This window comes from Acidobacteriota bacterium (assembly GCA_022562055.1).
Taxonomy (GTDB): Bacteria; Actinomycetota; Acidimicrobiia; order Spongiisociales; family UBA5794; genus BMS3BBIN02.
This window is the reverse complement of the sequence record JADFQA010000018.1, coordinates 1-55932: the sequence shown is the minus strand read 5'-3', so window position 1 is coordinate 55932 and position 55932 is coordinate 1. Positions and strand designations below refer to the sequence as shown.

The 55932-nt window shown below is 59.1% G+C and carries 61 protein-coding genes and 2 tRNA genes (1 of these 63 only partly in view); 34 read left to right on the top strand and 29 right to left on the bottom strand.

The features are described from left to right. Positions 1 to 525 carry the 3' portion of an NYN domain-containing protein gene (locus tag IIC71_07995; GenBank protein ID MCH7669126.1) on the top strand. The gene continues 486 nt to the left of window position 1, outside the view, so only the last 525 of its 1011 coding nucleotides appear in the window; its start codon lies beyond the left edge, outside the window; its stop codon occupies positions 523 to 525. A 69-nt stretch (positions 526 to 594) separates the two neighbouring features. On the opposite strand, the gene IIC71_07990 is transcribed toward IIC71_07995, so the two are convergent. Beyond that, on the bottom strand, positions 595 to 813 hold the full coding sequence (locus tag IIC71_07990; protein ID MCH7669125.1) for a dodecin domain-containing protein: 219 nt from the start codon (positions 811 to 813) through the stop codon (positions 595 to 597). Positions 814 to 868: 55 nt separating this feature from the next. Here IIC71_07990 and IIC71_07985 point away from each other — a divergent pair, with 55 nt between their 5' ends. Continuing rightward, the gene (locus tag IIC71_07985; protein MCH7669124.1) at positions 869 to 1279 is read left to right on the top strand and encodes a hypothetical protein; all 411 of its coding nucleotides are present in this window, start codon (positions 869 to 871) and stop codon (positions 1277 to 1279) included. Between the two features lie 4 nt (positions 1280 to 1283). Here IIC71_07985 and dnaX read toward each other — a convergent pair whose 3' ends face one another. After that, positions 1284 to 3140: a DNA polymerase III subunit gamma/tau gene (gene dnaX, locus IIC71_07980; GenBank protein MCH7669123.1), complete on the bottom strand. Its 1857-nt coding sequence runs from the start codon at positions 3138 to 3140 to the stop codon at positions 1284 to 1286. A 159-nt stretch (positions 3141 to 3299) separates the two neighbouring features. Between dnaX and IIC71_07975 the strand changes: the two genes are divergently transcribed. The 9 genes from IIC71_07975 to IIC71_07935 all read left to right on the top strand — a co-directional run bounded on the left by IIC71_07975 (position 3300) and on the right by IIC71_07935 (position 12564). Further along, entirely contained in the window at positions 3300 to 4259 is a 960-nt protein-coding gene (locus IIC71_07975) for a DUF3152 domain-containing protein (GenBank protein ID MCH7669122.1), read from the top strand. A 58-nt stretch (positions 4260 to 4317) separates the two neighbouring features. Beyond that, a complete protein-coding gene (locus IIC71_07970; GenBank protein ID MCH7669121.1) occupies positions 4318 to 4869 on the top strand; it encodes a hypothetical protein in 552 nt (183 codons plus the stop codon). Positions 4870 to 5055: 186 nt separating this feature from the next. Continuing rightward, positions 5056 to 6132, top strand: coding sequence for a PhnD/SsuA/transferrin family substrate-binding protein (locus IIC71_07965; protein ID MCH7669120.1), 1077 nt, complete (start codon positions 5056 to 5058; stop codon positions 6130 to 6132). A 191-nt stretch (positions 6133 to 6323) separates the two neighbouring features. Further along, on the top strand, positions 6324 to 7091 hold the full coding sequence (gene phnC, locus IIC71_07960) for a phosphonate ABC transporter ATP-binding protein (GenBank protein MCH7669119.1): 768 nt from the start codon (positions 6324 to 6326) through the stop codon (positions 7089 to 7091). 2 nt (positions 7092 to 7093) lie between these two features. Beyond that, positions 7094 to 8473 carry a phosphonate ABC transporter, permease protein PhnE gene (gene phnE / locus IIC71_07955; protein ID MCH7669118.1) on the top strand — a complete coding sequence of 460 codons (1380 nt, stop codon included), beginning with the start codon at positions 7094 to 7096 and terminating at the stop codon, positions 8471 to 8473. Further along, positions 8470 to 9378 (top strand): phosphonate ABC transporter, permease protein PhnE, encoded by a 909-nt coding sequence (phnE, locus tag IIC71_07950; GenBank protein MCH7669117.1) that lies wholly within the window; start codon positions 8470 to 8472, stop codon positions 9376 to 9378. Before phnE (IIC71_07955) ends, phnE (IIC71_07950) begins: the two co-directional genes overlap by 4 nt. Next, the gene (locus tag IIC71_07945; GenBank protein MCH7669116.1) at positions 9379 to 10380 is read left to right on the top strand and encodes an HD domain-containing protein; all 1002 of its coding nucleotides are present in this window, start codon (positions 9379 to 9381) and stop codon (positions 10378 to 10380) included. 83 nt (positions 10381 to 10463) lie between these two features. Next, positions 10464 to 11420, top strand: coding sequence for a pyridoxal-phosphate dependent enzyme (locus IIC71_07940; protein MCH7669115.1), 957 nt, complete (start codon positions 10464 to 10466; stop codon positions 11418 to 11420). Next, positions 11413 to 12564: a cystathionine gamma-synthase gene (locus IIC71_07935; GenBank protein ID MCH7669114.1), complete on the top strand. Its 1152-nt coding sequence runs from the start codon at positions 11413 to 11415 to the stop codon at positions 12562 to 12564. Before IIC71_07940 ends, IIC71_07935 begins: the two co-directional genes overlap by 8 nt. A gap of 62 nt (positions 12565 to 12626) precedes the next feature. On the opposite strand, the gene IIC71_07930 is transcribed toward IIC71_07935, so the two are convergent. From IIC71_07930 to IIC71_07890, 9 genes are all read right to left on the bottom strand, one after another. After that, a complete protein-coding gene (locus IIC71_07930) occupies positions 12627 to 13298 on the bottom strand; it encodes an anti-sigma factor (protein ID MCH7669113.1) in 672 nt (223 codons plus the stop codon). Next, a complete protein-coding gene (locus IIC71_07925) occupies positions 13295 to 13846 on the bottom strand; it encodes a sigma-70 family RNA polymerase sigma factor (protein ID MCH7669112.1) in 552 nt (183 codons plus the stop codon). The genes IIC71_07930 and IIC71_07925 overlap by 4 nt, the downstream gene beginning before the upstream one ends. A 24-nt stretch (positions 13847 to 13870) precedes the next feature. Further along, complete coding sequence (locus IIC71_07920) at positions 13871 to 14455, bottom strand: cupredoxin domain-containing protein (GenBank protein MCH7669111.1); 585 nt, start codon at positions 14453 to 14455, stop codon at positions 13871 to 13873. A gap of 82 nt (positions 14456 to 14537) precedes the next feature. Then, positions 14538 to 15719 (bottom strand): hypothetical protein, encoded by a 1182-nt coding sequence (locus IIC71_07915; GenBank protein ID MCH7669110.1) that lies wholly within the window; start codon positions 15717 to 15719, stop codon positions 14538 to 14540. 135 nt (positions 15720 to 15854) lie between these two features. Next, the gene (locus IIC71_07910) at positions 15855 to 16055 is read right to left on the bottom strand and encodes a hypothetical protein (GenBank protein MCH7669109.1); all 201 of its coding nucleotides are present in this window, start codon (positions 16053 to 16055) and stop codon (positions 15855 to 15857) included. A gap of 100 nt (positions 16056 to 16155) precedes the next feature. Beyond that, complete coding sequence (locus IIC71_07905) at positions 16156 to 16515, bottom strand: PIN domain-containing protein (protein MCH7669108.1); 360 nt, start codon at positions 16513 to 16515, stop codon at positions 16156 to 16158. Then, positions 16512 to 16703 carry a type II toxin-antitoxin system VapB family antitoxin gene (locus IIC71_07900; protein ID MCH7669107.1) on the bottom strand — a complete coding sequence of 64 codons (192 nt, stop codon included), beginning with the start codon at positions 16701 to 16703 and terminating at the stop codon, positions 16512 to 16514. Before IIC71_07900 ends, IIC71_07905 begins: the two co-directional genes overlap by 4 nt. Positions 16704 to 16898: 195 nt before the next feature. Continuing rightward, positions 16899 to 17918 (bottom strand): thiamine pyrophosphate-dependent dehydrogenase E1 component subunit alpha, encoded by a 1020-nt coding sequence (locus IIC71_07895; GenBank protein ID MCH7669106.1) that lies wholly within the window; start codon positions 17916 to 17918, stop codon positions 16899 to 16901. Then, positions 17903 to 18973 (bottom strand): alpha-ketoacid dehydrogenase subunit beta, encoded by a 1071-nt coding sequence (locus tag IIC71_07890; protein MCH7669105.1) that lies wholly within the window; start codon positions 18971 to 18973, stop codon positions 17903 to 17905. Before IIC71_07890 ends, IIC71_07895 begins: the two co-directional genes overlap by 16 nt. 227 nt (positions 18974 to 19200) lie before the next feature. On the opposite strand from IIC71_07890, the gene IIC71_07885 reads away from it, so the two are divergent. Further along, positions 19201 to 19746: an Lrp/AsnC family transcriptional regulator gene (locus IIC71_07885; GenBank protein MCH7669104.1), complete on the top strand. Its 546-nt coding sequence runs from the start codon at positions 19201 to 19203 to the stop codon at positions 19744 to 19746. 22 nt (positions 19747 to 19768) lie between these two features. Here IIC71_07885 and IIC71_07880 read toward each other — a convergent pair whose 3' ends face one another. Next, positions 19769 to 20809 carry a Glu/Leu/Phe/Val dehydrogenase gene (locus IIC71_07880; protein ID MCH7669103.1) on the bottom strand — a complete coding sequence of 347 codons (1041 nt, stop codon included), beginning with the start codon at positions 20807 to 20809 and terminating at the stop codon, positions 19769 to 19771. A gap of 88 nt (positions 20810 to 20897) precedes the next feature. After that, positions 20898 to 21416, bottom strand: coding sequence for a hypothetical protein (locus IIC71_07875; GenBank protein MCH7669102.1), 519 nt, complete (start codon positions 21414 to 21416; stop codon positions 20898 to 20900). A 118-nt stretch (positions 21417 to 21534) separates the two neighbouring features. On the opposite strand from IIC71_07875, the gene IIC71_07870 reads away from it, so the two are divergent. The 5 genes from IIC71_07870 to IIC71_07850 all read left to right on the top strand — a co-directional run bounded on the left by IIC71_07870 (position 21535) and on the right by IIC71_07850 (position 26742). Next, positions 21535 to 22872: an ABC transporter substrate-binding protein gene (locus IIC71_07870; protein ID MCH7669101.1), complete on the top strand. Its 1338-nt coding sequence runs from the start codon at positions 21535 to 21537 to the stop codon at positions 22870 to 22872. Between the two features lie 73 nt (positions 22873 to 22945). Beyond that, positions 22946 to 23968, top strand: coding sequence for an ABC transporter permease (locus tag IIC71_07865; protein MCH7669100.1), 1023 nt, complete (start codon positions 22946 to 22948; stop codon positions 23966 to 23968). A gap of 29 nt (positions 23969 to 23997) precedes the next feature. Then, positions 23998 to 24861 (top strand): ABC transporter permease, encoded by an 864-nt coding sequence (locus tag IIC71_07860; protein MCH7669099.1) that lies wholly within the window; start codon positions 23998 to 24000, stop codon positions 24859 to 24861. Further along, positions 24765 to 25802: an ABC transporter ATP-binding protein gene (locus IIC71_07855; GenBank protein ID MCH7669098.1), complete on the top strand. Its 1038-nt coding sequence runs from the start codon at positions 24765 to 24767 to the stop codon at positions 25800 to 25802. The genes IIC71_07860 and IIC71_07855 overlap by 97 nt, the downstream gene beginning before the upstream one ends. Next, a complete protein-coding gene (locus IIC71_07850) occupies positions 25789 to 26742 on the top strand; it encodes an ABC transporter ATP-binding protein (GenBank protein ID MCH7669097.1) in 954 nt (317 codons plus the stop codon). Before IIC71_07855 ends, IIC71_07850 begins: the two co-directional genes overlap by 14 nt. 11 nt (positions 26743 to 26753) lie before the next feature. On the opposite strand, the gene IIC71_07845 is transcribed toward IIC71_07850, so the two are convergent. After that, the gene (locus IIC71_07845) at positions 26754 to 27107 is read right to left on the bottom strand and encodes a nuclear transport factor 2 family protein (protein ID MCH7669096.1); all 354 of its coding nucleotides are present in this window, start codon (positions 27105 to 27107) and stop codon (positions 26754 to 26756) included. Positions 27108 to 27216: 109 nt separating this feature from the next. On the opposite strand from IIC71_07845, the gene IIC71_07840 reads away from it, so the two are divergent. Further along, on the top strand, positions 27217 to 28206 hold the full coding sequence (locus IIC71_07840) for an LLM class flavin-dependent oxidoreductase (GenBank protein MCH7669095.1): 990 nt from the start codon (positions 27217 to 27219) through the stop codon (positions 28204 to 28206). 258 nt (positions 28207 to 28464) lie between these two features. Here the strand turns inward: IIC71_07840 and IIC71_07835 are convergent, their stop codons facing one another. Continuing rightward, entirely contained in the window at positions 28465 to 29541 is a 1077-nt protein-coding gene (locus IIC71_07835) for a DUF917 domain-containing protein (GenBank protein ID MCH7669094.1), read from the bottom strand. A gap of 206 nt (positions 29542 to 29747) precedes the next feature. Here IIC71_07835 and IIC71_07830 point away from each other — a divergent pair, with 206 nt between their 5' ends. From IIC71_07830 to IIC71_07810, 5 genes are read left to right on the top strand one after another with little or no spacing between them, the layout of a single operon-like run. After that, entirely contained in the window at positions 29748 to 30602 is an 855-nt protein-coding gene (locus IIC71_07830) for an FAD binding domain-containing protein (protein MCH7669093.1), read from the top strand. After that, the gene (locus IIC71_07825) at positions 30599 to 31084 is read left to right on the top strand and encodes a (2Fe-2S)-binding protein (protein MCH7669092.1); all 486 of its coding nucleotides are present in this window, start codon (positions 30599 to 30601) and stop codon (positions 31082 to 31084) included. Before IIC71_07830 ends, IIC71_07825 begins: the two co-directional genes overlap by 4 nt. Further along, positions 31081 to 33354: a xanthine dehydrogenase family protein gene (locus tag IIC71_07820; GenBank protein ID MCH7669091.1), complete on the top strand. Its 2274-nt coding sequence runs from the start codon at positions 31081 to 31083 to the stop codon at positions 33352 to 33354. The genes IIC71_07825 and IIC71_07820 overlap by 4 nt, the downstream gene beginning before the upstream one ends. A gap of 27 nt (positions 33355 to 33381) precedes the next feature. After that, positions 33382 to 34926 carry a hydantoinase/oxoprolinase family protein gene (locus tag IIC71_07815; protein MCH7669090.1) on the top strand — a complete coding sequence of 515 codons (1545 nt, stop codon included), beginning with the start codon at positions 33382 to 33384 and terminating at the stop codon, positions 34924 to 34926. A gap of 15 nt (positions 34927 to 34941) precedes the next feature. Then, positions 34942 to 35694, top strand: coding sequence for an SDR family oxidoreductase (locus IIC71_07810; GenBank protein ID MCH7669089.1), 753 nt, complete (start codon positions 34942 to 34944; stop codon positions 35692 to 35694). A 14-nt stretch (positions 35695 to 35708) separates the two neighbouring features. On the opposite strand, the gene IIC71_07805 is transcribed toward IIC71_07810, so the two are convergent. The 3 genes from IIC71_07805 to IIC71_07795 all read right to left on the bottom strand — a co-directional run bounded on the left by IIC71_07805 (position 35709) and on the right by IIC71_07795 (position 38579). Further along, the gene (locus tag IIC71_07805; protein MCH7669088.1) at positions 35709 to 36734 is read right to left on the bottom strand and encodes a pyridoxal phosphate-dependent aminotransferase; all 1026 of its coding nucleotides are present in this window, start codon (positions 36732 to 36734) and stop codon (positions 35709 to 35711) included. A 430-nt stretch (positions 36735 to 37164) separates the two neighbouring features. Beyond that, a complete protein-coding gene (locus IIC71_07800) occupies positions 37165 to 37623 on the bottom strand; it encodes a hypothetical protein (GenBank protein MCH7669087.1) in 459 nt (152 codons plus the stop codon). Beyond that, positions 37620 to 38579 (bottom strand): sugar kinase, encoded by a 960-nt coding sequence (locus IIC71_07795; GenBank protein MCH7669086.1) that lies wholly within the window; start codon positions 38577 to 38579, stop codon positions 37620 to 37622. Before IIC71_07795 ends, IIC71_07800 begins: the two co-directional genes overlap by 4 nt. A gap of 284 nt (positions 38580 to 38863) precedes the next feature. On the opposite strand from IIC71_07795, the gene IIC71_07790 reads away from it, so the two are divergent. After that, positions 38864 to 39634, top strand: a complete 771-nt coding sequence (locus tag IIC71_07790) for an IclR family transcriptional regulator (GenBank protein ID MCH7669085.1) — start codon at positions 38864 to 38866, stop codon at positions 39632 to 39634. Between the two features lie 107 nt (positions 39635 to 39741). Here IIC71_07790 and IIC71_07785 read toward each other — a convergent pair whose 3' ends face one another. The 6 genes from IIC71_07785 to IIC71_07760 all read right to left on the bottom strand — a co-directional run bounded on the left by IIC71_07785 (position 39742) and on the right by IIC71_07760 (position 42476). Continuing rightward, positions 39742 to 40161 (bottom strand): nitroreductase family deazaflavin-dependent oxidoreductase, encoded by a 420-nt coding sequence (locus IIC71_07785; GenBank protein ID MCH7669084.1) that lies wholly within the window; start codon positions 40159 to 40161, stop codon positions 39742 to 39744. 55 nt (positions 40162 to 40216) lie between these two features. Continuing rightward, entirely contained in the window at positions 40217 to 40624 is a 408-nt protein-coding gene (locus IIC71_07780) for a PIN domain nuclease (protein ID MCH7669083.1), read from the bottom strand. Then, positions 40621 to 40818: a type II toxin-antitoxin system VapB family antitoxin gene (locus tag IIC71_07775; protein ID MCH7669082.1), complete on the bottom strand. Its 198-nt coding sequence runs from the start codon at positions 40816 to 40818 to the stop codon at positions 40621 to 40623. Before IIC71_07775 ends, IIC71_07780 begins: the two co-directional genes overlap by 4 nt. 89 nt (positions 40819 to 40907) lie before the next feature. After that, the gene (locus IIC71_07770) at positions 40908 to 41108 is read right to left on the bottom strand and encodes a hypothetical protein (protein ID MCH7669081.1); all 201 of its coding nucleotides are present in this window, start codon (positions 41106 to 41108) and stop codon (positions 40908 to 40910) included. A gap of 445 nt (positions 41109 to 41553) precedes the next feature. Next, on the bottom strand, positions 41554 to 41694 hold the full coding sequence (locus tag IIC71_07765) for a hypothetical protein (GenBank protein MCH7669080.1): 141 nt from the start codon (positions 41692 to 41694) through the stop codon (positions 41554 to 41556). Further along, on the bottom strand, positions 41685 to 42476 hold the full coding sequence (locus tag IIC71_07760) for a hypothetical protein (GenBank protein ID MCH7669079.1): 792 nt from the start codon (positions 42474 to 42476) through the stop codon (positions 41685 to 41687). Before IIC71_07760 ends, IIC71_07765 begins: the two co-directional genes overlap by 10 nt. Positions 42477 to 42485: 9 nt before the next feature. On the opposite strand from IIC71_07760, the gene IIC71_07755 reads away from it, so the two are divergent. The 3 genes from IIC71_07755 (at position 42486) to IIC71_07745 (ending at position 45726) form a co-directional block, all read left to right on the top strand. Next, complete coding sequence (locus IIC71_07755; GenBank protein ID MCH7669078.1) at positions 42486 to 42695, top strand: hypothetical protein; 210 nt, start codon at positions 42486 to 42488, stop codon at positions 42693 to 42695. A gap of 335 nt (positions 42696 to 43030) precedes the next feature. Next, a complete protein-coding gene (gene hemN, locus IIC71_07750; protein ID MCH7669077.1) occupies positions 43031 to 44443 on the top strand; it encodes an oxygen-independent coproporphyrinogen III oxidase in 1413 nt (470 codons plus the stop codon). After that, a complete protein-coding gene (locus tag IIC71_07745) occupies positions 44440 to 45726 on the top strand; it encodes an FAD-dependent oxidoreductase (GenBank protein ID MCH7669076.1) in 1287 nt (428 codons plus the stop codon). Before hemN ends, IIC71_07745 begins: the two co-directional genes overlap by 4 nt. A 54-nt stretch (positions 45727 to 45780) precedes the next feature. On the opposite strand, the gene IIC71_07740 is transcribed toward IIC71_07745, so the two are convergent. After that, positions 45781 to 46224: a transcriptional repressor gene (locus tag IIC71_07740; GenBank protein ID MCH7669075.1), complete on the bottom strand. Its 444-nt coding sequence runs from the start codon at positions 46222 to 46224 to the stop codon at positions 45781 to 45783. 386 nt (positions 46225 to 46610) lie between these two features. Here IIC71_07740 and IIC71_07735 point away from each other — a divergent pair, with 386 nt between their 5' ends. The 3 genes from IIC71_07735 (at position 46611) to IIC71_07725 (ending at position 47791) form a co-directional block, all read left to right on the top strand. Beyond that, the gene (locus tag IIC71_07735; protein MCH7669074.1) at positions 46611 to 46970 is read left to right on the top strand and encodes a (Fe-S)-binding protein; all 360 of its coding nucleotides are present in this window, start codon (positions 46611 to 46613) and stop codon (positions 46968 to 46970) included. Between the two features lie 81 nt (positions 46971 to 47051). Then, entirely contained in the window at positions 47052 to 47465 is a 414-nt protein-coding gene (locus IIC71_07730; protein ID MCH7669073.1) for an SDR family oxidoreductase, read from the top strand. Continuing rightward, complete coding sequence (locus IIC71_07725; GenBank protein ID MCH7669072.1) at positions 47462 to 47791, top strand: SDR family oxidoreductase; 330 nt, start codon at positions 47462 to 47464, stop codon at positions 47789 to 47791. The genes IIC71_07730 and IIC71_07725 overlap by 4 nt, the downstream gene beginning before the upstream one ends. Before the next feature lie 204 nt (positions 47792 to 47995). Here the strand turns inward: IIC71_07725 and IIC71_07720 are convergent, their stop codons facing one another. The 3 genes from IIC71_07720 to IIC71_07710 all read right to left on the bottom strand — a co-directional run bounded on the left by IIC71_07720 (position 47996) and on the right by IIC71_07710 (position 49851). Beyond that, positions 47996 to 48490 carry a carbonic anhydrase gene (locus IIC71_07720; GenBank protein ID MCH7669071.1) on the bottom strand — a complete coding sequence of 165 codons (495 nt, stop codon included), beginning with the start codon at positions 48488 to 48490 and terminating at the stop codon, positions 47996 to 47998. A 30-nt stretch (positions 48491 to 48520) separates the two neighbouring features. After that, positions 48521 to 49360, bottom strand: a complete 840-nt coding sequence (locus IIC71_07715; protein MCH7669070.1) for a sulfurtransferase — start codon at positions 49358 to 49360, stop codon at positions 48521 to 48523. Between the two features lie 317 nt (positions 49361 to 49677). Further along, positions 49678 to 49851: an ATP-binding protein gene (locus tag IIC71_07710; GenBank protein MCH7669069.1), complete on the bottom strand. Its 174-nt coding sequence runs from the start codon at positions 49849 to 49851 to the stop codon at positions 49678 to 49680. 523 nt (positions 49852 to 50374) lie between these two features. Here IIC71_07710 and IIC71_07705 point away from each other — a divergent pair. Together IIC71_07705 and IIC71_07700 are read left to right on the top strand one after the other, a co-directional pair. Further along, positions 50375 to 50959, top strand: a complete 585-nt coding sequence (locus IIC71_07705) for a TetR/AcrR family transcriptional regulator (GenBank protein MCH7669068.1) — start codon at positions 50375 to 50377, stop codon at positions 50957 to 50959. A gap of 66 nt (positions 50960 to 51025) precedes the next feature. Continuing rightward, positions 51026 to 51601 carry a carboxymuconolactone decarboxylase family protein gene (locus IIC71_07700; GenBank protein MCH7669067.1) on the top strand — a complete coding sequence of 192 codons (576 nt, stop codon included), beginning with the start codon at positions 51026 to 51028 and terminating at the stop codon, positions 51599 to 51601. A gap of 236 nt (positions 51602 to 51837) precedes the next feature. Here IIC71_07700 and IIC71_07695 read toward each other — a convergent pair. Then, positions 51838 to 51907: transfer RNA gene (locus IIC71_07695), tRNA-Asn, on the bottom strand. Between the two features lie 1685 nt (positions 51908 to 53592). Here IIC71_07695 and IIC71_07690 point away from each other — a divergent pair. Together IIC71_07690 and IIC71_07685 are read left to right on the top strand one after the other, a co-directional pair. After that, a tRNA-OTHER gene (locus tag IIC71_07690) sits at positions 53593 to 53655 on the top strand. Positions 53656 to 54256: 601 nt separating this feature from the next. Next, positions 54257 to 55932, top strand: a 1676-nt coding sequence (locus IIC71_07685) for a hypothetical protein (GenBank protein MCH7669066.1), incomplete at its 3' end; no start/stop codon positions are given.

Sequence of the window (55932 nt, the reverse complement as noted above, 5' to 3'; positions counted from 1 at the left end):
GTCATCAGACGCGGCCGTGACGAGCCGAAGCCACAGGTCAAGGATCTCGCAGGTCTCGACGGGCTGCTCTCGCGAACACTTTCGGGACTTTTACGGTCGGGCGACCACGACGTGCGGTCGTCTCAGCTCAAGAGGGCGTTGCTCAGGAAGGACTCGACGTTCGCCGAAAACGATTACGGGTTTAGATCGTTCGGTGAGCTGATGCGCAATCTTGACGAAAGAGGCGTGGTTCAGCTCAACACCTCTGACCGTCAGGGCGATCCAGTCGTGTCGTTTCCCGCCGAAGGTAAGGGAGAGGCGAAGGCGTTCGAGATGCTTCGATCAATCGCCTCTGACCAAAAGAGCGGCGCTGTTTCACTCTCGGGTCTCAAAGATAGGATGCGCAAAAATGACCCATCGTTCACAGAGAAACGCTTCGGCTACACCGGTTTCCTCCAATTCGTAAAGGCTGCAACCGCCAAGGGCATAGTGGAGCTGTCATTCGACGAAGAGGATGGTTCCTACAGCGTTTCCGCCAAGGGCTGATCCGGCGGGGCATCCTTGGACCGCCCCGCAGCCAAGTGGCCGGGTTGTCGTGGCCGGATTCAGTGCCGGTTAGTGAACAGTGAAAGCGAGTTTTAGGCTTGCGCGGTACTGGACGATCTTGCCGTCTGAGACCTTGGCGTTAAATTTCTGGACCTCGATACCGGTGATACCGCTAATTGACTCTGAAGCTTTGTCGACGGCCTGAATCACCGCGTCGTCAAAACTGACTCCTGAAACGCCAATAATTTCGATGACCTTGATAGCCCCTGACTCAATAAACGCCGACATAGTCCGATCCCTCTCTTAGCTCTCGCTGTTCGTCGCGGCAGGGTACTCTTGCCCTGTGCGGCATTCCAACAGCTTCAGAGATCAAAGAGTCGGTGTCGATGCATTTTGGGGAGGCGCCCAGGCCCTCATCGTTCCGCTTCTTGTCGTTTCGTTGGCCCTTGGTCGTGGTTTTAATAGTTCAGGACCGGTAGGCGACACCTCGATAAACCACCTGGGGGCACTCGTTTTTCTGCTGGTCGTGCCAACCGCGTGGGTCTTTGCGATTGATTTCATCGAGGCGAGCAGGCTTACCGTCGTCGTGGTCGGTCTTGTCACTTCGTTGCCGCTGTGGTGGTGGCTGGGGGGGCGCTTAGCAGCAAGAGCGTCAACGTGGGCTGTGTGGTGGCTTCGATTCGCAACGGCGCTTTTGGTGTGGATATCGACCGTCGTGGTGATCTTCGCGGTCGTCGGTTCGGTGTTGTCCTAGAACGCTACTCATCCACGATTTCGCCACCGAGGATGTCCTGAACTAGCGCAGTCGGGTCGGTGCCGGCCTCTCCTGCGTCGAACAAGTCGTCACGGTCGGGTGCTCGTTCCGGAACGGGGTCTGGCTCCTTAACCGCCTGGAGGTGGGGGCGTCCCGATCCGCTAGGTTGGGACTCGGCAACGTCCGCACCCGTCGTACCTGGCGTTCCACCTTCGAATCGTATCGTGACTGTTCCCCCGGCATCCCCCGACGCAAGCCGGCCAAGCGCTTGTATCAACTCATCGTCGTGTGAAAGTTGCTCAAGATGAAACGCGAGGTGCTCGGGTACAGCGAGTACTAGTTCACCGCCGTTGACCTTCGCCGGGACAGCCTCCTTGAGGAGGGCGTGTCGTCGCGGCCCGACGATATCCCTAATCCTCGCCACGAGGGATGGCCACATCGCCTCGTATTGGCTCAGGGTAAGTTCTGCGACCGGTGGCGATTCTGGAGCCCGTGTTTCGTCAGCCACAGGGACGACATTTGCTTTTGGTGCGTCGGCATCGTCGGTTTCTAGGGTTGGGACACTCGTCGCTGTCGGGACGCTTGCCGGCGATTGGGGCTGGGTGGTTGTTGTGACCGAACCCACCGCGGAGATTGTTGGTGGCGAGCTACGTTGGGGAGGTTCTTCGGCAAGTTTCGGTGCCGCGGTCGCCGCCTTTTCGATGAGTTCGCGAACCCGGCCTTCAAGGCGTGACATACGGATGTCGAGTGCTTCCATATCTGGTGCAATCTCCGGACGCGTTAGACGCAGCACCGCCAACTCGACAACTAGCCGTTCTTCGCGCCCTTGACGTAGGTTGAGTAGCGTCTCAGCAAGTTGGTCGACCGACCGGAGGACGTCAGCGACCGGCATCGTCTCAGCTACCTTCCGCCACTCGGCAAGGGTATCGCTCGACTCGTCAGCCACCTCCTCGAGATGCGGTGCGTATTGGGCAAGAAACACCCCGCGGAAAAACGAGACAGCCTCCGCGATGAACCTACGGAGGTCGGTGCCTTGGGATGCGAGATGCGCAACCAGGCCGAGCGCCGCTGGGGCATCCTGTTCCACGATCGCTCTAGCAAGAGTCGCGTACACATCAGAGTCCGGCAGACCTAACGCTTTCGTCACTCCGGCCGTATCAACCGTGCCGGCGCCGAGCGCGGCAATCTGTTCAAGGAGACTTAGGGCGTCGCGCACCGATCCGCGCGCATGGCTTGCGACTAGCGACAGCGCCTGGTTGTCAGCAGTAAAGGACTCTCGGCGCGAAATATCGGCGAGGTAGTCAACCAGGGTGTCGACCCCGACGGGATGGAAGTCGAAGCGTTGACATCTGCTGCGAATCGTATCCAGAACCTTGTACGGCGCGGTCGTCGCAAGGATGAATACGACATGGGCCGGTGGTTCTTCAAGTGTCTTGAGGAGGGCGTTGCCAGCGGCCCGCGACAACATGTGCGCTTCATCAAGAATGTAGATCCGGTGCGCCCCCCCCGCTGCAGCCACAGTCCCGACGTTGACGCGGATCTCGCGAATGTCTTCGACCTTGTTGTGAGACGCGGCGTCGAGTTCGATCACATCAATCGACGTCGCCCGGGTGACACCGTCACACGAATCGCAATCGTTGCAGGGCTCCCCATTTGCTTGCCGGTCAGTGCAGTTCAGGGCCTTTGCGAGCAGGCGAGCCGTGGTGGTTTTGCCCGTGCCCCGTGGTCCTGCAAACAGGTACGCGTGGGCGACCTTGTTATCGACGATCTCACGCGCCAGCGTCTGGGTGACGTGGTCCTGGCCGATCACTTCATCGAATCTCTGTGGTCTGTGTTTGCGGTACAGCGCTTGGTGTTCCATATGTCCCGATGGTAGTGCAGTGCCAAACCGTGCCGCCCATCCCCGCAATTCTTTGCACCACGAAAATACCCGTGTGTCTTGGAAATACCCGGATTTTCGCGACCTCACTAATACTGTTCGCGGCGGAGTAAGGTAAGGCTTTCCGAAAGAACAACATACATGCTGCGCCGATTGGGCAGAGCCGCGACCGCGCTGGTCGTCGTGCTCACCATCGCCGGTGCCGGGTCGGTGCTGGCTGACGATACGACCGCCTTGGGAGAGCTGCCCGGGGTTCCTCTGATTGCCGACATTTCTAACCCGTTCACTCAACGCAACGGTGCCCTTGCAGCCGGCGTCCCAACGTCCACTGACTTTGCTCGCACGTTGACACCGACCGAGCAGGACCTGGCTTGGTTCTTTACAGACGCCAACCTCGTCTTGCTGCGTGCGGAGAGTCTCGGATCGGACTGCGCAGGTTTTCCGCCGCTGTATTGCGCTGTGGCACCGGTAGCGCAGACATCGCTCACCGTGTTCTTGCTCGGGGAACTTGGTATCGAGCAGGACGAGGGCATCGCATTACTCGCCGCCGGGTGTCTTACCGATGGCGAGTCGACACCACAGCGTACGACGTCGGTTAGCGATCAGGACGGACCAGAGTTAGGGACCGAAGGCCGGACCTACAAATACCGAATTGAGATCGAAGACGGGCTGCCCGTCGAAGCGGACTGTTTCTCGACATACGTCGGATTGGTGCTTGGCGACACCCGCAGTTGGGTCGGCGGCGGCGAGGTGTCTCTTCAGCAGACCTCAGGGTCGGACTACGACTTCCGACTGGTGCTCGCTTCTCCGGGCCTGACCGACAGACTGTGTTCCCCGCTGCGGACCGGCGGCATCTACTCGTGCCGCAGCGGCAACCGTGTCGTGATCAACTTCATGCGGTGGGAGAGCGGCGCCGAGGCGTTCGGGGCAGACATGGCAACGTATCGTGCCTACCTACTCAACCACGAGGTAGGCCATCAGCTTGGCCACGGTCACCGACTGTGTTCGGTTGCCGGAAGGCCGGCTCCTGTCATGGCTCAGCAGACAAAAGGCGTCGGCGCCTGCGAGATAAACGGCTGGCCGCTGGAGAACGAGCGGTAACCGCGATCCTTGGCGCCGGTGGCCGTGTGTTTCGATTTCGTACCACTAGAGTCGCCCGATGCGACTAGGTATCGATCTTGACGGCGTCGTTGCTGACTTCAATGGCGGCTGGATCCGTCTGTACAACGAGCAATTCGGAACTGATCTCAGCAAGGACATGGTGCGGACTTGGGACGGGCCTATTGACATCTCCCATTTCGAGCACATGGGCGAGTTCTGGCATTGGGCCGAACAAGGCGATCGTCCGTCCATCTTTCGCCATCTCGATACCTTGCCCGGTGCGCTCGAGTCGCTGGCCGGACTCGCCGTCGACCACGACATCGTAATCATCACTACAAAGCCAGACTGGGCAGTCCACGACACACTTGCGTGGTTATCGGACAACAAGATCCCAACACGAGAAATACACATCACAATCGAGAAATGGCGCGTGGACTGTGATGTGTACCTAGATGACTCACCCGGTCAGGTTGAGACGATTCATCGTATGCGTCCCGATCGTGTGATGTGCAGGTTCGTTCGCCCATGGAACAAGCCGGTCGCCGGTACGCGAGACATCGACGACTGGCCGGCCTTCGTCGCGGTTATCGAACAACTCAATCAGGGCTGAGGTCTCCTGAAGCCCGGGATTCGCCGTGATCCACGCCCATCAATCGCGAAAACATTCCTCGATTCTGGCGACGAAAGTGCCCTTTTAATGTGTGAAAACACGCCGAATCGCCTAGCCTTGCGGACCGGAGTGGGCTTCTGGAGTTCCCTCTATGGCTCCAAAACTAGACGGAGGATCGTCAAAATAATGAAAGCAAAGCTATTTACGTTGCTTGCCGTGTTTGCGTTAGCGGTTGCCGCCTGTGGTGGCGATGCCAACCCGACCACAACCGAAGCCGCAATGGAGGACCCGATGGCTGACTGGCCTGACAAGGTCATCTTCGGCTTCATCCCATCTGAGCGGGCAGAAACGCTCAACGACGCCATCACACCGTTCATGGAGTATTTGTCCGAGACTCTCGGTATCGAGGTTGAGGGTATTGTGACTGCTGACTACAACGGTCTCGTTGTTGCCATGGGAACCGGTGGAGCCGACTTTGGTGCATTCGGACCATTGGGCTACGTGCAGGCCAAGGACCAGTACCCATCGATCATTGTGCTTGCACAATCGGTACGGTTCGGGTCTGACCTCTACCACGGCCAGTGGTTCACGGCAGATGCGAGCATCTGCGATTCGGAGCCCGTCATTGGTGGTTTTGAGAATGTCAACGGTGTAGCCACTATTTTGGATGTCACGGAGGTGAAGGCGCTCCAAGTGGGCTGGCAGTACACCGACGGCGTTCTCGGCCCAGAGACTCTTGAAGACGGCACCGTTGTCGACCAGGGACTTGTCTGCAACGCGAGCCTTGACAAGGTCATTGGGAAAAAGATTGCGTTCACGAGCGCCACGTCCACGTCAGGCACTGTGTACCCGCAGCTCCAGTTGTTGAACCTCGGCATCGATATTGAGAATGATATCACCTACGAATACCTCGGTTCGCATGATTCGGCCGTTGCTGCTGTCTATGACGGCAGCTTCGACATCGGCCTTTCATTCGACGATGCTCGTCGTTCGCTCCGCAATGAGAACCCCGATATCGGCTCGAAGGTGATTGTCTTCAACATCACCGCTGACATACCGAACGATGTTGTGGCTGCGAACGGCGATCTACCGCCGCTTCTGCTTGAAGATATGTTTAAGGCGATTTCCGCCTACCTAGCGACCGAAGAGGGCGAAGCCGTTCTCGACGAGATCTACGGGTGGACCGACATCCGCGAGGCAATCGAGTCCGACTTCGACGTGGTCCGCGAGGCCGTCCGGAAGCTGGGCATTTCCGAGTCGTAGATTCGCTGAGGCGAACATGAGACGAAATGGGTCGCCACGTACCGTGGCGACCCATTTCAGTGTCTGACGGCGTCCCAGGGCGAACTCTGCAATCGATGCAAAGCAGATCTGTAGGGCTGCTCACACTACGAGGCGCGACGGAGATCGTGTCCCTAGAATCGGGGCACCGTGGATGAAGGGTTTGTAGGGACATGATCGAGTTCAAGAATGCATCAGTGGTCTATCCGAACGGCTTCAAGGCGCTGGAAAACATCTCGCTGACCATTGCAGACGGCGAGTTCGTTGTTATCGTCGGGCTTTCTGGTGCTGGGAAATCGACCCTGCTACGCGCCATCAACGGATTCGTTCCGGTTGTTGAAGGATCGGTCAGCGTCAACGGTCAGGAAGTCGTTGGAGCAAGTGCGGCGGAGTTACGGATATTGCGGTCCGAGATCGGGATGATCTTCCAAACGTTCAACCTGGTGAAGCGGTCTACGGTGATGAACAATGTCCTGATGGGCCGGCTTGCCTACGTGTCCAAGTGGCGATCGATGCTTGGCATGTGGCCTTCTGAAGAGAAGGAGCTTGCGCTGCAAGCTCTTGAGCGTGTCGGCATCGTGGAAAAGGCCTATGTGCGGGCCACCAACCTTTCGGGTGGTCAGCAGCAGAGGGTTGGCATTGCCCGTGCCCTTGCGCAGGAGCCGAAGGTCATCCTCGCCGACGAGCCAGTGGCATCGCTTGACCCGGTGACGTCGCATATCGTTATGCGCGATCTCAAGAAGATCAATCAGGACCTCAACATCACGACCCTGATAAACCTGCACTTCCTCGATCTTGCCCGCCAGTATGGGCAGCGTTTGATAGGTCTCCGCGACGGCAAGCTCGTGTACGACGGCAACATCCACGACGTAGACGACGCGATCTTTCGCCAGATCTACGGCCGTGCAATTACCCCCGACGATATGTTGCAGGACGCATAACCGTGACGATCGCCGACGATCCGATCGTCACGGAACGACCTACTGAGCCCCCTCGCTCGGTTAAGTACGTCGGACTCGTTGTCGTCGCCGTCGTGCTCTCGATTCCTTTCGGTGCGCTTGACATCAATTCCGCAGCCCGCGGCGCTGTCTACGGTCTCATTGCGTACGGCTTGCTCGCGCTCCTCGGCGCAACCGCCAGGCCGAACGTGCGCAGCGGTCTCGTTGATTTGCTCTCGTTGATCACCGCTGGAGCGGTTGGTCTCAAGCTGTACATCGCCCCGATCGCGGCCCGCACGACGGTGATCACCTGGCGGCTGTCGATGCGCGCGTCGTTGGGATGGTTGCTGTTCGGCATCGTCGTTGGATGGGTTGTTTTCCACAACCGCAAGGGCACCAACCCTTCAGCGATTGTGTTCATCGGTCTCGCCTTTGCCGCGGCTGCGTTCCTTGCGCTCCAGGCAGGTACGGACGTTGGATATCTCGAGCCGATCACCGACCGGGCGATCAAACGGGGTGAGTTCCAGATCATCGAGCAGGTATTCCACGTCTGGGTGGGGCTGATTACGCTCGGTGTCGGGTTGGCGGTGGCGACGAGTTTCGTGCTCGGAAACGCCGTCGTGATTGCTGTCACCGGCGCCGCGGTGTTCACAATGCTTGCTTTCAACAAGATCGACTTTTCCGTTTTTGAGTTGATCATTCGCAGTTCGGAGGTGACGGCGCTAGCCGAGAAGCTCTGGCCACCCGACTTCACTTGGTCCAAGTCCATCGGCCAGCCCGAGACGTTTGTGCTCTGGGCGCCGTATGTCGAGACGTTGCGTATCGCTGTCGTCGGGGCGACGACGGGTGTGTTGGTCGCCGTCCCGTTGGCGTTCTCAGCCTCGCGACTCACGACACCCAACCAGACGGTGTATTGGATTGCCAAGTCGATCATGAACGTCATCAGAACGATTCCGGATCTTTTTTGGGGGATCCTGTTTGCTGCGGCTGTTGGATTCGGATCACCGTTCCCGGGTGCCCTCGCGATGATCATGTTTTCGATTGCGATCATGGCGAAGTTGTTGTCCGAGACGGTGGACGCGATCGATCCGGGTCCGCTTGAGGCTGCAAGATCGACCGGCGCAAGCCATTGGCAGATGGTGAAGTCGGCGGCGTTTCCCCAAGTCGTGCCTCACTACGTTGCGTACGGGCTGTACGTTCTGGAACTTAACGTGCGAGCATCGGTGATCCTCGGCTTCATCGGCGCCGGCGGTATCGGGCGTCTGCTTGATGAACGTCGTAACTTCTTCCAATGGGATCAGGTGATGGCGATCGTTCTGGTGATCTTTGTAACCGTGATTCTCATTGAGATCGTGTCTATTGCGGTGAGGAGGAGGATCATATGACCGTCCCGGATCTTGCTCCCGACGTAGTCGGAGGGACAGAACGCCCTGACGAACCGGATTGGCCGAAGCGGCTGCGATGGATACTGATACTTGTCATCGGGCTTCCCTACATCTGGGGAGTGCTCGGTCTCGAACTATCGTGGGGCGCGATCGGGCGGGCACCGGGACAGATATGGGGGCTGCTTGGCGGTCTGTTGCCGCCTGACTGGTCCGATATTTCTAGGAGCTTCAACAAGCTTCTCGAATCAATTTACGTCGCCTGGATTGCGACGATCATCGGGGCTGTGTTCTCATTTCCGCTCGGTTTTATGGCCGCGACGAATATGGCTCCGGGTTGGTTGACCGGCCCCGTCCGGGGCCTGCTCTCGGGGATTAGGGCGTTCCCAGAGCTTGTGTTGGCAATTGTGCTGATCCCCGCCTTCGGCTTGGGTCCGTTCACGGGCGTACTCGCCATCGGCATCCATTCGATCGGGACGCTCGGCAAGCTCACGTCTGAGGTGGTTGAGGGTGTCGATCCCGGACCGATCGAGGCGGTCAAGGCGACCGGCGGGACGCGTTTTCAGGCCATGCGGTTTGGTGTCGTGCCACAGGCGATGCCAAACATTCTCGCGTATTGGTTGTACCGATTTGAGATCAACATTCGTGCATCTGCCGTGCTCGGCATGATCGGCGCCGGTGGGATCGGCGCAGAGATTGTTGGTCGCTTGAGATTTCGTGACGACTGGCCGAAGGCGGGCGCTGCGCTGATTCTGACCATCGTCGTGGTTCTCATTATCGACGCTATTTCGGCGGGCATTCGACGCCGAATCATCGCCGGGCACGCAGGCACTGGCCCCGTATCGCGGGCGTTTGGAACGATCATCGGTGACGTTGCGCCACCGAATGTCGAGACCCGGGAGGCCTAGGTGGCGGAGTTTCGTCGGCGAACACGGGAGGACGAGGAACGGTTCGAGGCCGAATACTTGGCGCCAGGGGCGACCCTTTCAGGTCAGTCGCGGGGCCGTGCGTTGGACGAGGCCCTCGACCCGTATCGAACAGCTTTCGAGCGCGACCGAGATCATATTCTGCATTCCAAAGCGTTTCGCCGACTGAAACACAAAACCCAGGTATTCATCAATCCAGAGGGCGATCACTACGTCACCCGTTTGACCCACACTCTCCAAGTGACCCAGGTCGGGCGATCGATTGCGAGAAACCTCTCGCTGAACGAATCGCTGACCGAGGCGATTTGCCTCGCACACGATGTTGGCCATTCTCCGTTCGGCCATACGGGGGAAGAGGCTCTGTCGCGATATGTGACTGGCGAGTGGTTGCATTCCGCGCAGGGTGTGCGCGTCTTTGAGGTGCTTGAGCCGCTCAACCTGAGCTGGGAAGTTCTCGACGGTGTCCGTGCGCACTCGTGGCGGATCGAAGAGGCTCCGGCAACAGCAGAGGGATTCGTCTGTCGGTTTGCTGACCGCATTGCATACCTGGCCCACGATGTCGAAGACGCGATCCGAGCAGGTGTGATCACGCTTGACGACATACCGAGCCACGCGACACAGCGGTTCGGCGACCCCGGCCGAGAGTGGATCGCCTCGATGGTGGAGGCGGTGGTCGACGAATCGCTGGCGACCGGTGAACTCGTGATGGAGTCGACCGCGCTTGAGGCAATGCACACGCTGCGGTCCTTCATGTTCGAGCGGGTGTACCTCCGTGCCGAGACCGAGCCGACCCGACGAAAGGTTCTCGGAATCGTGCAGGACCTTGTCGATTACTACCTGCTCCACAACGAGGAGATACCATCGTCGTACCGGCATCCAGGATCTGACCCGACGACCCAGGTTCTTGACTATGTGGCCGGCATGTCCGATCGGTTTGCGCTAAAGATGCACGACGATCTGTTCAGGCCGCGCCTGTTCGACTGACGCGAGCCCTGGTTCGACATTCGGCATCGCGAGCGCACGCGGGCACACCAACGACAAAGCCTCGCGCGACTACCCTTGCTCTCATGGACATCCGTGACGACATCGTCGAGGCAATCGGCGAGACCCCGCTTGTTCGGTTGAGTCGTCTGCACCCACCGGGAAACCTGGTTGCGAAGATTGAATTCATGAATCCGGGTGGTTCCATAAAGGACCGAATTGCCCTCGGCATGATCGAGCGTGCCGAAGAAAACGGGTGGCTCAAGCCGGGTGGAACAATCGTTGAACCAACCAGCGGCAATACCGGTGTTGGTCTCGCGATGGTCGCTGCGCTCCGGGGCTACAAGCTCATTGCGGTCATGGCTGACAAACAATCGGTCGAGAAACAAGACCTGCTTCGAGCATACGGCGCCGAGGTGATTGTTTGTCCCAGCGATGTTGAACCGGACGATCCGACCTCGTACTACTCGGTGGCCGCCCGCCTCACTGCCGAAACGCCAAACTCGTACCACCCGGACCAGTACTCGAACCCAGCAAATCCGCAGGCACACGTAACAAGCACAGGTCCCGAGATTTGGCGCCAAACCGATGGGCAAATCGGGGTGTACGTCGCTGGCGTAGGAACTGCGGGCACGATGTGCGGTGTTGCGCGCTATCTCAAGTCGATGAACCCTGAGATCCACACGGTCGGTGTCGATCCGGTGGGGTCTATTTACACAGCGGACACAGAAGCCGACGTCCACACGTATCTGATCGAAGGTGTCGGTGAGGATTTCTATCCCGAAAACTTTGACGCGACGGTGATCGACTCATACGAGAAGGTGAGTGATAAAGAGGCGTTCACGATGGCGAGGAGCGTCGCTGCACAGGAAGGGATCCTTGTCGGCGGGTCTGGTGGGATGGCAGTCGTTGGCGCCCTTCGAGTTGCCAAGGCACGACCGGACGATCTCGTTGTAGTGATCATCCCCGACTCTGGCCGCAACTATGTTTCGCGAATTTTCAATGACGATTGGATGCGCGAGAAGGGCATGCTCGATGAGTGAAGAGCGCTTTGAGACGCGGGCGATCCACGTCGGACAAGAGCCAGAACCGATTACCGGAGCAGTTGTCACACCGATTTTCGCGACGTCAACATACGCACAAACCGCACCGGGCCAACACACCGGCTATGAGTACTCGCGGACCGACAACCCCACGCGGACAGCCTTACAAACTGCGTTGGCGTCGCTCGAAGGTATCGATCCAGGCAGTCCCGGTGGTTGTATTGCGACATCATCGGGTCTTGCCGCGACCGGCATCATTGGATACATGCTGAAGCCTGGAGACCATGTTGTGTTGCCAAATGATGCGTATGGTGGGACGTATCGGCTGTTCGCCCAGGTGTTTTCTCGGCACGGAATCGAGATTTCCTCGCCGGACATGACCGACCTTGACTCGCTTGAGGCAGCTATCCGCCCCGAGACAAAGCTGGTTTGGGTCGAGACTCCGACAAATCCGATGCTTCGGATTATCGACATCGCGGCCGTGACCGAAATCGCCCATTCGCATGGCGCCCTCGTGTGCATTGACAATACGTTTGCGTCGCCGTATCTCCAGAAGCCGCTCAGTTTTGGCGCCGACATCGTGCTCCATTCGACGACGAAGTACCTTGGTGGGCATTCCGACACCGTCGGTGGGGCGCTGATCACGGGGAGCGATGAGTTGTTGGAGGAGTTCCGGTTCTTGCAGAACGCTTCCGGCCCGGTACCCGGTCCCTTCGACGCATATCTCGTGCTTCGCGGAATCAAGACTCTTGCGGTGCGGATGGATCGGCACCAGTCAAACGCAATGGCGATCGCTCGTTTCTTGGAACAGGACTCACGTGTCGACCGTGTTTTTTACCCCGGTCTGGAGAACCACCCCAATCATGGACTGGCAAAACGTCAGATGTTTGGGTTCGGCGGGATGCTCTCGCTAATACCAAAGGGCGGTGTCGATGCGGCAGCTTCGATGGCCTCAGCAACCGGGGTGTTCATCCTTGCAGAGAGCCTCGGGGGTGTTGAGAGCCTCATCGAGGTGCCTGCTTTGATGACCCACATGAGTGTCGGCGGAACCGATCTCGAGGTGCCGGCGGACCTTGTGCGGCTTTCGGTCGGCATTGAACACATCGACGATCTGATCACCGATCTCGACAGAGCCCTGGGCTAGCGTGTCTTGCAGTTCTCTGGAGTAATCCGGCTAGCACATTCTCAGCGCACCGGGTCGTGGAGTTAGTCGGCTTCTGGTACGAGTAGGACTTCTGCGTCGGCAGCGCGATCCATACCGACCGGTTGGAGTCCGAGCCAAACCGCTGGGAACTCGGAGCGCAGGACGCCGATCGACAGCTCGACATGGGAAGCATCGGCAAAGGTTCCGGCTGATACATCGCCTGATTCCTTCGAGAACCAAAGCTGGTAGATGAACCCCTCTGGGGCTGCGCCGAGGTCGGGCGCTTCGAACACGACCCGCGTGCCTCCCGCAGCGGAGTTGAAACCGACCACTGTTGCCGTCGCCGCCGGTGCGCTCTCGGTGCCTACCAGAGCCACAGACCAGTCGGGTTCCGGGGCCGATCGGACAGCGAACAAGCCGACGAGGAGGATCGCTACGGCGGCGATCGAGCCAACAAGGACGGTACTGCGTCGCGACTTCCAGCTTGGCACACGTGATACCGCCGACGTTGATTCAATTGTCGGGCGAGTATCGACACCCTTGATCGCTGCCACGACGGAGTCTTCAAGACCCGCAGGCGGCTCGGACCACAGCGACTGACTGTTTAGGGTCGCATGGACAGATACCGTCGTGGATTCCCAGCGTCGACAGTCGGCGCAACCTTCAATATGTGTGCGGACAGCGGACGAGGAGTCGCTGGCCAGCATGGCGGTTCTTGCGTCGTGGCAGTTCATGCGCTCGCCTCCTGAAAATCATGCAGGCTGTAGGCAAGTTTTCTGTGTGCTCTATGCGATCGCGATTTCACGGTGCCTAGCGGGATGTCGAGTCTCTCGGCGGTCTCCTCCTGGGTATAACCCAGGAAGTAGGTGTGACGTAGGACATCACGCTCCTCTTGTGGGAGTTCGTAGACCGCCTGGCGCACCTGCCATTCTTCGTACGCCCCGTCAACCGACGGCGGCACGCCGGCAATTTCTCGGTCGTCAAGGTTTGACACAGCGTGCCTCCTTTCTCGTCGATAGACGTCAATTGCGACCCGGCGAACAATTGTGTACAGCCACGGTCCGACGTCCCGCGACGGGTCGATGCGGTCCGCTGCCTGCCAGGCGTTGACGAACGCTCGTTGTGTCGCTTCCTCGGCGTGACCCCGGTCTTTGAGGATTCTCATCGCAATGCCGAAAACCGCACCACCGTATCGCCGGTACACCTCCCGTATCGCCGCTTCATCGCGTTTGGAGAACGCCTCGAAAAGGCGATGATCACTGAGAGTTTTCGGGTTCGCCAAGGGGTCGCCTCATGTGGTTGCTGTCTATTCGGTGACCGTGATCGTGCCCGTCATTGACGGATGGATGCTGCAAAAGAAATTAAATGTCCCGGCTTCGGTGAAGGTAATGTCGAATGTGTCGCCGCTGTTCATATTGCCTGAGTCCCACAATCCTTCGATTGCTGTAGTCGTGTGCGCAATTCCAGCTTCATTGTTGGTGAACGTAACTGTGTCCCCCACAGATACCGTCGTGGTGTGATCGTTAAAACTGAAGTTCACGATACTCACCGCAGCCGATCCCGCAGATGTCGGTTGCTCTGTGGTGGGGACCGTGGTTGTTGCTGGAGCCGCAGTCGTTGCTGGAGCGGCAGTCGTTGCTGGAGCGGCAGTCGTTGCTGGAGCGGCAGTCGTTGCTGGAGCGGCAGTCGTTGCTGGAGCGGCAGTCGTTGCTGGAGCGGCAGTCGTTGCTGGAGCGGCAGTCGTTGCTGGAGCCGAGGCAGCCCCCGGGGCCGCGGTTGTTGCTGGAGCGGCGGTTGTTGCATCTGTCGAACTTGAGCAGGCAGCGAAAACGAGAAGCGCTGCAGCGATGAGGGCGATGAGTCTGCTGTTCGCCGGGGTTTTGGTTGTCATCATGGGTGTCCTTTGCTAGGTCAGATTTCCCTGTTTGGTCTCGGGGTGTCGCCGTATTTGGCGGCACCCCGAGCACAGGGTATTACAACGATATCTCTACCGGTATGACAGCGACCTTGCCGTCTGCCGTAAGGCCAGGTAGGTCGATGGCGTTGTCCGGTGGCTGGAACGTGTAAATACCGTCACTATCGAGATCGATGTGGATCATCGGCCACAACGTTGTGGAACTTGTGAGCGGTTCGTCGAGCACCACGACCACGTCGGTGCTTGTCCCTGCTGGAAGCAGTTCGGAGTGCCCGATTACTGGCCCGGGGGATCCGTCGGCATCCGCATGGACCGCCACGAATCCGGGCGCTGGAAGAGCCACCGAAGCGATGACGATCGTCGTACCGTCGCTGGTCTGTGCGTCGGCGGTAAGCGCAGACGGTGACATTGCAAGCGCAACGGTCAGCGTGATCTTCGTGACGGCGACATCGCCGTCTTCGGTGAGGCCTGGCAGGTCGATTGCATTGTCGGGTGGCGCGAACGTGTAGTTGCCGTCACCATTAAGGTCGATGTGAACCATTGGGTAGACATCTCCAGATGTAGACATCATTGAGTCAAACACGACCACAACATCGGTGCTTGTCCCTGCGGGCAGCAAATCGGAGTGTCCGATAACCGGTCCCGGTCCACCGTCGGCATCCGCATGGACCGCAATGAATCCTGGTGAAGGCAGGGTGACCGAAGCAATGACGACACTCGTACCGTCGGACTCTTGGTCTTTGGCATCGAGACTGGAAGGCTGAGACGCGGGTGCGATACCCAGTATGATCGCAGTGACCGCAACATCGCCGGTGGCGTCAAACGCCGGACCGTCATCCGACGTGTACACGCCATTTTCATCGCCGTCGATGTGCGCCATTGGGTACACCGTCGCGGTAGCGTCGATCATGGTGTCGAAAACAACAGTGACATCGGTCGAAACACCGGCCGGCAACAAGTCTGACACGCCGATGATCTGTCCCGGGCCGCCGTCACTGTCGCTGTGGACCGCAACAAACCCTGCAGCCGGAAGGTCTACGGATTCGATGATCACCGAGTCGCCGGAACTCACTTGATCGACGGCTGTGATAGTCGCCGGTGCGGTTGCAGGAGCGGTGTCTTCCGCTGCAGCCTCGGTGGTCGTTGGCGCGGCTGTGGTAGTTGTATCTGTCGAGTCTGAACTGCAGGCGGCGGCCACCAAGCCGAACACCATCGTCAGAATCAAAATCTGTCGTTTCACTTTCCTACTCCTCATTGCAGCGCAAGCAGGGTCTTCCTACTGCTGTCTCCAGGTATACGAGCGGGATCGCGGTACGGTTCTCGGAATCTCAAGATTTTCTCAGCAGTGGTGGACAGGCGCGGTCGCAACTCACAGTCACTCGGCGGACCAATCGAGGATGTCGTCGAGCTCTTCGTCGAACAGCGCGTTCCCAAAGTGGGCCCGGAGATTGTGGATGAGGCGCGCCGCGTGCACGTCTCCTTGACCGCTTGCAAAGAACTGCTCAAGTGTCATGCCTCGCCTGTCGGCAGCCTGCTGCATGACTCCAACGGTTTCTTCATATGTGATGATGGTCATCACTGACTTCCCTCTGTCCTCAATGCGAACGTATCAAGTTGGTGCGACACTATTGGTTGTCACGGTGAGGAGCGGGAGATCCAGCGTCTGATGAACGCGGTTACGCCTGGTAGGCGACTTGGATGTTTTGAGCGGCGTTTGCAAGTGCACGATCCTTGGTCCAAAGGAGACATCCGTTGACGAGGGACGTTGCGAGCAGATGGATATCGACCCAACCCACACCACTTCCCGCGATGTTGTTTGTTTCGACGAAGTGCATGGCTTCGTCATGCGAGACGTCCTCGACGCGGCGCAATCGTTCCAGATCGGTTCTTGTTGAGTCGCTGAGACCACCGAGAACCAGTTCCCCGAGGACGAATGCGTGCGTGACGACGACATCATCTTCGAGCAGCGAGCGAAGCCCGGCGTGGGAACGGCGCAGGTGGTCGATCCAAATCGACGTGTCGACGAGGACGTTCACGAAGGTCTGCGGCGCGAAACCGGACGCAGTGTCGGCTGGGATCCGCCGAGGGCCGCGAGTCGGAGGGCGCTCTCTCGGCGGATCAACGCTTCGAGCCCCATTCGGACGAGCGCGGTTTTTTCCGTAACGCCGGTGAGTCTGGAGGCCTCGGCCAGGATGTTCTCATCAATGTTGAGTGTCGTTCTCATATGTATCAGTATGCATGGGACGTATGTATCCGGTCAAGGGTTTTCTCAGTCGGGAGTCTCATTTTCCTCGGCTACTCCTCCCTCGAATCAAAAAATTGGGTGCCGACTCTGTCTCTGGGTGCCGGTCTGCAGCCAGCATCGTTGTCGCTAGCACCGGAAGGCCGCGACCGCGGATCCCCGGCGCGTAGGCGTCGCTCAATCGGACGCTGGCAGAGCTTCCGCATACACCCCCTCCGTTACGGTCGTCGCGTCTGGCGGTGGCGACGTTTGGGCGAGCTTCACCGCGTCCTTGACGTGTTGTGTTGCCCACCTATCCCACTCATCGAGTTGAGACCCGCCGACCCCCGAGGTCTCCAACCTGTGTCGCATCTGCTGAATGGGGTCGCGCTGTTCCCAACGCTCGAGAAGTTTTGCTGGGACGTAGGACGCACTGTCGTGTATTGCGTGGCCATCCATTCGCATCGTCATCGCTTCTATGAGACTAGGTCCGCCTCCGGCTCTTGCGTTTTCTACGGCCGCACGAGTCTCGGCGTAAACCTCGAGAACGTTGTTCCCATCGATCCGAATTCCGGGCATTCCGTAGGCGGCCGCTCGGTCGGCAAGCCGTTCCACCTTGAATTGGCGGGCTGTGGGCGTCGAATAGGCGTACTGGTTGTTTTCAATGACGAATACGATCGGTACTTCGAACACCGCGGCGAAATTCATGGCCTCGTGCCACACGCCATTCGAGGTTGCTCCGTCGCCGCAGAAGGCGAGCGCAACTCTCGGTTCTCCCCTGAGCTTGAACGCTAAAGCCATCCCGACAGCAACCGGCCAAGAATCCGGCAGGTGAGAGACCATTGGGAACACACCTTTATCCCATTCTCCGAAGTGAATGTCACCGTCTCTGCCGCGCGACGGACCGTCCACAGCTCCGAGGTAGTGGCGAAAGACTGTTGCCGCCGTGGTTCCCCGCACGAGGTGGGCTCCGAGATCTCTGTGGACAGGGGCAATGATGTCGCGATCCTGCATGGCGAATGTCGCACCGACCGGTATCGCCTCCTGGCCACGGCCCGATATCACTCTTCCCCGCAGAATCGACTGCTGATAGAGCACTCGAATCCTGTTCTCGATCGCTCGCGACAGCACCATTGTGCGATATAGATAGGTCGCCACCTCGATAGGTACGGACAGATCTCCGTGATCCTGACCGGCTGGACTCAGACCCGTACGCATGCGATGACTCCGTCGGTGATTCGCGCAACTGAGGGGATGTATGCCTCCTCAAGGGTGCGCGCCAGTGGGACCGGAGTGTCCGGGGCGGCGATCCTGACGATTGGTGCGTCTAGGAAAAAGAAGGCTGCGCCGCTTACGCGGGCAGCGATTTCAGCACCGATTCCACCGCTGATCGTGTCCTCGTGTACCACAACGAGGCGCGAAGTTTTCTCCACCGATCGCAGGATGGGTTCCGTGTCGAGCGGCGAAATACTCATAATGTCTAAGACCTCAGCATCGATTCCTTGCTGTGACAGCGACACCGCCGCTTGCATGGTCGCGCGGACCATTGCCCCGTACGTCACGATCGTGACATCCCTGCCGAGCCTCACTCGTTTGGAGTTCCCTGTCCAATTAGCCGGCGGAAGACGTCTAACCAACTCACCGCGCAGCGACCGATAGAGGGCCTTGTGCTCGAAAAAGATAACTGGGTTCGGATCGTGGACGGCCGCCCGCATGAGGTCGTACGCGTCCTGCACTGATCCCGGGCAGACAACCTTCAAGCCAGGAATGTGGGCGAATATCCCCTCCGGGCTTTGTGAGTGAAATGGACCAGCGCCGACACCTCCTCCCGAAGGTGCCCTGACGACCATGGGTACAGCTATTCCAAATCGGTAGTGGAGCTTCGCCGCTTGGGTCACCAACTGGTCGTACGCGCATGAGATGAAGTCGGCGAATTGTAACTCGACGATCGGTTTCAGGCCCTCGACCGCCATGCCGATTGCGGCGCCAACGATTGCGGACTCTGACATCGGCGTATCAATTACCCGGTCCGGTCCGTATTTGTCCAGAAGGCCGGCGGTAACCCTAAAAGCACCGCCCATCTCCCCAATGTCCTCACCGAGCAGTACAACCGCCCGGTCTGACGCCAGCGAGTCGTCGAGGGCGACATTGATAGCGTGCAAGTATGTGGGGCGTTTCGGTTCGTGAGCGATGGTGTCGCTGTGTTTTGGAGGATCGTCGAACCATCCGCGGGAATCGACCTCCGATTCTCCGAATGACGTGACGTTCAACATCTAGATACCATACTATACGGGACAATCGATAGGCGACATAGCAATTCACTGCACGAACGTTCTACTGGTTGTTGTGTCACGACCGGGCTGTTGCCTTCCGCGGGAGGTTGCGCCGCTGCTGAGACATAGAACGTGGCAGCGAGTTGGGGCAACGGCCTGTCTCAGCCTGCGTGGGCAATTGGGCGCACTGCTACCATCACGCAACGCAGCCACCCGAGGATGACCCCATGACCGACCAACATGCTCAACCTGGCGCATTCACGTCGGAATCGATCGTTCTCGACACAGTTGACTTCAAGATCCTCGAGATCCTCCAAGGGGACGCTCGACGCTCAGCTCGTTCGATCGCCAGAGAAATTGAGATGTCACCCGGTGCTGTCACTGAGCGCATCGCGAAGCTTGAGTTGAGTGGCGTAATTGTCGGGTATCGGGCGGAGATTTCTCAACAAGCGTTGGGCTACGATCTTCAGCTGCTCATAGGGCTTCAGGTAGAGCAGGGTGTCTCGTTGTTGGGCACAATCGATTCGCTATTAGAGATCAGGGAGGTCTCGTCGGTCCACATCGTAACTGGGCGATGGGACCTGCTGCTGCATATGCGAGCTACCAATCACAAACACCTCGAGCGGTTGTTGTTAGGCAAGATATGGGAGATCCCCGGATTCCGGCATGGCGAGACGATGCTTAGCCTTGGACACTACGAGCAGCCTCCTACCCTTGGGAACACCATTCTCGCGGAGGATGACGGCGATGTTTCCAGTGTCGGCTCCGGGTAGCGTACGCGGCCTCAAGCCCGAGCTAACCGCCGTCGATTGCACGTTGCGCGAGTGCGATGGCCGACTGGTGGGTGGATATTTTGGCCGTAAAGCAGTCTCTCAGCAGCCGGTCAGCCGTCTCGCCGATCCGCTGTAGGGCGAGGGACACGTCCGAATTCGTGTATCCAAACTCCGATGCGATGTTGATGATTCCGCCGGCGTTGGCGATGAAGTCGGGTATGTATGCGATTTCACGTTCGGCTATCGCGGCGCCGACATCGTGCGTCCGCAGTTGGTTGTTGGCCGAACCAACGATCGCCTTGCAGCGAAGGTCGGGTACCACCGACTGTGAGAGGATCCCGCCGAGGGCACACGGTGCGAGGATGTCACAGTCGATGACCAGGCAGGACTCAGCGTCCGCTATCTCGACGCTGGGCGTGTCCCGCCGGACCGCCTCAACCCGCACGGTGTCTACGTCGGCGATGACAACATGCGCCCCGGCGTTCAGGAGCATTTCGGTGAGCGCCCCCCCGACCTTGCCGACGCCCTGGACTAACACCCTGCAACCCCGAAGGGTCTCTTCGCCCCAAAAGAATCGCGCTACGGCTCTCATCGCGAATAGCACACCTTCCGCCGTCGCGGGGGAAGGATCATCCGACCCTCCTTGATTGGATGGGAGGCCCGCTACCCATCGAGTAGCCTGCGCCACAACGGCAATGTCTTCGACCGAAGTGCCGACATCTTCGGCGGTGATGTAGTGACCGTTGAGCATGTCAACTGCCCGGCCGAATTCGGCGAGCAACTCGGGAGTTTTGTCCCACTGAGGATCGCCGATTATCACCGCCTTCCCGCCTCCGAACGGTAATCCGGCGGCGGCTGCTTTGTAAGTCATCGTTTCGGAAAGGCGTAGAACGTCGGCCAGAGCCTCCTCGTGGTTGACGTAGGGGAGAAATCGAAGACCCCCGAGGGCTGGGCCTCTCTTGCTTGAGTGGATCGAAATGAATCCTTCGAGGCCTGTGCCAGAGTCGGCTATGTGAACCACACGCTCGTAGCCGAATGTGTCTACGTCAATGAGCTGAACCATGCGGGAACCCTCTCGTTTCGGGTCTCATTGCCACCACCCGGTCGGTTGTGTGATCGGTGGAGCCTGACGGAAAGTCACTCTAGAGACTCTACTTCTCATCGTCCATCATGCAGGCGTTTGACTCGGCGAATGAGTAGTCAACTATATTGTGAGTGCTCGACTGGTCTCTCTGGTTTGTGTGGACAGCGCAAAGCGGCATCGGCTGTTCGGGGTCATCGAGGTCGAGCAGCGTCAGCGAGTATGCGGACGTCGCAAGAAATTTCGTCCAACATTTGAAATGTTCGTCTATCATGTGAAAATCTTCACTCACTGAGTAGTGAAGAAATGCGCCGATTCGACACTGGGAGATGATGATGGCAAAGAAGAAAGTCCACCGATTGAAGCTGCTTGCCGGAATGTTCATGGTGTTGGTGTTGGTCGCTGCAGCATGTTCAAGTGATGGCTCTGAGGGCGCCACGACGTCAACAGCAGCCAGCAGCGAGACACCGACGTCGTCCACCGAGGCACCTGAGACTGGTACCACCGCACCCGCCACAACTACCACCTCGCCACCGGCGCCAACGTTAGAGCCGATCGTGATTTCGTTGTCGACGGATATCAATCTCATCGAACCGCACCTCTTTCGGAGCACGGGCGCGTACGCTGTAACGAGAGCTCTGTATCAGCCATTGCTGGACCAGGTATATGTTGACGAGGGAGGCGCGCGTATCGGGACGACTGAGGTCGTGCCAGGACCGCTTCTGGAGTCATTCGATGTCGCCGCCGACGGAACGGCGACCTTCGTGCTCAAACCGGATGCGAAATTCGCTAATGGCGATCCGATCAAGGCAGCCGATGCGGTGTACATGCTCACACGGAGTATCGAGGCCCCGGCAAGCTATATCCCGCTGCTCCTGCCTTTCATTGCGATCGACTCATCGAATTCGTTCCAGGTAGTGGACGATCTGACCTTCACGATTACTCCAAATGAGCCGACTGCGTTGTTTGATCGATTCATGACGTTCCAGGTGTTTGGTCCCATTCAGGAATCTCTAGCCGCCGAAAAGGGCACGACGGACGATCCCTGGGCTTTTGACTACTTCACGACGAATGCCAACGCATCGGGTCCCTACTTGTTGAAGAATTGGGATCAGGCGAAGGGCGAGGTAATCCTCGATCCTAACCCCGGCTGGCCTGGTGAGGTCGCCAACAGTGGCATAGTGATTCGCAACGTTCCGGACGCCGCACAAAGAGCATTGCTGCTCCAAAACGGTGATATTGATGTTGCAGCTGGACTTCCGCCGCGACTCTTGGATCAACTCCGCACAGACGCGAATGTGCGCGTGTATTCAGCGCCATCGACGGGCATCAACTACATCGGGTTGAACCCAGACGCTGAGCCAAACTTGGCAAACGTACAAGTTCGTCAGGCAATCTCGTACGCCATTCCGTACGAGGCTTTGATCGACAACGTCATGTTTGGGCTGGCTTCGCCGGCAGGAACGCTGATTACCTCGAACATGGAGACGTTCGACGGCGCGGGTGCCGGCGTGTACACCAACGATATCGAGAAGGCCAAGGAGTTGATGGCAGCATCGGGCGTTGCACCGTTTGAAGTCGAACTCGCTGTTCAGAACTCGCGTTCTCAGGATCAACAGGCTGCGGTATTCATCCAGGATGCACTACGCGAGATCGGAATCACTATCAAGATCAATGTGCTACCAGACGGTGAATTCGCGGGCAAGCGGGATGCCAGAGAGCTCGCAATGTTCTTCCACGAGTGGTTCTCTTGGGGTGACGACCCGTTCTACCAACTCACGTTCCTCGCGAAGTGTGGTGCGTTCACGAACTTCGTCGGCGCCTGCAACGAGCGCCTCGACGAGGTCATCGCCGAAGGAACGTTCGAAACAGATCCGGCACGCCGCGGTGCCCTCGGATTGGAAGCTCAACAGCTAATGGTTCAGGACGCAAACCGGATCTACCTGTGGGCTGCAGACTGGAGTTTGGCGACACGAGCGAATGTAACCGGCGTCACGAAGGACTTTACGCAAGTTCCACGTTTCGAGTTCTTGTCAAAGAGTTAGCATTTCGAGCATAGAAGCGGTGTGGACGTGCCTGTGCACGGCCACACCGCCTACCGATTGACTGGATGCAAGAATGCGACGGTACATTCTGAATCGGCTGGGAGCCAGCCTTCTCACGGTTTTCGGGATTGTGGTTGTCGTATTTTTCATCGTCCGTATCGTTCCTGGTGATGGCGCTTCGCTGCGAGCGGGGCCGTATGCGACGCCCGAGCGTATCGAACAAATAGCGGATCGATACGGACTGAACGACCCGCTGCCGGCTCAATTCGTTGACTACATGTCTGGCATTGTGCGTGGTGATCTGGGGGTTTCCGTCCGGACAGACCAGCCGGTGCGCGGGGAGCTGTTCGCCCGGTTGCCCGCGTCCCTCGAGCTGGCGCTCTACTCGGTCCTATTGGCGACGATTGTCGGTGTTCCGCTGGGGGTCCTGGCCGCCGCCAAACACGGTTCTTGGATCGACAACGTTGCGCGCGCTTTTTCTGTTGTCGGGTCAGCTATGGCTCTGTTTTGGCTTGGTCTCATGGCGATCTACTTCTTCGCGTTCCGGCTTGGATGGTTCCCTGGACCCATCGGTAGGCTCGCGGTCGGCACAGAACCGCCGCCTACTTTCACCGGCCTCTACACCATCGACGGCGTACTCTCTGGCAGGTTCGACGTTGCGTGGGAGGCCGCGCGATACCTGGCGCTTCCCGTGTTCACGTTGGCGTTTGTCCTCGCCGCGCCCATCCTGAAAATGGTCCGGGTGTCGATGATTGAGGCTTTGGACAGCGATTTCGTGAGAACGGCCAAGGCTCTCGGCGTCTCTCGGAGACAGACGTTATTCGTGGATGGCCTGCGGAATGCGCTGATTCCGGTGATCACGATGATCGGAATCGTGTTCGGTTTCATGCTTGGGGGGAACATCATTGTGGAGTTTCTGTTCGCCTGGCCGGGTGTGGGCAGGTATGCCTTCGAGGCGATTTCGACGCGCGATCTCGAATCGCTCCAAGGGTTTGTGATCATGGTGGGTGTCCTCTATGTGATCCTCAACATTTTTGTGGACATCGCATATGCACTGGCTGACCCTCGAATCCGTTTCGATAGGACCGAAGCGTGAGTGGGTCGCCCGTGCCGGAACGTCAGCCCGTGTTCGTTCCACGAGAATTCCCGGCCGAGGAAGTACAGACATCGGTGCGGCGGCTTCGTGTATTGGCACGGCGAAAACCTTTGCTCGTCATCGGCATTTCGCTGTTGTTCTTGTTTGTCGGGCTGGCAGTCATTGGCCCGTTACTAGTCGGAGATCCATTGTCGACGGATCCGGCCAACACGTTCCGAGCGCCGTCCGCCCAGCATTGGTTTGGCACTGATCAGTTCGGGCGAGACGTGTTTGCGCGTGCGGTGCACGCCGCCCGGCTCGATCTCACGATGGGGCTCATCATCGCGTCGATTGCCTTGGCGATCGGTTCAACGATAGGAGTGATTTCCGGCTACTTCGGTGGAGTTACCGATGAGATCATCATGCGGCTAACCGACGTGGTGCTGGCGTTTCCCGGGTTTGTGCTTGCGCTGGTTCTTGTCGCGGCACTCAGCGAATCGATTCCCAACGTGGTCTTTGCCGTTTCAGTTTCTTTCGTGCCGTATTTCATCCGGTTGACCAGGGGCCAAGTGCTCAGAGAGCGCGAACTCGAATACGTTGACGGGGCCCTTCTCGCTGGCAACACACCCATGCGAGTCGCGTTTCGTCATGTGCTCCCAAACGCTCTGGCGCCGTCGATAGTCGGCGCTACCTTGGTGACCGGTTATGCAGTCCTGACGGTCGCCGGCTTGTCGTTTTTAAGCGTAGGTATCCAACCACCGACGGCCGAGTGGGGAGTCATGGTGGGGGAAGGGGCCAAAGACATCATCACTGGGGAATGGTGGACGTCTTTCTTCCCCGGTGCCATGATCGTCCTGTCCATCATGGCCTTTCATTTTATCGGCGACGAGTTCGGTGGCGGGGAGACATTCTGAGCCTCCTCGAAGTCACCGGCCTTGACATCGGTGTTGCGGGCGCGCCTCACCTGCTGCTACGCGACGTAGCGTTCAGCATCGAACCCGGCGAGATCCTCGGAATCGTCGGTGAGTCAGGTTCTGGAAAGACGATGGCGGCGCTGGCCGTTATGGGGCTGTTGCCCAGAGGTATTGAACGTCGCGGCGGTACCATTCGGCTCGACGGGCGCGATCTAACGAGCGCTCGGGCGACTTTCGAGCGGTCCTCGGGGGACATCGCGATGATCTTTCAGCACGCCCGCAGCGCCCTCAACCCCACGATGAACGTTGGCCGTCAAGTTGCCCGAATTCTTGAAATTAACCGGGGTTCGAGCAAGAAGGATGCGAGGGCCGGTGCCTTGGAGATGCTCACTCGCGTCGGGATCTCGGGCGCCCAACGGGTCGCACGCGCATATCCCCATCAGCTGTCGGGCGGAATGTGCCAGAGGGTCATGATCGCAATGGCACTCGCTTGTCGTCCCCGCCTGCTAATTGCCGACGAGCCGACGACGGCACTTGATGTGACCATTCAGGCGCAGATCTTCGATCTGATCCGGTCGCTCGTCGAGGAAATCGGGTGCGGAGTGTTGTTCATCACGCACGACTTGGCTGCGGTAGCCGAAATGTGCGACCGCGTGTCGGTAATGTACGGGGGGCAGGTGATGGAGACGGCTGGCGTCACCGAGCTTCTCGATGACGCGGAGCATCCCTACACGCGTTATTTACTCGAAGCTGTGTACACAGAGAACGATCATCGAGTTGCAGACCTCGGGGTCAACTTCGCCCTGACGGGCTGCAGATTCTCCGCTCGGTGCCCCGTCGCGTACGATGCATGCAACGACTTTCCTCCGCAGTACGCCGTGGGTGACGGCCACTATTCGGCCTGTTTTCTGAACAAGGAGGGCCGGATTGTCTCTTCTTGAAATCCGCCGATTGCACAAGGTCTTTTCCCAGGGCTCCAGGTCGGTACCGGCGCTGCGCGGAGTCACTCTTGATGTCAACGTTGGTGAGACGGTGGCGCTCGTTGGAGAGTCCGGGTGTGGCAAGACAACTTTGGGTCGTGTCGTCGTCGGATTGCAGTCTCCGACCTCTGGCGAGGTCATCTTCGACGGCCGACCGTTAGAGGAACAGCTGGCGTCGGGCGGATCACGAGGCCGGATACAGATGGTGTTCCAACATCCCGATACATCACTGAACCCGCGGTTTAGTTCAGGATCCACCATTCGAGAGCCTCGCCGACTGATGATTGGTGGCAGTCGCTCCGAGATCGAGGGGAAGGTGGACGAGGTCCTGCGCCTCGTGGGTCTTGGTCCGGAGCACAAGAGTCGGCTTCCGCGAGAGCTGTCCGGTGGTCAGCAGCAGCGGGTCGCCATAGCGAGGGCGCTAATGAGCGACCCGGAACTCATCGTGCTCGACGAGCCTACATCATCACTCGATCAATCAATTAGGGGCAAGATTATCTCGCTGCTGCGCCATATTCAATCGGAACGCAACGTTGCGTATCTGCTCATCAGTCATGACCTCAGCACTGTCAGGCGCATCGCTCATCGCGTTGCGGTCATGTATCTCGGCCGAATTGTGGAGGTCGCCGACACAGAGCAGGTGTTCGAGTCTCCTCAGCACCCTTACACCAAGGCCTTATTGTCGGCTGTTCCGTCGATCGACCCTGCCAACCGCACCGAGCGCATAGTGCTTGAGGGTGAGACTCCACATCCATCAGACGTGCCCGTGGGATGCTCATTCCAAGACAGATGCGTCCTGGTCCACGACCGCTGCAAGATCGAGGAACCGACGCTCGAGCTTTCCTCGCAAGGGCATCATGTTGAGTGTTTTGCGGTGCCTCACATCAACGGAGGCGTGTGACGATCGCCACTTTATGTCAAAGCCCGTTCGATTTCTTCAGGATCAAAGTAGATCGTCGCCGTCGCGACACGACCATTGTGCAACTCAAGCACCGCGGTGAAGTTGATCGAATAGCCCTCCTCGGCAAGGTTTGTCCCGGTGACCTCGAATTCGGCGACGACCAGGTCCTCACCTGCAACGACGGTCTTGGTCCTCATCCGCTGGCCGGGCGCCGCCTGATGGAGAAGGTCGAGGTGTTCTCGAACTGCGTCAACACCACCGCGGAAGCCTCCAGCGGCGCTCCAGTAAACGATATCGGGCCGGCAGAGGACGACCAGAGCGTCGATATCGCCCGAGTTGTAGGCTGCGCTGATCTGGTCGATCATGGCCCGGGCATCTCGTTTGTCTCCTATCTCTGCTCCGTCTCTGAAGGGGGACCACAGAATATCATTTTCGCTTCTAACACACTCGAAACCTACCCCTAGGAGTGTCGCGATGACTCACAAGCGTTCTCTGGGATTGGTAATGGGGGGTGCCGTCGCCCCGGAAAACATAGCCTCCGCGGCCGCCGCCGCCGAGTCATCGGGGTTTGATGAATTCTGGTTGGCGGAGGACTTCTTTTTTGCCGGGGGTATCTCGGCTGCGACCCTTGCTCTGGAAGCGACCTCCCATGTGACTGTCGGTTTGGGCGTTGTGTCGGCCGTTGCACGTCACCCGGCTCTGCTCGCTATGGAGCTTGCAACGATCTCTCGAATGCACGAAAACCGGTTGATCGCGGGGATCGGCCTTGGCGTGCCTGCGTGGGTCCGGCAGATGGGTCTGTATCCACGGTCGACTTTGGCGGCCCTGCGTGAATGCGTCACTAGCGTAAAGAGCCTGCTGTGGGGCGAGACGGTGAATCACCAAGGCGAAGTGTTTTCTTTTGACAACGTGACTCTTTCGTACCCCGAGCGAGGTGGCTCTACTCCAATTCAAATGGGCGTTTCAGGGCCGAATATGTTGAGACTCTCAGGTGAGATCGCCGACGGTTCAGTGCTGTCGGTCGGTGCGAGCCGAGAGTATGTGAGATGGGCAAAGGAACGGATCGACGAAGGCAGGGTGCTGGCGGGTCGCACTGGGGAGCATCCAATTACGGTTTTTGCGATCTATGCCGTTGATGTGGATGGAGGCGCTGCTAGGTCGTTGGCTAAACAGAGCCTTTCGTTCTACAAACAGCACGGCTCCAACGCGCTCACGGACGTGTACGGGATTTCGGACGAACTCAACGCTCTTGTTGCCCGCGGCGGTTACGACGCCGTGCTTGCAGGCATGCCGGACGCATGGGTAGAAGATCTTACGGTCGCGGGGACTGCGCAGGAGTGCGCCGACAAGATTTCTAGTTTCTACGAGGCGGGGGCCGACTCGGTCGCTCTATTTCCCGCCGCAACCGATCGAATTGACGAAGTCGTGGCGATGACTGTCACCGACGTTATGCCCAGGCTCTAGGAGTCGTCAGTGTCCGCATCACGATCTGCGAGAATCCGGAGGGCAGAGGTGTGCGGTTTCGAGGCACATCGGTCGGACGGGGCGGACTCGTGGATAATCGCGGGACAAGAGTGACGATCTTGAAGAGTCGCGTCTCACGTCCCATACAACTTCGGAGGAGAGGGCATGGGCTCTGAACAAACGCGTAGGGTTATCGAACGGCTGTACGAGACGTTCCAATCAGAGAGAGGCGACGAGACGTGAGGTCCTTGAAGCCCCCTAGCTGAGGGGTTCGTAATCGAACTCGTACCCAAACGCCCGCGGGCCGACGACAGCCAGCGCCCTCTCGGTTCTTAGGAGCTCGGCGCACGGCAGGACGAGAACGTCGGCTCGGAAGCCGTAACGGATCAGCTCGGTTGTGATCGGTTCGCCGGTTTCGGTCGCTACGAGACTGATGAGGTCTGGGACGGTGACCTTAGGCTCGCTGTCTTCCCAGATCACTAGGTTCTCATTCTGGAACTCGATCCGGATGGAACGTCCGACGTCTTCGCCGACACCGTCGAGAACCATGTGGCCTGTGGCGAATCCCTTTGTTGTTTTGCGTCTGACGTCGGATACTTTTCCCCGCAGGTAGCGGATCCCTCCAGCGACTTCAATCACTGCGGCCGACGGGTCGGCTTTGGTCTGTCTCGCGTCCAGCACGGCGCGACCCATCGACAGGGCAAGCCTGAGGGTGTTGGGGATTATGGATCGTTTGCAAAACACTCCGCGCATAACTGAAGTTGCAAGACCCGCGTGACCGCCCATTTCGATTGTCGCCGCGCGGGCGATCCGTTCCAGCCAGTGGGCGTCGACCACCTCCGGAAACACGAGCCGGTTGCCGCGTTCGTCGGCGAGCGCGGACGGTTGCGGGCTGCCGCCGTATATAAAGTATGTGAGCATCTGTAGCTCGGGAAATGCTCGCCCCATGCCGTCCCCGTCGACGAGAGGGATACGCATGTTCGCCGCAACGACCATCGGGACCATGGAGTTGCCGCCACCCATTTCGAACGGGGCGATCGCGTCAAATCTCTGTCCGAGGTACGTTTCGAGTGCGCGGGCTGCGGCTGTCTCCTCGCCACCTTGTGCAATCTTTTCGTAGCTGACGACGGGGGAACCCATACCGCCGACCACAACAAGGAGGTCCTGGTCCTTGATCTCGGTCGGGTCGATGACCAGGACGGTGCCACCGCTGCGTAACGCCTCTCTTGCTCTCAGGTATCCAAGGTACGGATTGCCTCCTCCGCCCGTGCCCAGGATTCCGGCGCCGATGGATATGGCGAGTAGGTCTGCTTCGACGATTTCCCACACCAACAGTTTCCTCCAAGGGGCCGTATGCACGGGGTCCGAGCGCAATTATTCCGTGATCACCGACAATGCGGTTCTAGCATAGACCGTCGACGGAGAAGAGAACCATATAGTGGTTACTAGCAACCATATCGTGGTCGACGACTGCCACATCGTGTATGCTCATCACCCAGAAAAGAGACACCGGCCGCCAGACGACGAGAGCGTTAACAAGGATGGATTTTCTCCGGTCCGAGGACCTGGATCAAGCGTTGAACCATCTGGCTGAGTGGGGCGACAGCGCATGCGTTCTGGCTGGCGGCACCGATGTTATGCCGCAGTTTCTAGGCGGCGAGCTCACCCCCGGGGCCTTTGTCCATATCGAGGGAATCGAGCAACTTGCGACGTTTTCGTGCGATGAACGTACGAAACTTGGTCCACTGGTGACCCACCGGACTCTCGGCACCGACCCGTTCCTCCAAACAGCGCTCCCTGCGCTGGCTGGTGCCGCACGCTCGGTCGGCGGATGGCAGACTCAGGCCGCCGGGACAATAGGTGGCAACATCTGCAACGCCTCTCCGGCTGCGGACGCGGCTCCTCCGCTGTTGGTGGCCGACGCATTCGTCACGTTGTCATCTCGTCGGGGGAAGCGGCGGGTAGCGATGGTTGATTTCTTCCTTGACCGTCGTAAGACAGCACTCGATCCGGACGAGCTGTTGATCGAAATCGATCTTGAGCCGCTCCCCTCGGATGCGGGCGAGGTATACATCAAGCTCGGGCGTCGAGGCGCCATGGAGGTGGCCCTCGTAGGTATCGCGGTCAGGCTCGGCTTCACATCGGACGGTTCAGTCGCATCGGCTCGGGTTGCCCTTTCTTCCGTCGGGCCGACGCCGATGCGGGTGCCGGACGCCGAGGCTGTGCTGATCGGCTCGCGTCTGGATGCGGCGGCGCTCGATGCCGCTGGCGAGGCACTCCGATCGGCGTCTTCGCCCATCGATGACGCTCGGGCATCCGCTTCGTACCGGACACGCACGCTTCGAGGCCTCCTTGAAAGAGCTGCAGTGCAGTGCCGACAGGCAGCACTCCTATGAACACAGACAGCAACGTCTTTGTCGCCTTCCGCCTCAACGGCGTTGATTGTGCGCTCGATGTCGCTCCGGGCGAGACTCTCCTGTTTACGTTGCGTGATCGACTCAATCTGACCGGGACGAAGGAGGGATGTGTAGAGGGTGAGTGCGGCGCTTGTACTGTTGTTGTGGACGGCAGACCGCTGGACTCCTGTCTTCTCGCTACCGCCACACTCGAGGGTCGTGCTGTCACTACGATCGAGGGTCTTTCGCAGGGCGGTACGCTCAGCACTCTCCAGCAAGAGTTCGTGGCACACGGTGCTGTGCAGTGTGGCTTTTGCATACCAGGTTTCCTAATGGTTCTCACCGCGTTGCTCGAAGAGAACCCCATGCCGGACCGGTCGGAAGTCACGGACGCTCTCTCGGGCAACATCTGTCGATGCACCGGGTACCGTCAGATTGTTGACGCCGTATTGGCAGCCGCCGTGGCGCCCGAGAACGCATGACTGTGACGGTCGGTTCCCGTGCTCCGCGAAGTGACGGAGAGGCGAAAGTGCTCGGCAACGCTGTATTTGGCGTCGATTTCAGCATCCCCGGTATGGCACATGCGCGTCTCCTCCGTTCGCCCGTGCCCGCAGGTGCGCTCGTTTCGGTAGACACCAAGACTGCGTTGGCGATGGAGGGTGTCATCGACATAGTTACTGCTGCTGACGTGCCAAACGCCCGCAGTGGCATAGTCTTGTTCGATATGCCCCTGTTTGCTGATGAGTATGTTTCGTATGAGGGGGAGCCGCTGGCAGCGGTGGTCGCCGAGACAGCGGTACTCGCTGAGGCGGCGGTTAGGAAGATCGAGTTCGAAATCGATCAGCAAGACGCGGTCGCGACGCCGGAGCAGGCGTTGGATCCGGATTCGCGACTTGTTCATCCTGGTTGGGCGGCATTTGCTAGCAAGGATGGGGTCGAGTGGCCGCGTTCTGGGAACTTGGTGAGTGAGGTAGTAGCTGATCCCGGTGAAGTGGAGGCCGCATTCGAGATTGCGGATACCATTGTGGAGGGAACCTACCGTACTCCGAGACAGTATCAGGCCTATCTCGAACCGAAGATGGCGCTTGCCACGTTCGAAGCCGGCCGTTATACCATCCACGTCTCGCACCAGTTCCCGTTCAACATCCGCGATCGAGTTGCGCAGATACTTGGGGTCGCGAAGTCGTCGGTGCGCGTCATTGGTCACCATATTGGAGGCGCCTTTGGTGCCAAGCTCGATGTCGGGCTGGAGCCATATGCTGCGGTACTTGCCCAGCGTACCGGTCGGCCGATCAAGATGGTTAACAACCGCCAGGAGGACCTCCTGACCGCACCGTGCCGTGAGAACGCGGTGGTCAAGATCCGGTCAGCTCTGGACAAAGATGGCAAGATCCTGGCCCAAGACATTGATGTCCTGATAGACAGCGGTGCGTACGCGATTGATGCTCCGTACCTGACGAGCATCCCGCTGTTCATGTTCGGCTCGGTCTACAGGGCCGGAGCCGTGCGGATCGTGGCCCGATCCGTGTACACCAACACAGCTCCGACTGGGGCTTTTCGTGGCGTGAGTGGTACGTACCTGGTTTTTGCACTCGAGAGGCATATGGACGAGATTGCCAACGAGCTCGGTGTTGACCGTCGCGAATACCGGCTCAGCGTCTTGGCGGCCGATGGTGATCGGATGGTCAATGGTCAGATCCTGGATGATGCATCGATTCTCCGGGAGGCCTTCGATGCGATCGAGGAGCGAGTTCCGTGGGAAGAACTCGGACAGGGTCCTTACCGCGGGGTCGGGATCGCGGCCGCGGTGTGGCTTACCAATCCCATGCCGGGTCAGGCAGTGGTCAAGCTCAACGAGGATGGCACGTTGGGGGTTATCACGGCGGCGACGGACAACGGATCGGGCGCTGTAACTATGGCGATACGCCAGATAGCGGCCGAAGGCCTCGGCCTGGATGCGGACCAGGTTGTCGTCACGATGCCTGACACGGATGTTGCAGCGTACGACGCCGGATCTCAGGGAAGTCGCACCACGCACGTCGTTGGTCGGGCGGTGTTGAACGCAACGGCCCAGGTCAAGAAGATGATTGTGAAGACAGCCGCAGACATGCTTGAGGCGGCCGAAGAGGATGTCGTGGTCGAAGCCGGCTTTGTCCACGTCAGGGGCGTCCCGTCATCAAAGCTTTCTCTTGCTGACGTGGCCACCCAGGCGACATTCACAAGTGGCCCGATCGCTGCCAGCGGCTCGTACCGAGCACCGACGCCGGCGTACAATCCGTCTTGCGCCACCGGCATGATGCTGCCGGTCTGGCCAATGCCGACGTATCACGTTCACGTCGCCGAGGTCGAGATCGACCCGGTGACAGGGAAGGTTTCTGTCCTGAGGTATATCGTGGCTCAAGAGGTCGGCAAGGTTATCAACCCAGTGGGCGTGGAGGGTCAGGTCCAGGGTGGTGTAGCGCAGGGTTTAGGCTATGCGCTCTGGGAACGACTCCAAATCCATGGTGGCAAGTACCTGCAACGGTCCCTGGAAACTTACGGACTACCTTTGGCTGTCGACGTGCCGGACGTTGAAATCTTACTGCTCGAGCACGCCACCTCGGGTGGGCCGTACGGGGCGAAGGGGGTTGCAGAACCGCCGATCGTGCCGGTTGCCGGAGCGATAGCCAACGCGGTTTCAGATGCAATAGGAAGACCGATCGATGAGATCCCCATCACTCCCGAAGCGGTACTTGATGCCCTTGATGGATAGGATGAACGTCGTCGCGGAGTCGTCGCAGTGCGAGTAGGGGTTGACGTAGGCGGCACGAACACTGATGCGGTTGTAATGGAGGACCGCAGAGTTCTTGGAACCGTCAAGACGCCGACGACACCGGATGTGACGACAGGAATCGTGTCAGCACTGCGGTCCCTGATCGACGATGGGGTCCTGGTGCCATCCCAAGTGTCGGGCATCATGATCGGGACGACCCACTTTACGAACGCAGTTGTTGAAGCCAAGCATTTGGCAGCAACTGCGGCCGTGCGCATCGGCCTGCCAGCGACGACGGCCGTACTGCCGCTCGTCGACTGGCCGGACCGGCTGCGACGTGCGATTGGAAACCATGTCTATTTGTGCCACGGTGGACACGAGTTTGACGGTCGCCCGAGCGGCCCGCTCAATTATGAGGAGCTGAAGCGTGTCGCTGCCGACGCAGCATCCAAGGGGATTCGCTCGATGGCCATCACCGCTGTGTTTTCACCGGTCAACGGTGAGGTCGAGGTCGAAGCTGCCGCGGTGATTCGGTCCGAGGTTCCCGACATGGTCGTGAGTCTGTCCCAAAAGATCGGCCGAATCGGTCTTCTTGAGAGAGAGAACGCCACGATCATCAACGCCTGTTTGCGCCCTTTAGCTGGCCGCATCGTGGACGCTTTCCAGGTCGCAATCTCCAAGCTCGCGATTGACGCTCCGCTCTATATCAGCCAGAACGACGGCACATTGATGGACGCTGAATTCGCGAAGCACTACCCGGTAGCCACGTTTGCGTCGGGTCCGACGAACTCTATGCGTGGTGCTGCGTTCCTCAGCGAACTCACTGACGCAGCTGTGGTGGATGTTGGCGGAACCACAGCCGACATCGGAATGTTGGTCAACGGGTTCCCCCGGGAGGCATCCGTCACCGTACATATTGGCGGGGTACGAACCAATTTTCGGATGCCAGACGTACTTTCCCTAGGAATCGGTGGTGGGAGCGTTGTGCGCGGCGGTACGGACGATCTCACCATCGGTCCCGATAGCGTCGGATACGAGCTTTCTTCACGAGCCTTGGTGTTCGGCGGTGACACCTTGACGGCCACCGATGTGGCCGTCGCAGCCGGAATGGTCGACATTGGCGACGCCAGCCTTGTAAAGAGCCTCGATCGAGACTATGTAAGAGCTGCCGTTGATAGCATCCAGCGCGCCGTGTCTGATGGTGTGGATCGGATGAAGACGTCTGCGGAACCAGTCCCTGTGATCGTTGTCGGAGGCGGTGGAGTACTAGTCACGGACGAGATCGCCGGGACTTCGGGTGTGGTCCGTCCCGAACACTTTTCGGTGGCCAACGCAATCGGTGCGGCTATTGCCCAAGTCGGGGGTGAGACAGACCGCATCTTTTCGTTGTCGGACATTCGCCATGAGGAGGCGGTTGAACAAGCCAAGGCGCAAGCTCGTGAACGGGCTATTGATGCCGGTGCCGACCCATCTTCTGTCAGGATCGTTGAGGTAGAGGAGGTCCCCCTGGCGTATCTTCCAAGCAACGCAGTGCGCGTCAGGGTCAAGGCTGTTGGTGACCTCCGCGTTTGAGAAAAGGAGACGTCCATGAATGAAGAGATGTACCTGGCAGGGCGTACCGCACTGGTCACTGCCTCGTCACGCAATCTAGGCGCAGCCATCGTGAAGGCTCTTGCGGGGGTCGGTGCCGACGTCATTGTCACTTACAACAAATCCAGAGACAGTGCGGAAGCCCTACTCCGCGAGCTCCCGGCGGCGAACCATGCAACCGTGTTCGCTGACACGTCCCACGGCGGGGGTATCGAATCGATGGTGGCGGAAGCCATTGGTGCTGCGTATGGCACGATAGATATCGTCGTGAACAACTCGGGACCCTTCTCGATGACACCGTTCGTCGAACTGGATCCGTCCGAGTGGGATCGCATCTGGAACGCCAACGTCAAGGCTGCTTACCTGACAGCCAAGCTGCTCGCACCCGGGATGGGTAGCTGGGGTCGAATCGTGAACGTTTCGGCAGGCTCCGCGTACGTCCGAAATCACTCGGTCTATTCGCTCGCTAAGAGCTCTCTTGTCACGTTGACCGAGCTGCTCGCCATTGAACTCGCGCCGAATGTGACCGTGAACTGCGTAGCCCCGGGCCAGATCGTCGAGTCAGCTGCTGACATGGCGGAATTCGATCCGTCATTTGCGGATCGTGCGATCACCGCGACCCCGCTTGGTCGTCTTGTGAGGCGCGATGAGGTTGCGGGCATCGTTGCTGAATTGTGCGGCCCACGGTTCGATGCGGTGACAGGGGTGACGATTCCGATTGACGGGGGCTGGCGGTTGAACACCTTCTAGGCGGACCATGTTGGCTAGGTGGCTGGCAGCTTGTTCATCAGGTTGCCAATTGCGTCTAGGCCGACAGTGATATCGTCGTTGCCGGCTGCGAGTGAGATTCGGATTGCGGCGCCATCGGGTTCTCCGAAAGTCGAACCCGGTGCGACGGCCACACGGTATCGGGTAAGCAGCTCGTTGGCGAATGCCTGGCTGTCTATGAGTCCGGGCAGTTCAAGCCATAGGTAGAAGGCTCCAGCCGGCGTATACGGCTCGAGCCCGAGTTGTTGTGCATGCCCTACCGCGAGGTCTCGTCGAGACTTGTACTCGCCGACCATCTGTTCGACGCAGGCCTGAGGTCCGGTGAGCGCCTCGATGCCGGCGTGCTGCGTCGGAGCGTTCACACATGCCACCATGGACTCCTGAAGTTTCGTCAGGAGTGACACCACTTTGCGCGGACCATTCAGGTATCCAAGTCGAAACCCCGTCATCGCGTACGTTTTTGAGAAGCTATGCACGGTGATGGTTCGTTCTGGTCCTGCGGGTCTTGACGCCGGACTTACTGGCACGCCGTCGAACGAGATCTGGTCGTAACATTCGTCCGAAAGAACCCAGATGCCGCGGTGCTCGGCGATTGCGAGAATCTCGTCGATGATTCCAGGGTCGATCACAGTGCCTAGTGGGTTCGACGGCGAGTTGAGGATGATCATTTTCGTTCGACTCGTTACGAGGGAGGCTATCTGGTCCGGGTCGGGTTGGAATCTATTTCGAACCTCTAGATCGTATGCGACGGGTCGAGCGCCGGCCATGGCGATCAATTGGTGGTAGTTAGGCCACCCGGGGTTTGGTGTGAGTATTTCGTCACCTTGCTCGACCAAGACGATCGCGGCGCTGAGTAACCCCTGGATAGCGCCCACGGTTATTAGCACCTGATCTGCGTCGGCGGCGATCTGGTTGTATGTCTGCAACTTTTCGGCGCACGCGATCCTGAGCGGTTCGATGCCGGCGTTGGGTGTGTAGCGCGTGGCTCCGTCGACAACCGAGCGACAAAACGCGTCAACAATGTGGGTCGGGTCGCAAAACCAGGCTCACCGACCTCAAGATGTGTGATTGGTTCGCCGAGTTCCCAAGCTCGATCCATGACCGCGCGGATTCCCGAGCGGGGGAGCTCTTCCATGGCCGTCGGGAGTGTCGGAAGCGCCGACATCAGCCCGGCTCCGCGCCGGTGGGTCCTCGTTGGCTCATGTCTATGTACGCCGCCGACACCCCTGGTTGATAGTGTGGCAATCGGTTATCGCCACACGACACTCGGCGCGCTCTTCGGGAATAGTGGCCAATGTTTGGGATCATGTTGTCTCGGTTCTCACGAGGTCGCGAATCAGGCTCTCTGGGTTGGATGCGGACGACAGCGCCGCTCCGATGCCAACGCATAGGGCACCCGCGCCCAACCAGTCTTCCACTTTCAGTGGTGAGATGCCACCCATCGGAATCCAGTCAATCTCGGGGAACGGCGCCCGGATGGCTCTGAGGTAGCTGACTCCCATCGGCCCCGCCGGAAACAGCTTGAGGATCGTTGCGCCTGCGTCGCGCGCCTTGTGGACTGTCTGTTGGGCTGAGCACGCCCGGGATCGGCTCTAACCCGAGGTTTAGGCTCTCTGTAATGAGATTCTCATCCGTGTGGGGCGACACAATGAATTCGATTCCGATATCGCGCAATGGTCCGAGCTGCTCGACTCCGGTGACGGTGCCGGCTCCGATGAGGATCGAAGCGTCTAACTCGTCGCGCAGCCGCGTGATCACATGAAGTGCATCGGGAGAGTCCATCGTGTACTCCACAGCTTCGACTCCGGCGGCAACAAGTCGGAGCGCCTGTTCGACAGGGTCCGGGGCACCGTTGCTAAGACGGAACACAGCAAGGATGCGGCTTGATCGGAGCCGCTCAGCCACGTTCATCTCAGAATCTCCCTGGCGCAGGCGGGTGTAGTTGGATCGACGCTCATCGCGTCGCCGTACAGCCCATAGGCGCTCAAGGCGGCACCCAACGCACTGTCGACCGCCGCCTCCAGCCCCGTTGCGGGAAGGCGAGCGAGAAACGCACCCATCATCGCGTCGCCAGCGCCGAACGGGTCAACCACTAGAGCCTCTCCTGACGTTTCGTAGGAGCTATCGGCTTGAATCGCGCGGACGGTCACTGTGATGGATGCGGCACTCCGACGTTTCGTGGTGACCAGGAGTATTGCGACTCCCAACGCCTCTCGGGCTGCCGTGAGGTTGTCGGACCGTAAGCCCAAAGCATCGAGATCAGAGTTGCTCACTGACAGAATGTCGATAACCGGCAAGATATGATTCATCCAGTCGTAGGCGTCGTCTTTGGACCAGAGTTTGCTGCGGTAATTGATGTCGAACGCGACCGTCGCCCCTACCTCCGCCGCATATTCGAAAGCCTCCTCGAGCGAAGCCCGAGAGCTTTCTGAAATCGCTGCGGTAACGCCTGTTGAGTAAAAGCAGGAGGTTGGCCCCAGCAAGTCGCCCCAATCGATCATTCCCCGGTCGAGTTGGGAGGCCGCTGAGCCGACGCGGTCGTAGAAGACTCTTGTCGGCCTTGGATAAGACGCGATCTCCACAAAGTAGAGCCCTGTTCGAGCACCGTTGATAATCTGGAGTCGGTGCCCAACACCGAAGGCTTCCACATGGCGTGTAATTCGACGTCCCGCCGTGTCATCGCCGACTGCTGAAATCCACGTGCCTGGCATTCCGCAGACCGTTGCCGTAATAAGCCCATTGAGTTCGGCGCCGCCTACGTGCGCTGACAGCGTGGGGGCCAGCTCTAGCGTCTCCCCGACGGGAGTGGAGAGCCGCACCATGGCCTCGCCGTATCCAACGAGGTGGTCATAGAACGAAACCGTCAATCCTCACCTCCGGTGCTTGATGTTTTGCTAACGGCTTCAAGACCGAATGGCGCTGCAGCTGACCATTCCGGCCGCGGTCAGGCAATCTGGCACCCTTGTGAGCAGCGTATCTTGTCCACCCCGTAGGTGTATCTCTTTTGTGCAAGGAACGTCCGCCAAGAGTCACTATGTGAAAGCTAGTGCCCACATAGTAGTAGTTTCCGATGTCTAGTCAAACAGCCAGCACCTGTGTCTCAACAACCATCTGAGCGAACTGAGGCGGCGTATGTATGTATAGTTCAGCCATGGCCGCCCCCAAGACAGTTGCTAAAGCACTTGGATTGCTTGAGATCGTGCGTTTGAATCCGGGGCTGCGTGTTAGCGAGCTGGCGATCGCTTCTGGTGTGCCAATGCCGACCTGCTCCCGTTTGCTTGCCGCTTTGACCGATGCTCGATTGATACGCCGGAGGAACGGTCGATTTGAGTTAGGCCCACATTGTTTGGCGCTCGCAGAGAGCTTTCGTGAGGTATTCAACCTTGATCGGGACGCCCGCACACATCTCGAGCATCTAGCGAGCCTCACAGGCGAGACCGCGCATATTGGCGTGATCGACGACCTCGAGTGTGTTTATGTCGATAAGGTCGATTCGCCCCGATCGATTCGAATGTATAGCAAAGTGGGTGCTCGATCGCCCCTTCACTCGACAGGAATCGGGAAGGCGCTTCTGAGCGCGTCGCCCGAAGATTTGCTGGCTCGCGTTTGTGCCGCGGGACTCACCCGTCGGACCCCAAACACGATTACGGACCCCGATCAGCTCAGCGACGAGATGAGGGCTATCCGAATGCGTGGTTATGCTATTGACGACGTTGAGAACGAGGACGGGATACGGTGCGTGGCGGCTCCGGTGCGTGGACCCGACGGTATGGCGGTCGCCGCGGTCAGTGTTGCTGGCCCAGCGACGCGGCTGGTCCCGAGCCTCGTACCCGAGATCAGCGTTCAGGTGATGTCGGCGGCCGACGATCTGGCGGGCCTTGTCGGTTTCACCGGTAAGCCCCTCTCGGTTTCGACCGTATGACCGCCAAAACCTAGCGCGCCAGTGACGGCGACGACATGTCGGCACGAGTTGCCGAGTTCGGAGGCATCCCCGTGTGCTCGTTTTGTGGCATTCGAAGGCAGATAGGCCTATTGGGGGGCGAGGATGACGACGGGGATTTCCCGGGTGGTTCTTGATTCGTATTCTGAGTAGCCGTGGTACGCGGCGATGACTCGCGGCCAGAGTCGAGCGCGCTCTTGCGTGTTCGCAGTTCGGGCGGTGATATTGATCTTCTTGCTGAGGATCTGGATCGTGGCTTCGGGGTGGGCCAAGAGGTTGCGATACCACTGTGGGTTGGTTGGTCTGCCTCCCCACGAGGCAATGATCACGTACCGTTCGCCATCGCGCAGATACAGCAACGGGACTATGTGTGGTGTGGCAGTTTTGGTGCCGGTCGTGGTGAGCAGCAGCATGTCGTTGTTGACAAGCCGTTTTCCTATTCGTCCCCCAGTGGCCCGAAACAGAAACACGTGTAATGCGGAGAGCCGTTTGACCGTGTTCTTTTCCACAGAGCAATGTTACCGGCGGGCGATCTGCCCATCGTCTGGCGTCGACGACGGTCGATCAGGTCGTCGTGGCGATATCGAGTTGTAGGGGGACGACACTGGCGATTCTGGCGAAGTCTTTGTCTGTGGCCAGGATGGCGGCTCCGCTGCGCAACGCGATCACCGCGACCATGCAATCGATCAACCCGCGTGGTGTGATCCCAGCTGACCGAAGCGACCGATACAGGGTGGCTGCACCTTCGAAATCGCCGGTCGCGTTAATGGGAATCCACGTAAAAGACGTGAGAAGCCTTCTCAATTGCGACCAGTGGTTCTCGTCTGTTGCGCCTGCAAGGAGCTCCATAAGAACGGGCTCGGTGACGGCGATGTCGGCGCCGTCGGCTATCAATCCCGCCACTCGGGTGTCGACGTCCGATCCTGTACCTCGAACGTATTCGACCCATGCCGACGTGTCGACAAGGATCACCGTGGGCCTCGGTCCTCGGGTACCTGATAATCCGGAATTGAACCACGCATGGCGAGTGCTTCGGCGGTCGTCATCGGTTGACCGGCGAGGTGCCGAAGCGCTACGTCCACTGCTTCGGTCTTTGTGTGAATGTTGTATCGGCGCATGACTATGTCCAGCAAGTTGTCATCGATGACAAGATTGGTTCTACCCATACACGGATCATACACTTAACGTGTATAACTCGTGTGATGGGATTTCTTGGGCTGTGCGAGGTGTACAACGACGTCGGTCTCAACCGCGATCAGGTCCTCGCCCGGATGTGTTCTGTCGGGTCGGTCGACGGAGTCGTGCCTCGGATATCGGGCAGGTACTCAGACTCTCTTGGGTAACCGACAAGTATCCGCAGCGCAATGTCGATCCCCTCGGCGTCCCCAGTGAGTCCATACCCGCGCACGACGGCGCTCAAGAGTCGGCTGTCAATACCCGGCGTGACTGCAATCATTGCTTGAACATATGAGGCAGCTACGACAAAGTTCGGCGCAGTGCAACAGCTCCAGACGGTGACGGGTTACTCAACCCGTGTTGGGACGGTCGGTTCGTTGCAAACCGTCACGCGGCGTGAGGCCAAAGCGGCACATTGGACCCGAGGTTTTCGCTAGTCGACGGTCGGGGTGATCAAAGTAGTCTTGAGCGACTCTGCAAGAGCAACGTGGTGTGGGTTGTACGCCGTCGCTGTGAGGTGCGCCAAGGCACACCTTGATGAGCCGACTTGTTGTCCGCGTCCATCCGGGTTCGAATCCCACCAGGGTGGCGCCTACTTTTGATGCCTCGCCAAGAACCGTCAACTACGAGAGTCATAGCCATATCTCCGATAGTCGATTTGCGGTGAACCGTTTTTGCTTACGCGGGTGGCCTGCATCGTCGAGTCGCTGCTCGGATTGCGATCATTATCCCCCGTTTGGCACGGCTTTCTGATCGTCGGCTCTGAGCGCATCGAAATCGATTTCCTCAACCGCCTTCTCCTCGGGTAGCTGAACAAATTTCATTGGTTCAACAACGATCACTCTTTGCGGCTTTCCTATGTCCATGGATTCACCTCCTTCTGTTTTCGCGATAGATACCTGTCGATTGCTCCCCACATGGTTTGACGTTCTCCAGATCCGTCTTGGGAAAATTCGTCTGGCAGCCTGATACCAATAGTTGTCACCAGGGTGGTATTGGCGAAGACGCGGGCGACGTCAGTCGGGTTTCCGATTCCCCAAAGGCATCCCGCCATGGCAATCACCACGGCCTGGACAGTCGCTCGCTCCGCCCGGTAGCCGTGAGCGTGCTCCACGACCCGGCCTTCCATGGCGACGAGTCCAACCGCGATCCGAGCATCCGAGGTGATGTCAAACATCTGTAGTACTCGACGGACCGACTTTGCTGTGTACACGCCACATCCGAAGGCAACCTTTGAGCAAGGACGACCTACGTGGGGTACTCCCTCTCCGCTCACACACGTCGCCACCATCGTCGGTTCGGCCCATTTCTGCCATGAACCGAAAAGGCCGTTGGGTCGCACATCCCACAGCCGATATCCCATGATCGGCGTCGGCGACCACATGACCTGATCTGTGTCTAACTTCTGGTCCTCGGGCGGTACCGGCTTCGCCGGCGTTCGACCGTGGCCGACCGGCTGCTGCTTCCTGAGTTCGAAGAGCACGTTCAGCAGCTCGCGGACTTGCTTCTGCTGTTCTTCGACCAACCGGTGCTTGGTGCGGGAGATACTGTCGTCAAGGTCGGATATTTCGCGGTCGAGACCGCCGATGACCTCGAGGTTGTTGGCGATTCTGCGCTCGATTCTGGTCGTCGGCGGGGACTCAACCATGCTTCCACCATGTTCGACCGACTGTTCGACCAGTGCCAGACCTCTCTCGCAGCCATGGATCTCGGACTTGACTCGTTTCCGAATGCTCCGAATCTTGACCCGCTGGCCCTGCTGCCATTCAATGTGATTGTGGGCGCGGCGCGCTTCAAGCCGGATGGATTCCAAAGTCTCGGTGCTGATGTCGATGTCGTGCAAGATCCCGGCTGGCAGGTCCTGTAATTCTTTGCTCAGTCGTTGAATGGTCGCGCCCAAACTGGCGTCGTTTTCCGTCATATGCTCACCTGACAGGATGGACCAACGACCTTACAACAGCGAACGTATGTTCGCAACCACACGATCGTGTCACCCGTGGTCCGGGTGGCCCTTGCTGTACCAGCGGCAGCGTCCGGGAGCCGCATTACCCGGCCCTCCTCGATGCGAGGGGGAAGGGTTCGGCTCGATCAAGTCTTGGTCGGACGTGAGAGCATCGGGTTGGGTCGTCGACAGCCCTCGGACGTGCCAATAGGGGATTTCGTCACCTTGTCGATGGTTGTTTTTTATGGTCTACTCGCGGGATGCCAGATGATGACGCCAACAGCAACAGGCTTCCCACGATTGAGATCAGCGCCGAACTGCTCGATCGATATGACCGTCCTGGACCGCGCTACACGTCATACCCAACAGCGGTTGAGTTTCATGAGGGGTTTGGGCCTGACGACTACGGAATTCGGCTCACGGAGGCTGCCGATCGACCGGATGCCCCTCTGTCGTTGTATGTGCACATGCCGTTCTGTGAGGCTCGGTGTTCGTTCTGTGGCTGCCACGTCGTCATAGCCCGCAGACAATCCGTTGCCGACGTATATCTCGACCGTTTGATTGCAGAGTCACAACTCGTTGCCGAGCGACTCGGCGAACGTCGCACCCTGGTTCAGTATCACTGGGGAGGGGGCACGCCCACCTACTACACACCCGATGACCTTTCCCGGCTGCATGGTGCACTGCTGGACCGCTTTGAGCTGGCGCCGGGTGCGGAGGTTGCAATCGAGGTCGATCCGCGAGTCACATCTACCGAGCAACTTGAGACTCTGGTGGAGCTCGGGTTCAACCGTCTCTCGCTCGGGGTGCAAGACACTGACCCGCTAGTGCAGGAGCTCATCGGCAGGAATCAGACGTGGGAGCAGACCCGAGATCTCTACGACAATGCCCGTCGGCTCGGTTTCGAGTCGATCAACGTTGACCTCATCTACGGGCTTCCCGGCCAAACCGAAGCGACGATTGCAAAGACGTTGGAGCACATGATCACCCTTCGACCAGATCGGCTGGCCGTCTACTCGTTTGCGTATGTCCCGTGGGCACGTCCCAATCAGAAACGAATCGACAAGTCGATGCTGCCCGACCGGGACACCAAGTTCGGCCTCCTGGCACAGGTGGTCGAGACGTTCGGTGCGGCTGGATATCGCCGCATCGGAATGGACCACTTTGCGCTGCCGGATGACGAGTTGGCTGTCGCCGCCGACACCGGCACGCTGCACCGCAACTTCATGGGTTACACGGCCACCCGTGACACCGAAACGGTGGCACTCGGCACGTCAGGCATTTCCGATATATCGGGCGCTTATGCTCAGAACCACAAACGGCTGGCTTCGTATTACACCGCAGTTGCCGCCGGGGAGCTGCCCATCGAAAGGGGAGTGGCACTGACGCCCGACGATTTGCTCCGCCGGTATGTCATCACCGAACTGATGTGCAACTCGCGGGTGTCATTTCGCCGCGTTGAGGAAGATTTTGAGATTGAGTTCTCGGACTATTTCGCCCGGGAGCTCACCGTCCTGAAAACCGACAAGCGATTGGCGGATCTGATCCAGGTAGATGACCGACAGATCAAGGCCGTCGGGTTTGGGGACATGTTCATCCGCAACGTTGCAATGGTGTTTGATGCCCATCGGGCAGCAGACCCGGCGACACCACTGTTTTCGAGAACAGTATGACCCAGGTCGTTGTTGTTGGTGGAGGATTCGGCGGCTTACTCGTCGGTGCAGAGCTAAAACGCCGAGGTGCTGATGTCGTCGTGCTCGAGGCGGATGACCGTCCCGGAGGTGTCGCCGGCACCGTCAAAGAGGGCGGATACCTACTTGAACCGGCGGCCGGATCGTTGCTGCTTCCGCATCCCGCCATGAGTCCGATCCTCGACGCGGCTGCTGCCGAGATGGTCCCGGCAATCAGCCACAAACGTTTCGTCTACGAACGCTCGACCCTGTACGAGGCAGGGCCGGGTGCCGTCCTGTCCCGGCTGGTGTCGTGGCGCGCTAAGTTCCGAGCGGTGCGAGAGCCATGGGTCAAGACACCGCCCGAGGGTGACGAATCGCTGATGGCGTTCTTCGTTCGACGGTTAGGGCCCGAGACCGGTGCGCTTGCCGCAACGCTGATGGCACATGGCGTTTTCGCCGGTGACCCTGATCAACTGTCTGCTCGAGCAGCATTCGGTAAGATTGTCGCGCTGGAAGACGAGGCAGGTAGCCTGGTCCGCGGTGGGTTGGCACGCAGGAAACAACGTCCAGATGGCGTGCCCCGCGCCTCGGTGCACGTTCCCCGGTTCGGAATGTCCGACCTTGCGAATCGTCTGGCAAGCTACCTCGGTGCTGCGTACCGACCGAACTGGACGGTGTCGGGGCTTTCGCCCGTTTACGGGGGCTGGCGAGTAGAGGGACCGGGCGAAATAAGGGCCGACACGGTAATCGTCGCATTAGCGCCTTCGGCGGCTTCAGCGGTCGTTCCCCCTTCTGTGAGTGACGTCCTTCGCATAGCCGTCGCGGCGCCGGTGGCGGTGATCGGTCTCGGCGTTCCAGATCTGTCCCTACCCGATGGTTTTGGAGCGTTGGTGGGTCCGAACGCCGACGTGCGGATACTCGGTGCCTTGTTCGAATCGTCTTACGCGCCTGCGCGCGCTCCCGAGGGGCACGCTCTCATCAAGGTCATCGTTGGTGGCTCTGCCGATCCCGAGATCCTCGAGCTCAATGATGCCGGACTCGTGGAGTTGGCGTGCACCGAGGTCGGCCGCATGCTTGGCGAGGCGATTCACCCGACCTGGACCGCGACGATCCGCAATCAAGGAATCCCTCAGTACAACCTCGGTCACATGTCCTGGTTGGCGAAACTCGACACCGCCCTCGACCAGCACCCGAACTTACACGTCGCCGGATGGGGCTACCGAGGAATCGGTCTCACCTCACTGGCAGATGATGCGGTCCTCATTGCAAACCGGATCGCGTAGGCCGACGCCTTTTGGCGTTCGTTCAAGTGCCCGACGTTCGCAGACATAGTCCGGTTAGGGCGTTTCGTTCGGGTCGTGGCACTTTTCGCATCGGCCGCTGATTGCGAAGTGGGCGAGGTCGGGGGCGAACCCAGTTGTCTTTTCGATGCGTGACTCGATCGGGCGCGTTGCTGCGGTGTCGAGGCTTGTCACCGAGCCGCATGTGTCGCACACGAGATGGGCGTGTGGTGCGCTGTCAGCGAGGTGGTACACCGCTGCACCGTGGGGGAGATGCGTGTGCGTGATGATGCCGGCCTCGGTCAGGGTTTCCAATGTCCGATACACGGTGGCGGTGTCGATGGGGCCAGACGGCGTGGTTGCAGTTTCAGCGATGGCTGCAGCATCGAGGTGGTCGTCATGTCCGCTGGCTATTACCTCGCACACTGCGCGGCGCGGCGCGGTGATTCGTAGTCCGCGCGTGCGGAGAGCTTCAACAAGAGTGTCTGCGCTGACATGCATAACCCAATCGTAGGCGCCACGCGTCGTCTCGAGTCGTGCGATCGTGCGCTAGCAACCCCGCACCATCGTGTTTTCGATTGCGGCTGCGTGGCTAGGTTCCCCGTTGTCAGCAGCAAGGCATCGGTGGCACGACGAAACGTTGGGCTGATGCGCTCGGTCCCGAGCTCTTCGTTGCGTTCGGTTTCACGTGGCCGCGCTCCAACGCCAGGTTTTATGGTGGTGCTCGGCCGGTGGCGGCTGATGGCGATGTGTCTCTGAACAGTCTTTGATCTTCCTCCGGTTTCCCGGAACACCACCGTGTCCGGAGAAACGGGGGAACATCACTTCTGGCATCCGCGCCTGGATCTCTCATCAGGTTTAGTCGAACTTCTCGCTTTTCGGAGGCGATGAGACGCCTGGCGCAAAGTCAAGGCGAACCCGAAGATGAGATGACCCGAAGAGTGTTGGCTGCGATGATCTCGGCTCCAAGGCGAAGCAAGGGTGAACCCACCGAGGAAGATTGGCGTCGACTTCTCCATACTGCGGCGGATTGCTGTGGTGCGGCCGGCTCGTACGCCTTGTTGCGCCCTACGGACGCCCGGCTGGTCCTAGAACCCAAACTCGCAGAACTAGCGCAGCGGGACATCGGCATCCTCGTGGTCAACCCGGACTGCTACAGGTACCTCGCTTCACAACTGAAGCGAGAGCGCTCCCGGATTGAAGTCATACACCTTGCCGAACTCATGACCCAAGCGACATCCGCATGATGATCCGAATCGTCCCCGACCGAAGGTGTAAATCTGATATCTGATGCAGAGACATTTGACCCGTTTTCACTCGCGGGACGTGTGGCCCTGGTCACGGGCGCTGCGCGCGGCATCGGCGCAGCGATAGTCCGCCGTTTCACCGAAGCTGGCGCCAAGGTGGCAATCACCCATCTCGGCACGGAGCGCAATGAGCACCTGTCCGCAGCCCTCATTGGGGAGCTCGCGTCCGACCGCGTGATGGCGGTGATAGCAGATGCTGCCAGTGGCCCTGACATGGAGGCTGCAACGAATCGAGTGAGCGCTGCATTCGGTACGGTCGATGTGTTGATCCTGAATGCAGCCCAGGTTGGGCACCTACCTTGGGACGAGATCACCGTCGATGACTGGGATCGGATGATGGATGTGAACCTTCGGGGAGCCTTTGTCGCTTCACTCGCGGCGATCGAAGGAATGAGGAAAACGGCTATGGCAAGATCGTCACGATCGGCTCCGTGATGGCGACGACAGGGGACTCGCGAGCGCTTCACTATGTCACCACAAAGGGTGGTCTCATCGCGTTCACTCGCTCGCTATCCCGCTGCGAGGGCGAGAATGGAATCCGTGGGAATTGTGTGATTCCGGGCGCTATCCAGGTGGAACGAGAGAGTGAAGACGGTTCGAATCCGGAGGCGACCCTCACTTGGATGAAGCAGGTCCAGGCGCTCAAGTATCGAGGTCAGCCTCATGACATTGCCACCGCCGTCCAATACTTGTCCAGCCCAGCGAGCGACTTCGTCTCCGGACAGGTGCTCACCGTCGATGGAGGATGGACCAACTACTGAGACCTTTCCCGTACGGAGCAGGATCATTTCAAACTGCGAGTCGGAACCCAACAACCGCGCAATGCGCGGTCACCGGTAGCACGATTCCGACATGGATGGAGCCCCGGTCGCCGCCGCATGACTAGCTGATCCCGCCGATGCGTCTCACCCTAGGAGGAGGGACATCGGCGGGATCGGATAGAGACCGAGATACAAGGTCAACGCCTATTCGGTCACCTCGTTCAGGCGCCCTGTTTCAACTTCGAACACGAACCCTCGGATCTGGTCCTTGTGTGTGATGAAGGGGTTCGCTTGGAGACGGGCTATCGATTGGCGGACATCCTGTCGTGGGTCAGGGAACGCTTCGAGAGCGAACGACGGCCTGACGCCGAGCTCGTCAGCAATCGCGTCCTTCACATCATCGTCGCGGAAGGTGAGCATCCCACAGTCGGTGTGGTGGATGAGGATGATCTCCTCGGTGCCCAACAACCGTTGTGAGATCACCAGCGACCGGATGGCGTCTTCGCTGATGATGCCGCCAGCGTTTCGGATCACGTGGGCTTCGCCGAGATCGAGGCCCAGGATCGCGTATACGTCGAGGCGTGCATCCATGCAGGCGACGACTGCCAAGTGCCTTCCTGGCGGCATGGGCAGGTCTCCTTGGTCGAAGCTCGATGTATAGGTTTCGTTGTTTCGTACTAGTTCATCTGTGGCGCTCATTGGAATGCTCCTTTCGTAGTGGCGGGGTGATCAGGGGCCGACTTCCACTGGCACGTCGACCAGTGACCCGTATTCGGTCCATGATCCGTCATAGTTCTTGACGTTCGGGTGGCCGAGAAGCTCGTTGAGGACGAACCAGGTGTGTGATGAGCGTTCACCGATCCGGCAGTACACAGTCGTCTCTCCCTGAGCTGTGGCGCTGTCTCCGTACAGTTCCTGAAGCTCTTCGGCAGACTTGAATGTCCCGTCCTCGTTCGCGGCCTTGCTCCACGGAATGTTCCTCGCCCCCGGTATGTGACCGCCGACATATGGCTGTTCCTGTGGCAGGTGATCTGGTGCCAGCTTCTCGCCGCTGAACTCCTCGGGCGAGCGCACGTCGATGAGCGTTGCCGAGCCGACAGACTCGAGAACCTCGTCGCGGAAGATCCGCAGCTCAGGACGCTCGGCACCGGAAATCTCGAATCCGGTGGGTTCAAGAGACGGTACTTCGCTTGTTGATGGCAGGCTCTGCAACTCCCACTTCGTGCGGCCACCATCGAGCAGCTTGACATTGTCAAAGCCTCGATACTTGAGCAGCCAGTAGGCGTAGGCAGCGAACCAGTTGTTGTTTCCTCCGTACAGGACCACTGTTGTTGCCGAGCCGACAGCGGCCGAGGACAACAGTGAGCTGAAGCCCTCCTGGTCTATGTAGTCTCGCCGCACGGCGTGATGGAGGTCCTCGGACCAGCTCCACGCGATCGCTCCCGGAATGTGATTCTCTTCATAAAGGGTGATGTCCTCGTCGACGTCGATGATTCGCACATCCGGGTCGTCGAGGTGATCGACGAGCCAGTCTGTGGAGACCAGCGCGTCAGGATTGGCATAGGTCATGTTGGGTTACTCCTGTTGGTGCGTGGTTGATACGAACGTACGACGCGGCTCGAAAGCCAGGGAATATCTCTCAGGGCGGTGGCGTCGTTAGGAGCGCTGACGGCGTGCGATGCCAGCGCTCGGGTGGTCCACCCGAGAGCACATACACAAACACATACACGTCATCAGCAACAACATCGTGGCGAGCGTAAGTGACCGTGCACCGCATGTCAAAACGGGCGGCACAGATTCGCCAAGACGTTCCTAAAGCCGACTCCGGAAGGCCGCACTACCGATGCCACGAATCCTGTGTCTAAGACGGTTGAATACTGCGCGGTTTAGCGGGTTTCATTGGTGGCTCCCATTTCTTTGTGTTTGTTCTTGAGGCGGTAGGAATCGCCTTTGAGGGTGAGGATGTGGGAGTGGTGAACAACGCGGTCGACCATGGCTTCGACCGCGACGGCGTCACCGAAGATCTCGGCCCATGCTGAGCACGTCTTGTTTGATGACACGATGAGGCATGATTGTTCGTAGCGTTTCGACCCGATTGATTCCGTCGGAGCCAACGAGGCATTCGATCGTTGGACGGAGACCTTCGACAGATAGGCAACGATGGGGGATTGCCGGATTGGATGTTCGCGATAGCTGCACCGACGATTTTGGGCCGACACGCAAAATACCACCAACTTGGGTTAGCTCGGATGGTTGCGATTCGCTGAACCCACGAGGTGTCCACGGGCCACAGGTCACAGAGCCGAATAGCAGTTGGGCCATAGGCCGATGGTCGCAGCTTCAAGTCTTGGCTCCACGGCGAATGGAACCCTTCGGAATCCTGCATTTCTCCGCGGTTTCGTGACGTCTGAGTTCGCGCGACGGCCTCGCGCTCACACCTGTGTCAGACGAACGTGGTTTCTCGGCTTCACGCCGCTCGAAGCACCGCTCTCCAGGGTTGTCGCCGTGTACTTAGGGTGAGGCTCGGTTCGCCGACACCGTTGCCCTATCACTTCTGTACCGATCGGTGCTATAGTCCAATGCATGTCCATAGGCCGGCCGCTCGAATACAGCTCGGAGCAGGTGCTCGACACCGCCATGGAGCTGTTCTGGCGCAAGGGCTATGGGGCGACGTCGCTGCAGGATCTCGTGGGAGAGATGGGTCTGTCGCGCAGCAGCTTCTACCAAGCCTTCGGTAGTAAACGGCAGCTGTTCCTCAGCTGTCTCGAGCGGTACGAGGAAGCGACCGCTCTCCATCTGGCCACGAGTCTCGACGGCGCCGCGACCGGGCGGGAGTTCATCGAGGACACGCTGCTCTGGGCGATCGAGGAAGTCGTCGAGGGGACCGATCCCAAGGGCTGCCTCGTCGTCAACACCGCCAACGAGTTCGCACAGCGGGACGAACAGGTGGCGGCACAGGTGTCGCAAGGCTTCGACAAGTACCGAGCGATCTTCCTAGCGGCGACACGGCGCGGACAAGAGGACGGCAGTGTCCGCAGCGACAAGGAGGCGACCCTTCTCGCCAACTACCTGATGACGAGCATGAGTGGTCTGCGGACGATGGTCAAGGCTGGCACAGACCACGAGGTGCTTCGAAGCATTGTGGCGATGGTGATGAGCGCTATGTAACGCCGTGGCCTCGCCGGGAAGAAAGAAATGTCCGTTTCATATGTCGAGAGACAAAAAGGAGAACAAATGTCCGTTTCATATGTCGAGAGAGAGCAGGCAGACGACCTCACCAACGACTTCTACAACGATTCCGAGGGCCGGTTCGAGATGCTGCTGAACATCTTCAAGGTATTTGGGCACACCCCGAAGCTGGGCCGGATCTTTACCGACTCGGTACTGGAGATGCTTCAGGACGGCGAGCTCGACTGGAAGACCAAAGAGCTGTTGATCCTCAAGGCGACCCTCCGCAATCAGTGCCAGTACTGCGTCGTGCAGCACGAGGCGGTGTCGCAGCGGCTCGGTATCTCGGCGGCAAAGATCGCCGAACTCGACGGCGACGCCTACCAGAAGAGCGACCTCTTCACCGAGAAGGAACGGGCTTTGCTGGATCTGACGGTCCAGATCGGCGTTGACGCCAACCGTATTCCGAAGAGCCTTTGGGACCGGTTGGATGCCGAGTTCACGCAACCCCAGATCGTCGAAGCGGTCTATGTGATCACGCAATACATCGCGATCAGCAAGTTCGGTGATGCCCTCGGCGTAGAGCTTGAGCCTGTGTTTCTGGGCGGTGAGCCGATCCTTCACGTCGATCACCACGGGTAACGCTTGACGAAGGACGTGAGACGCAAGGCCGGCGAGCCCTAATGTGCCTGCTGGTGCGCTTCTGGAGCGGACTTCCAAACCCCATCCGACCCTTTCCTTGGGCCACGTCTGGGCCACCAGAGCATGAGAACCGACCCAAAAGAGCGCGAACTCTCGCGAAGGGCTGAGACATCTCGGATGTCTGTTTCCCCTTGTCCCATAAGGGGTTTCTGACCTTAGATCCGGCCAGAATGGGGCTCCGCGGGTAGGACTCGAACCTATAACCAATGGATTAACAGTCCACCGGATGTCCGATTCGATCACGGAGAACTTCGAAGAAATGAGGGACCGGACCCTGCATGACGAGCTCGCAGCCGGGTCGAATAAGCGCGGTGATTCTGAGTTTTGCTTCCTCCAGGACCATCGAAAATCGGGCTTCGGCTACGACACAACGAGCCTGACAAGTTCGATCACCAGGAGACCGACGGTCGCGATTGTGTGTAACCGTCGGGAAGCTCCTTCGTTGTCTCGAGAGACATCGCTTAGGAACAAGGAGATCTCAGTTTCGGACGAATCCGGCCTACGGCGGCTGGAAAGCTGGACGCTGAACGTCCAATCTGGATGCTTTCCACGGGGAGCCTTTGCAACCATCACATAACCTCGGCTCTCCCGGGGAGGAGACCCAACGAACCGGTGGCTCCCGACGTTCAAGTAGTCATGTCAATTTATCATCCCAAACCATGCGAGACGACGATCCGAATGGTGGGGTCAACAACGAAGCCGAGCATTGGCTAGTCGAGTTCGGCGAGAGGATCATGGACAAATTCCTCCTTGTTCGATGTGAGACTGCAGGCTGGGCCTAGGCGGAGCTTTCTGCAGCACCCCGGCCCCCTGCTCTCTTGGAGTCCTACATGTCACCTATTGCATCGAGTGCGCAGAGACAGGGCAGCTCACCCCTCAACACGGGATTCCGGGCCACCTCAGGACGTTCATTCGCTGGGAACCGTATCCACAGAGAGAGCGGCGAATAATCCGACGCAAGGTCATTGAATCGAGAGGCCTCCCAGAACCTCCCGGGAGGATCTCATTCGGACCTTTCATAGAGAAGCTGCAGAGACTCCGGCGAGGAGGCAATTGGGCAATCCCGCATCTGAAACAGACAGTGTCGGTCAGATGTCGATGCGGCCACAATCCACAGGCCCGGCCAGCAAGGCTTCTGGAGGAGGCTACGAGAGCCAAGGGAGACACCCCGTATCTCAACTCATAGTGTGGGCGCCAATCAATCTAGAGTGGCGCCTGGACACTGAACGACCAGGCGATGTGATCGGTCGCTGCCGCGACCTCGAATTACGGTTTGCTCGTCGGGAATACAGCCAGGTGTCAAGTGCCAGGAGTCCGCGAGAGATTGAAAAGCCCCGCGAAACGACGGGAGTCAACACGTAACAAATTCCCTGGCCAGCGCCCCGTTTTCTAGGTCCTCCCAGGTCAGCGAGGCCCTCTGATCTTGACTGGCAGCCAAGGTGTCAAAGGCTTGAATTTCCTCAGCTCCCCGCATGAGAAGGGAGCGATGGAACCTCAGGCATAGCTTGGGATTTCGTAGCGTGTCGCGAATGCGTCCAGAGTTGGCCCGCGACGCTGCAAGGTGTTGAGTGGCGCGATTGCCTGAAGTCTGTGCTACGCAGGCGTTTTCGCGAGATGTCGGGAACTGTTGCGAAGTGTCTGAGTGGACTGTCAATCCGTTTGTCGCGGATTCAAGTCCCACCCCCGGACCCGATATGGCTCTTGAGCGTTTCTGGAGGCACGCTCCGAGGCGGGCCTGTGTCACTCCGACGCTTTTCGGATCGCAGGGCTGGCTGCGATGGCTGCGAGCGTCTCATGCGCCTGTCTTGCCGGTCTCGGGCTTTGGTCCATCGCGCGTCCATCGCGCGAGAGGGTGGGATGGAGCGGGAAATGGTGAGAAACGTTGAGAGGCGAAAACCCAGTCAGGACAGGCGTTTCACGGGTTTCCCCAGGTCAGCGGCACCCCCAGAATCGGGCTCATAACCCGAAGGTCGCGGGTTCAAATCCCGCCCCCGCTACAAACAGAAACCCTTGAGACATTGACATTCTCAAGGGTTTCGCCGCGTCTGGGATCCTCCGGAGCGGCCCATATCAAACCTGTGTCAAACACGGGTACCGGAACTTGACATCGCACGGGTACCGGAACTTGACATCGCACGGGTACCGGAACTTGACATCGCACGGGTACCGAAACTTGACATACCGAAACTTGACAGTGTGGTCAAGAGGAGAATGAGATGCGGAGACGACTAGCGGTGGGATTGATCACCGTGGCGGCCACTATGTCCTTGGCGACAGCGGCTTCTGCACACGCTGGCTCGCCATGCAACGATAGCGGCGAACCTGGCAATTCCGATTATGCGGCGCACCATATCGCCGCGTTGGCACATGACGGCAACTTGGGCGACGGCGGCCACAAGCCTGGAGTCCACCAGGGTTTCTCATTGTGTCTGGGAGTGCACACGCCGTAGGCACCAATGCACAGGTTCAGAGGGGGCTGTCGCCATGTGGCGGCGGCCCCATCTGACCTGCATGCTCTGGTTCGGTATTGCCCGCCGAACCATGATGCAACGACCACTAGACGTGAGTGTTAGTCTCAATCGAGAGGCGGAACCTATGCGACGAACTCTGGCACTAGCAATCACGGTGGTTTGGGTGGTGCTCGGCGCGCTGCCTGTCTCGGCACAAAATGCGCCCGCTGTCGGAGACACAGCCTCCTTTGAGGCAAGTTTCGATGAGACTGACGGGGCCTGCGGTTTTGAGAACTACACCGACGTCTACACCGCAGAACTCGGTGAAGACGACCAGGGTCGATACATCGACCTACTACAGACGTCAACGGGCGACGCCGGACGTTTGAGACTCAATGAAACCGGGGATCCGTTCATTGAGCCCGAAATCACGGAAGAGGACTGGACGGTTCTCGCCTACAATGGCGATGTTCTGGCGGGTGAGTACGCCTATGACAGCAACGGGTGCGTTCAGCAATGGCGGGCAGAGTTGTTCCTGCCGCCAGGATATTTCCAGTTTCTCGTAGATGGCCAGGCCGCTCCTCCGACCGAGGAGACAGCCCCTCCGACCGAGGAGACAGCCCCACCAACCGAACAAACTTCGCCACCATCTACTGAGGAGACCACCGCTCCAACCGAGACAATCGTACCCCCCACCGAGGCAACCGCACCGCCGGTAACTGAGGGTTCTACCGACGCTGGCGCTGATACCACGGGAGATTCGGGCATTGATTTCTTGCTGCTCATCCTCATTGCGATCTTGGTGCTGCTGTTCGGCTGGGGGTTCTATTGGTTCTTCTTCCAGAGACCGAAGCGCCTGTATCGCTTCGATCGAGGCGATGCAGGTGAGTTCATAGATGACGACATCGAAATTGTCGATGGGCTTGACCTCCCCACCTTCGGCGACTTTGAAGAAGCTGAGGAGGTGTTCCTCCCGCCCCGAGGTGAGGACATTCCCGACGAGGAACCTCCAGACCATCGCCTCTGTGACAAGTCTCACGAGCTCTGGCGCGAGAGCGTTGATCGTCTCACGCGCCTAGAACAGGAGGCCGACGACCGCGTCGGGACAGATGACCCGATTGCGGACATCCACAGCCGCATGCTCGACGAAGCTCGTGCGTCAATGGAGGCATATCGCCGCATCTACGACGAGTGTTTAGAGGCGCACCCCGAGGAGGCACCCGCTACGCCTGACCAGCTCGGAGGTGAACAAGCGCAGCCAACAGACGAGCCCGGTGACGAGAGCGAGCCTGGTGACGAGAGCGAGCCCGGTGACGAGAGCGAGCCTGGTGACGAGAGCGAGCCTGGTGACGATCCGGACTCTGGGTTGCCCGGAGTTATCGTCCCTCCTCCCCCGCCCCCGGTCGATCCAGCACCCAAACCCGACTGCGTCGATGGCTCGAGCAAGATCGTTGTCGAGAGTGAAAAAACCTTCAGGGTCGCAGGCGGGAACATCACTATTCTGGGCGCTGGGCCCAACTCTCGCTTCGGCGGCAACGGAATATCGGGTGCCGATCTGTCGAATCTTGATTCATCGGCGCTGGAGGATGTATTTCTCGGAATCGAGGCCATGGGCGCAGCGAACAAGGTCACCGTCACGATCCCGACGAAACTTCTGACGATCAAGTGCATCCGCGTCATGCACTGCGTGAGTGGAGAGTGGGTCGAAACAGACCGCTCCCGTGTCGAGGAGAGCACCGCGGGTCCACCTGTCTCCGCTAGGTGGAGGTCACAGGAACGAAGGGGCAGCGGTCGCCAGGTCACCAAGAATGTGATCCCGAT

What these genes read in the sequence shown, in the direction of transcription:
- IIC71_07880 (MCH7669103.1), bottom strand. Translation starts at nt 20,809, where the DNA reads ATGGTTCAGCTCATTGACGTAGACACATTCGGCTACGAGCGTGTGGTT.
- IIC71_07840 (MCH7669095.1), top strand. Translation starts at nt 27,217, where the DNA reads ATGACTCACAAGCGTTCTCTGGGATTGGTAATGGGGGGTGCCGTCGCC.
- IIC71_07775 (MCH7669082.1), bottom strand. Translation starts at nt 40,818, where the DNA reads ATGGGTAGAACCAATCTTGTCATCGATGACAACTTGCTGGACATAGTC.
- IIC71_07825 (MCH7669092.1), top strand. Translation starts at nt 30,599, where the DNA reads ATGAACACAGACAGCAACGTCTTTGTCGCCTTCCGCCTCAACGGCGTT.
- IIC71_07895 (MCH7669106.1), bottom strand. Translation starts at nt 17,918, where the DNA reads ATGCGTACGGGTCTGAGTCCAGCCGGTCAGGATCACGGAGATCTGTCC.
- IIC71_07930 (MCH7669113.1), bottom strand. Translation starts at nt 13,298, where the DNA reads ATGAACTGCCACGACGCAAGAACCGCCATGCTGGCCAGCGACTCCTCG.
- IIC71_07820 (MCH7669091.1), top strand. Translation starts at nt 31,081, where the DNA reads ATGACTGTGACGGTCGGTTCCCGTGCTCCGCGAAGTGACGGAGAGGCG.
- IIC71_07715 (MCH7669070.1), bottom strand. Translation starts at nt 49,360, where the DNA reads ATGACCTATGCCAATCCTGACGCGCTGGTCTCCACAGACTGGCTCGTC.
- IIC71_07720 (MCH7669071.1), bottom strand. Translation starts at nt 48,490, where the DNA reads ATGAGCGCCACAGATGAACTAGTACGAAACAACGAAACCTATACATCG.
- IIC71_07755 (MCH7669078.1), top strand. Translation starts at nt 42,486, where the DNA reads ATGTTCGACCGACTGTTCGACCAGTGCCAGACCTCTCTCGCAGCCATG.
- IIC71_07890 (MCH7669105.1), bottom strand. Translation starts at nt 18,973, where the DNA reads ATGTTGAACGTCACGTCATTCGGAGAATCGGAGGTCGATTCCCGCGGA.
- IIC71_07800 (MCH7669087.1), bottom strand. Translation starts at nt 37,623, where the DNA reads ATGAACGTGGCTGAGCGGCTCCGATCAAGCCGCATCCTTGCTGTGTTC.
- IIC71_07765 (MCH7669080.1), bottom strand. Translation starts at nt 41,694, where the DNA reads ATGGACATAGGAAAGCCGCAAAGAGTGATCGTTGTTGAACCAATGAAA.
- IIC71_07845 (MCH7669096.1), bottom strand. Translation starts at nt 27,107, where the DNA reads ATGATCGACCAGATCAGCGCAGCCTACAACTCGGGCGATATCGACGCT.
- IIC71_07875 (MCH7669102.1), bottom strand. Translation starts at nt 21,416, where the DNA reads ATGAGATTGATATCCGTCGACAACGAAATCACGATCGGCTCTAACGTT.
- IIC71_07965 (MCH7669120.1), top strand. Translation starts at nt 5,056, where the DNA reads ATGAAAGCAAAGCTATTTACGTTGCTTGCCGTGTTTGCGTTAGCGGTT.
- IIC71_07745 (MCH7669076.1), top strand. Translation starts at nt 44,440, where the DNA reads ATGACCCAGGTCGTTGTTGTTGGTGGAGGATTCGGCGGCTTACTCGTC.
- phnE (MCH7669117.1), top strand. Translation starts at nt 8,470, where the DNA reads ATGACCGTCCCGGATCTTGCTCCCGACGTAGTCGGAGGGACAGAACGC.
- IIC71_07770 (MCH7669081.1), bottom strand. Translation starts at nt 41,108, where the DNA reads ATGATTGCAGTCACGCCGGGTATTGACAGCCGACTCTTGAGCGCCGTC.
- IIC71_07910 (MCH7669109.1), bottom strand. Translation starts at nt 16,055, where the DNA reads ATGACCATCATCACATATGAAGAAACCGTTGGAGTCATGCAGCAGGCT.
- IIC71_07740 (MCH7669075.1), bottom strand. Translation starts at nt 46,224, where the DNA reads ATGCATGTCAGCGCAGACACTCTTGTTGAAGCTCTCCGCACGCGCGGA.
- IIC71_07975 (MCH7669122.1), top strand. Translation starts at nt 3,300, where the DNA reads ATGCTGCGCCGATTGGGCAGAGCCGCGACCGCGCTGGTCGTCGTGCTC.
- IIC71_07855 (MCH7669098.1), top strand. Translation starts at nt 24,765, where the DNA reads ATGGTGGACGTCTTTCTTCCCCGGTGCCATGATCGTCCTGTCCATCAT.
- IIC71_07865 (MCH7669100.1), top strand. Translation starts at nt 22,946, where the DNA reads ATGCGACGGTACATTCTGAATCGGCTGGGAGCCAGCCTTCTCACGGTT.
- IIC71_07830 (MCH7669093.1), top strand. Translation starts at nt 29,748, where the DNA reads ATGGATTTTCTCCGGTCCGAGGACCTGGATCAAGCGTTGAACCATCTG.
- dnaX (MCH7669123.1), bottom strand. Translation starts at nt 3,140, where the DNA reads ATGGAACACCAAGCGCTGTACCGCAAACACAGACCACAGAGATTCGAT.
- IIC71_07935 (MCH7669114.1), top strand. Translation starts at nt 11,413, where the DNA reads ATGAGTGAAGAGCGCTTTGAGACGCGGGCGATCCACGTCGGACAAGAG.
- IIC71_07700 (MCH7669067.1), top strand. Translation starts at nt 51,026, where the DNA reads ATGTCCGTTTCATATGTCGAGAGAGAGCAGGCAGACGACCTCACCAAC.
- IIC71_07790 (MCH7669085.1), top strand. Translation starts at nt 38,864, where the DNA reads ATGGCCGCCCCCAAGACAGTTGCTAAAGCACTTGGATTGCTTGAGATC.
- IIC71_07810 (MCH7669089.1), top strand. Translation starts at nt 34,942, where the DNA reads ATGAATGAAGAGATGTACCTGGCAGGGCGTACCGCACTGGTCACTGCC.
- IIC71_07885 (MCH7669104.1), top strand. Translation starts at nt 19,201, where the DNA reads ATGACCGACCAACATGCTCAACCTGGCGCATTCACGTCGGAATCGATC.
- IIC71_07970 (MCH7669121.1), top strand. Translation starts at nt 4,318, where the DNA reads ATGCGACTAGGTATCGATCTTGACGGCGTCGTTGCTGACTTCAATGGC.
- IIC71_07705 (MCH7669068.1), top strand. Translation starts at nt 50,375, where the DNA reads ATGTCCATAGGCCGGCCGCTCGAATACAGCTCGGAGCAGGTGCTCGAC.
- IIC71_07735 (MCH7669074.1), top strand. Translation starts at nt 46,611, where the DNA reads ATGAGACGCCTGGCGCAAAGTCAAGGCGAACCCGAAGATGAGATGACC.
- hemN (MCH7669077.1), top strand. Translation starts at nt 43,031, where the DNA reads ATGCCAGATGATGACGCCAACAGCAACAGGCTTCCCACGATTGAGATC.
- IIC71_07920 (MCH7669111.1), bottom strand. Translation starts at nt 14,455, where the DNA reads ATGACAACCAAAACCCCGGCGAACAGCAGACTCATCGCCCTCATCGCT.
- IIC71_07940 (MCH7669115.1), top strand. Translation starts at nt 10,464, where the DNA reads ATGGACATCCGTGACGACATCGTCGAGGCAATCGGCGAGACCCCGCTT.
- IIC71_07990 (MCH7669125.1), bottom strand. Translation starts at nt 813, where the DNA reads ATGTCGGCGTTTATTGAGTCAGGGGCTATCAAGGTCATCGAAATTATT.
- phnC (MCH7669119.1), top strand. Translation starts at nt 6,324, where the DNA reads ATGATCGAGTTCAAGAATGCATCAGTGGTCTATCCGAACGGCTTCAAG.
- IIC71_07760 (MCH7669079.1), bottom strand. Translation starts at nt 42,476, where the DNA reads ATGGTTGAGTCCCCGCCGACGACCAGAATCGAGCGCAGAATCGCCAAC.
- IIC71_07900 (MCH7669107.1), bottom strand. Translation starts at nt 16,703, where the DNA reads ATGAGAACGACACTCAACATTGATGAGAACATCCTGGCCGAGGCCTCC.